Annotated in this window: 54 protein-coding genes (1 of these 54 running past the window's edge); 20 read left to right on the top strand and 34 right to left on the bottom strand. The window is 61.4% G+C overall.

The features are described 5' to 3' along the window. The 10 genes from pufL to Q1A75_RS12060 all read right to left on the bottom strand — a co-directional run. A protein-coding gene (gene pufL / locus Q1A75_RS12105; RefSeq protein WP_299555622.1) for a photosynthetic reaction center subunit L crosses the window boundary here: on the bottom strand, positions 1-857 show its 5' portion. The gene continues 7 nt to the left of window position 1, outside the view; 857 of the gene's 864 nt are visible here — the first part of the coding sequence; the start codon lies at positions 855-857; its stop codon lies beyond the left edge, outside the window. A 142-nt stretch (positions 858-999) separates the two neighbouring features. After that, positions 1,000-1,158, bottom strand: coding sequence for a light-harvesting antenna LH1, alpha subunit (gene pufA / locus Q1A75_RS12100; RefSeq protein WP_189371632.1), 159 nt, complete (start codon positions 1,156-1,158; stop codon positions 1,000-1,002). Between the two features lie 9 nt (positions 1,159-1,167). Continuing rightward, entirely contained in the window at positions 1,168-1,323 is a 156-nt protein-coding gene (pufB, locus tag Q1A75_RS12095) for a light-harvesting antenna LH1, beta subunit (protein ID WP_039688894.1), read from the bottom strand. Between the two features lie 189 nt (positions 1,324-1,512). Then, a complete protein-coding gene (gene pufQ / locus Q1A75_RS12090) occupies positions 1,513-1,743 on the bottom strand; it encodes a cytochrome PufQ (protein WP_299555624.1) in 231 nt (76 codons plus the stop codon). Beyond that, positions 1,740-3,263 (bottom strand): chlorophyllide a reductase subunit Z, encoded by a 1,524-nt coding sequence (gene bchZ / locus Q1A75_RS12085; RefSeq protein WP_299555626.1) that lies wholly within the window; start codon positions 3,261-3,263, stop codon positions 1,740-1,742. The genes pufQ and bchZ overlap by 4 nt, the downstream gene beginning before the upstream one ends. Positions 3,264-3,396: 133 nt before the next feature. Next, entirely contained in the window at positions 3,397-4,965 is a 1,569-nt protein-coding gene (gene bchY, locus Q1A75_RS12080; protein WP_299555628.1) for a chlorophyllide a reductase subunit Y, read from the bottom strand. Beyond that, entirely contained in the window at positions 4,962-5,963 is a 1,002-nt protein-coding gene (locus Q1A75_RS12075) for a chlorophyllide a reductase iron protein subunit X (protein ID WP_299592311.1), read from the bottom strand. Before Q1A75_RS12075 ends, bchY begins: the two co-directional genes overlap by 4 nt. A 3-nt stretch (positions 5,964-5,966) precedes the next feature. Continuing rightward, positions 5,967-6,902 carry a chlorophyll synthesis pathway protein BchC gene (bchC, locus tag Q1A75_RS12070; protein WP_299549726.1) on the bottom strand — a complete coding sequence of 312 codons (936 nt, stop codon included), beginning with the start codon at positions 6,900-6,902 and terminating at the stop codon, positions 5,967-5,969. A gap of 132 nt (positions 6,903-7,034) precedes the next feature. After that, positions 7,035-8,162: a methyltransferase gene (locus Q1A75_RS12065; protein WP_299549723.1), complete on the bottom strand. Its 1,128-nt coding sequence runs from the start codon at positions 8,160-8,162 to the stop codon at positions 7,035-7,037. Next, entirely contained in the window at positions 8,159-9,040 is an 882-nt protein-coding gene (locus Q1A75_RS12060) for a polyprenyl synthetase family protein (protein WP_299549720.1), read from the bottom strand. The genes Q1A75_RS12065 and Q1A75_RS12060 overlap by 4 nt, the downstream gene beginning before the upstream one ends. Before the next feature lie 98 nt (positions 9,041-9,138). On the opposite strand from Q1A75_RS12060, the gene crtD reads away from it, so the two are divergent. The 3 genes from crtD to Q1A75_RS12045 all read left to right on the top strand — a co-directional run bounded on the left by crtD (position 9,139) and on the right by Q1A75_RS12045 (position 13,022). Further along, on the top strand, positions 9,139-10,677 hold the full coding sequence (gene crtD / locus Q1A75_RS12055) for a 1-hydroxycarotenoid 3,4-desaturase CrtD (protein ID WP_299549717.1): 1,539 nt from the start codon (positions 9,139-9,141) through the stop codon (positions 10,675-10,677). Between the two features lie 29 nt (positions 10,678-10,706). Continuing rightward, positions 10,707-11,546 (top strand): carotenoid 1,2-hydratase, encoded by an 840-nt coding sequence (gene crtC / locus Q1A75_RS12050; protein ID WP_366142202.1) that lies wholly within the window; start codon positions 10,707-10,709, stop codon positions 11,544-11,546. Positions 11,547-12,551: 1,005 nt separating this feature from the next. After that, positions 12,552-13,022, top strand: a complete 471-nt coding sequence (locus Q1A75_RS12045) for a GNAT family N-acetyltransferase (RefSeq protein WP_299549711.1) — start codon at positions 12,552-12,554, stop codon at positions 13,020-13,022. Positions 13,023-13,292: 270 nt separating this feature from the next. Here Q1A75_RS12045 and Q1A75_RS12040 read toward each other — a convergent pair whose 3' ends face one another. The 3 genes from Q1A75_RS12040 to Q1A75_RS12030 are packed head-to-tail and all read right to left on the bottom strand — an operon-like array spanning position 13,293 to position 16,338. Continuing rightward, positions 13,293-13,775 (bottom strand): TspO/MBR family protein, encoded by a 483-nt coding sequence (locus tag Q1A75_RS12040; RefSeq protein ID WP_299549708.1) that lies wholly within the window; start codon positions 13,773-13,775, stop codon positions 13,293-13,295. A gap of 5 nt (positions 13,776-13,780) precedes the next feature. Then, positions 13,781-14,815: a 15-cis-phytoene synthase gene (gene crtB, locus Q1A75_RS12035; protein ID WP_299549705.1), complete on the bottom strand. Its 1,035-nt coding sequence runs from the start codon at positions 14,813-14,815 to the stop codon at positions 13,781-13,783. Next, positions 14,812-16,338, bottom strand: a complete 1,527-nt coding sequence (locus Q1A75_RS12030) for a phytoene desaturase (protein ID WP_299549702.1) — start codon at positions 16,336-16,338, stop codon at positions 14,812-14,814. The genes crtB and Q1A75_RS12030 overlap by 4 nt, the downstream gene beginning before the upstream one ends. Positions 16,339-16,435: 97 nt before the next feature. Here Q1A75_RS12030 and crtA point away from each other — a divergent pair, with 97 nt between their 5' ends. The 4 genes from crtA (at position 16,436) to bchO (ending at position 20,839) form a co-directional block, all read left to right on the top strand. Next, positions 16,436-17,149, top strand: coding sequence for a spheroidene monooxygenase (gene crtA / locus Q1A75_RS12025; RefSeq protein ID WP_299549699.1), 714 nt, complete (start codon positions 16,436-16,438; stop codon positions 17,147-17,149). Continuing rightward, positions 17,146-18,153, top strand: coding sequence for a magnesium chelatase ATPase subunit I (bchI, locus tag Q1A75_RS12020; RefSeq protein WP_299549696.1), 1,008 nt, complete (start codon positions 17,146-17,148; stop codon positions 18,151-18,153). Before crtA ends, bchI begins: the two co-directional genes overlap by 4 nt. A gap of 166 nt (positions 18,154-18,319) precedes the next feature. Continuing rightward, entirely contained in the window at positions 18,320-19,963 is a 1,644-nt protein-coding gene (locus Q1A75_RS12015) for a magnesium chelatase subunit D (RefSeq protein WP_299549693.1), read from the top strand. A 3-nt stretch (positions 19,964-19,966) separates the two neighbouring features. Beyond that, entirely contained in the window at positions 19,967-20,839 is an 873-nt protein-coding gene (gene bchO / locus Q1A75_RS12010) for an alpha/beta fold hydrolase BchO (RefSeq protein WP_299549691.1), read from the top strand. Between the two features lie 25 nt (positions 20,840-20,864). Here the strand turns inward: bchO and Q1A75_RS12005 are convergent, their stop codons facing one another. Together Q1A75_RS12005 and Q1A75_RS12000 are read right to left on the bottom strand one after the other, a co-directional pair. Continuing rightward, the gene (locus tag Q1A75_RS12005) at positions 20,865-21,914 is read right to left on the bottom strand and encodes a ParB N-terminal domain-containing protein (protein WP_299549689.1); all 1,050 of its coding nucleotides are present in this window, start codon (positions 21,912-21,914) and stop codon (positions 20,865-20,867) included. Next, a complete protein-coding gene (locus Q1A75_RS12000) occupies positions 21,911-23,215 on the bottom strand; it encodes an AAA family ATPase (protein WP_299549686.1) in 1,305 nt (434 codons plus the stop codon). The genes Q1A75_RS12005 and Q1A75_RS12000 overlap by 4 nt, the downstream gene beginning before the upstream one ends. A 490-nt stretch (positions 23,216-23,705) precedes the next feature. Here Q1A75_RS12000 and Q1A75_RS11995 point away from each other — a divergent pair, with 490 nt between their 5' ends. Both Q1A75_RS11995 and Q1A75_RS11990 read left to right on the top strand, forming a co-directional pair. Beyond that, entirely contained in the window at positions 23,706-24,389 is a 684-nt protein-coding gene (locus tag Q1A75_RS11995) for a hypothetical protein (protein WP_299549683.1), read from the top strand. Positions 24,390-24,787: 398 nt separating this feature from the next. Continuing rightward, on the top strand, positions 24,788-25,135 hold the full coding sequence (locus Q1A75_RS11990; RefSeq protein ID WP_299549680.1) for a DinB family protein: 348 nt from the start codon (positions 24,788-24,790) through the stop codon (positions 25,133-25,135). Between the two features lie 150 nt (positions 25,136-25,285). On the opposite strand, the gene Q1A75_RS11985 is transcribed toward Q1A75_RS11990, so the two are convergent. From Q1A75_RS11985 to bchF, 17 genes are all read right to left on the bottom strand, one after another. After that, entirely contained in the window at positions 25,286-25,810 is a 525-nt protein-coding gene (locus Q1A75_RS11985; protein WP_299208817.1) for a hypothetical protein, read from the bottom strand. 330 nt (positions 25,811-26,140) lie between these two features. Continuing rightward, positions 26,141-27,709 carry a glucan biosynthesis protein G gene (locus Q1A75_RS11980; protein ID WP_299549676.1) on the bottom strand — a complete coding sequence of 523 codons (1,569 nt, stop codon included), beginning with the start codon at positions 27,707-27,709 and terminating at the stop codon, positions 26,141-26,143. A gap of 197 nt (positions 27,710-27,906) precedes the next feature. After that, the gene (locus tag Q1A75_RS11975; protein ID WP_299549673.1) at positions 27,907-28,356 is read right to left on the bottom strand and encodes a c-type cytochrome; all 450 of its coding nucleotides are present in this window, start codon (positions 28,354-28,356) and stop codon (positions 27,907-27,909) included. 112 nt (positions 28,357-28,468) lie between these two features. After that, positions 28,469-29,683 carry a 5-aminolevulinate synthase gene (hemA, locus tag Q1A75_RS11970; RefSeq protein ID WP_299549669.1) on the bottom strand — a complete coding sequence of 405 codons (1,215 nt, stop codon included), beginning with the start codon at positions 29,681-29,683 and terminating at the stop codon, positions 28,469-28,471. Beyond that, positions 29,673-30,482, bottom strand: a complete 810-nt coding sequence (gene puhE, locus Q1A75_RS11965; RefSeq protein ID WP_299549667.1) for a putative photosynthetic complex assembly protein PuhE — start codon at positions 30,480-30,482, stop codon at positions 29,673-29,675. Before puhE ends, hemA begins: the two co-directional genes overlap by 11 nt. Before the next feature lie 211 nt (positions 30,483-30,693). Continuing rightward, positions 30,694-31,806: a magnesium-protoporphyrin IX monomethyl ester (oxidative) cyclase gene (gene acsF, locus Q1A75_RS11960; protein WP_299549665.1), complete on the bottom strand. Its 1,113-nt coding sequence runs from the start codon at positions 31,804-31,806 to the stop codon at positions 30,694-30,696. Then, entirely contained in the window at positions 31,803-32,099 is a 297-nt protein-coding gene (locus Q1A75_RS11955) for a hypothetical protein (RefSeq protein ID WP_299209876.1), read from the bottom strand. Before Q1A75_RS11955 ends, acsF begins: the two co-directional genes overlap by 4 nt. A 20-nt stretch (positions 32,100-32,119) precedes the next feature. Further along, entirely contained in the window at positions 32,120-32,587 is a 468-nt protein-coding gene (puhC, locus tag Q1A75_RS11950) for a photosynthetic complex assembly protein PuhC (protein ID WP_299549662.1), read from the bottom strand. Positions 32,588-32,592: 5 nt separating this feature from the next. Then, positions 32,593-33,225, bottom strand: a complete 633-nt coding sequence (puhB, locus tag Q1A75_RS11945; RefSeq protein WP_299549659.1) for a photosynthetic complex putative assembly protein PuhB — start codon at positions 33,223-33,225, stop codon at positions 32,593-32,595. 135 nt (positions 33,226-33,360) lie between these two features. Next, a complete protein-coding gene (gene puhA / locus Q1A75_RS11940) occupies positions 33,361-34,131 on the bottom strand; it encodes a photosynthetic reaction center subunit H (protein ID WP_299549657.1) in 771 nt (256 codons plus the stop codon). Positions 34,132-34,156: 25 nt separating this feature from the next. Next, positions 34,157-35,581 (bottom strand): PucC family protein, encoded by a 1,425-nt coding sequence (locus Q1A75_RS11935; RefSeq protein ID WP_299549654.1) that lies wholly within the window; start codon positions 35,579-35,581, stop codon positions 34,157-34,159. After that, positions 35,578-36,261, bottom strand: coding sequence for a magnesium protoporphyrin IX methyltransferase (gene bchM / locus Q1A75_RS11930; RefSeq protein WP_299549651.1), 684 nt, complete (start codon positions 36,259-36,261; stop codon positions 35,578-35,580). The genes Q1A75_RS11935 and bchM overlap by 4 nt, the downstream gene beginning before the upstream one ends. After that, on the bottom strand, positions 36,261-37,160 hold the full coding sequence (gene bchL, locus Q1A75_RS11925) for a ferredoxin:protochlorophyllide reductase (ATP-dependent) iron-sulfur ATP-binding protein (protein ID WP_299549648.1): 900 nt from the start codon (positions 37,158-37,160) through the stop codon (positions 36,261-36,263). Before bchL ends, bchM begins: the two co-directional genes overlap by 1 nt. Before the next feature lie 94 nt (positions 37,161-37,254). Further along, a complete protein-coding gene (locus Q1A75_RS11920; RefSeq protein WP_299549645.1) occupies positions 37,255-40,782 on the bottom strand; it encodes a magnesium chelatase subunit H in 3,528 nt (1,175 codons plus the stop codon). 19 nt (positions 40,783-40,801) lie between these two features. Continuing rightward, positions 40,802-42,355 carry a ferredoxin:protochlorophyllide reductase (ATP-dependent) subunit B gene (gene bchB, locus Q1A75_RS11915; protein WP_299549642.1) on the bottom strand — a complete coding sequence of 518 codons (1,554 nt, stop codon included), beginning with the start codon at positions 42,353-42,355 and terminating at the stop codon, positions 40,802-40,804. Beyond that, a complete protein-coding gene (locus Q1A75_RS11910) occupies positions 42,352-43,692 on the bottom strand; it encodes a ferredoxin:protochlorophyllide reductase (ATP-dependent) subunit N (protein ID WP_299549639.1) in 1,341 nt (446 codons plus the stop codon). The genes bchB and Q1A75_RS11910 overlap by 4 nt, the downstream gene beginning before the upstream one ends. Next, positions 43,689-44,192, bottom strand: coding sequence for a 2-vinyl bacteriochlorophyllide hydratase (gene bchF / locus Q1A75_RS11905; RefSeq protein ID WP_299549636.1), 504 nt, complete (start codon positions 44,190-44,192; stop codon positions 43,689-43,691). The genes Q1A75_RS11910 and bchF overlap by 4 nt, the downstream gene beginning before the upstream one ends. A 307-nt stretch (positions 44,193-44,499) precedes the next feature. On the opposite strand from bchF, the gene Q1A75_RS11900 reads away from it, so the two are divergent. Genes Q1A75_RS11900 through glpK form a run of 9 tightly spaced genes read left to right on the top strand, consistent with a single transcriptional unit; the run spans position 44,500 to position 54,321 of the window. Continuing rightward, positions 44,500-45,282 (top strand): cobalamin-dependent protein, encoded by a 783-nt coding sequence (locus Q1A75_RS11900; RefSeq protein WP_299549633.1) that lies wholly within the window; start codon positions 44,500-44,502, stop codon positions 45,280-45,282. Next, positions 45,279-46,700: a transcriptional regulator PpsR gene (gene ppsR / locus Q1A75_RS11895; RefSeq protein ID WP_299549630.1), complete on the top strand. Its 1,422-nt coding sequence runs from the start codon at positions 45,279-45,281 to the stop codon at positions 46,698-46,700. The genes Q1A75_RS11900 and ppsR overlap by 4 nt, the downstream gene beginning before the upstream one ends. 48 nt (positions 46,701-46,748) lie before the next feature. Next, the gene (gene chlG, locus Q1A75_RS11890; RefSeq protein ID WP_299549627.1) at positions 46,749-47,648 is read left to right on the top strand and encodes a chlorophyll synthase ChlG; all 900 of its coding nucleotides are present in this window, start codon (positions 46,749-46,751) and stop codon (positions 47,646-47,648) included. After that, entirely contained in the window at positions 47,645-48,901 is a 1,257-nt protein-coding gene (locus Q1A75_RS11885; RefSeq protein ID WP_299549624.1) for a PucC family protein, read from the top strand. The genes chlG and Q1A75_RS11885 overlap by 4 nt, the downstream gene beginning before the upstream one ends. Before the next feature lie 4 nt (positions 48,902-48,905). Beyond that, positions 48,906-50,084, top strand: coding sequence for a geranylgeranyl diphosphate reductase (locus Q1A75_RS11880; protein ID WP_299549621.1), 1,179 nt, complete (start codon positions 48,906-48,908; stop codon positions 50,082-50,084). Next, the gene (gene idi, locus Q1A75_RS11875) at positions 50,081-50,623 is read left to right on the top strand and encodes an isopentenyl-diphosphate Delta-isomerase (protein WP_299209831.1); all 543 of its coding nucleotides are present in this window, start codon (positions 50,081-50,083) and stop codon (positions 50,621-50,623) included. Before Q1A75_RS11880 ends, idi begins: the two co-directional genes overlap by 4 nt. Then, a complete protein-coding gene (locus Q1A75_RS11870) occupies positions 50,620-51,249 on the top strand; it encodes a LysE family translocator (protein WP_299549618.1) in 630 nt (209 codons plus the stop codon). Before idi ends, Q1A75_RS11870 begins: the two co-directional genes overlap by 4 nt. 25 nt (positions 51,250-51,274) lie before the next feature. Continuing rightward, complete coding sequence (gene glpD / locus Q1A75_RS11865; protein ID WP_299549615.1) at positions 51,275-52,852, top strand: glycerol-3-phosphate dehydrogenase; 1,578 nt, start codon at positions 51,275-51,277, stop codon at positions 52,850-52,852. Next, positions 52,849-54,321, top strand: a complete 1,473-nt coding sequence (gene glpK, locus Q1A75_RS11860; protein ID WP_299549612.1) for a glycerol kinase GlpK — start codon at positions 52,849-52,851, stop codon at positions 54,319-54,321. The genes glpD and glpK overlap by 4 nt, the downstream gene beginning before the upstream one ends. On the opposite strand, the gene Q1A75_RS11855 is transcribed toward glpK, so the two are convergent. Together Q1A75_RS11855 and Q1A75_RS11850 are read right to left on the bottom strand one after the other, a co-directional pair. Beyond that, on the bottom strand, positions 54,318-54,941 hold the full coding sequence (locus Q1A75_RS11855) for a fumarylacetoacetate hydrolase family protein (RefSeq protein ID WP_299592316.1): 624 nt from the start codon (positions 54,939-54,941) through the stop codon (positions 54,318-54,320). The two genes, glpK and Q1A75_RS11855, sit on opposite strands and share 4 nt — an antisense overlap. 162 nt (positions 54,942-55,103) lie before the next feature. Next, positions 55,104-55,298 carry a hypothetical protein gene (locus Q1A75_RS11850; RefSeq protein ID WP_299639973.1) on the bottom strand — a complete coding sequence of 65 codons (195 nt, stop codon included), beginning with the start codon at positions 55,296-55,298 and terminating at the stop codon, positions 55,104-55,106. Positions 55,299-55,463: 165 nt separating this feature from the next. Between Q1A75_RS11850 and Q1A75_RS11845 the strand changes: the two genes are divergently transcribed. After that, positions 55,464-56,630: an IS5 family transposase gene (locus Q1A75_RS11845; RefSeq protein ID WP_299592318.1), complete on the top strand. Its 1,167-nt coding sequence runs from the start codon at positions 55,464-55,466 to the stop codon at positions 56,628-56,630. 376 nt (positions 56,631-57,006) lie between these two features. After that, the coding region (locus Q1A75_RS11840; RefSeq protein ID WP_299592320.1) for a hypothetical protein at positions 57,007-57,203 on the top strand (197 nt) is incomplete at its 3' end.

The following is a 57,203-nucleotide window of genomic DNA, read 5'->3' as shown; positions in this document are numbered from 1 at the left end:
CCAAAGCCGGATTGATAGACAGGCAGCGGATCAGCGCCCCAGATCGGCAGGTTCAGCCACCAGTTCCACCACTCGGGCCAGCCGGACGTCCAGACCGGGCCAGAGATGATGATGCAGACCGCACTGAAGAACACCGCGTTGATGGCCAGAAGCCAGCCAAGCCGGTGAATGCCCAAGGTGCCGATCGAATAACCGATGAAGTCGCGAAAGAACGTGTCCTCGTGATCAGGTGTCTTGGCCAGCTCGCCCTCTTCGGGGTTGGCCGCCGACAGGATCAGCGCCCCGTGCAGCGCCAGCGCCAGCGTGGTCGTGAAGAACAACGTGACGGCCAGCATATGCGCGGGGTTATAGTGGAAGTGCAGATAGGCGTAGCCGGTGTTGCTCACCCAATCGAGGTGGCTGAAGATCCCATACGGAAACCCATGCCCCCACGCGCCCATCAGGAAGGGGCGGAAGATGACCAGCGTCATGTAGGCCAGAATGGCAAAGCTGAAACCGATGGGGACGTGATATCCCATCCCCAGCTTGCGGCAAATCTCAACCTCGCGCAGGGCCCAGCTGATGAACGCGCCGGTGGCACAGATCGTGATGATCTGCCACAACCCGCCTTCCAGCAGGGGCGCCATGCCCAGACCGTAACTCAGGTCCGGCGGGGCGATGTTGATCAGCCATGGATTGAAGGTACCCTGTTGGGATGCGCCCCAGAAAATCAGGATAGTGCCCAGAAGGGCGAAAAAGGCGGTCGTGACCCCGAAAAAGCCCACGTAGAAAGGGCCAACCCAGAAGTCGAACAGATCGCCGCCGATCAGCGTCCCTCCGCGGACGCGATACTTTCGTTCGAAGGACAGCAAGGCCATCTCTCTATCTCCGCGTTTGGCGGCGCGGCCCGGGTCGGGTCGTCAGCCGTCTTGGTAGTGTCAGAATGGGTTTGCTGCGGGCAGGCGGGGGCGCACTGTTGCCCCGCCCGCAGCGATCTTGATGATCCCTTCGGACCAGCTCTTACTGGGCGCCTTGGGCAGCCAGCTCGAACCAGTTGAAGTGCTCCGTGCTCAGCAGGACGAGGTGAATCATCGCTGCCAGCAGGAACAGAAAGACGCCTTGCGCAACGAACACGCGGCGAGGATCAAAAATGAGCCAGATCTTGTAGAACTTTGCCATGTCTTGTCCTTACCAACCGTTCGCGAACCAGGGACGCCAGATGTACGTTGCCAAGTGAGCGACAACGGCCACGGCTGTGAAAAGCCAGAGCCCGCTCATGTAGACAGCGTGCAATTCTTGCGCCTGCTCGTCTGTAAGACCTGTAAAAGACAGGTTTTCAGCCATAGTCATTCCTCCGGAAATCAATGCTGACGCCGCGCACCCCGCGGCCGGGTCCTTTGGGGTCACCCCCTCCGGGCTCTGTCCACCTGCAGGCAGGCGTCCAGTCTCGTGTCTCGGCAGGCGCACACAGGCCGAGAGAACTCATAAGCTCGCGCGAAAGCGGGCCCGTTAGAAAATATGTCGGGACTGATCTCACGCGTTGAAGATCATCGGCGTGATGATCCGCGCCTGGGTCCAGGCCCGGGCCATCGGGCCCTTGTCAGTAAAGCTGCGCGACTTGATCGCGGCCAGCGCCCAGGTCAGGTAGGCCAGCGGCAAGGTCGCCACAAAGATGATCGCGAAATAGACCATGAACTCGGTCTTCTCGCCGTTGCGCTTTCTGGCGGGTGCCTCGGTCGCCATGTTCGATGTCATGTCAGTCATGCTGTTCCTCCCTCGGAAACGTTGTCTGACGACCCGGCCAAGGCCGGATCCTTCATATCGGACGACCCCGCCAAAGCGGGATCGAGAGCGCGCACAGTTTCAATCACAACCCGGTCCGCACCTTGCGCGAGGGCTGCTTGCTCAGCCGCATCGCGCAAAGTCTTTGCCGCGGAAATCCGGGTCAGGATGGGATGCTGGGCCACGATCCGGTCCAGCATGGCCTGCGCGTCTTCATCCCATGGGAAATCGCGGCGCAGTGTCGTCGGGGTCGCCTCGGCCGCATCCATATCGGTGGCCAAAGGCAGAATGTGAAAGAGTGCGTCAAAGAGGCCATTGCAGACTTCTTGAATGACGTAGGTTGCGCCCGCATATCCCATAAATGGGGTACCCGTGGCCCGGCGAATGGCAGCGCCGGGAAAAGACGCAGGAATGAACGCAGGGCTTGGCCCATGCCCACCCTTCAGCTCCGCCAGATACATCTTTTCATTGATGGACCCGAAAACGACAAGGGGGCGCTTCTGGCCCATCCAGGCGCGCACTTCCTCGTTGTTGGTCTTCTTGCCCGCAACGCGCGCCGTCGCGAAAGCGCACGGCAGACCCATGTCGTCCTCTAGGAACAGACGCAGGCCTCGGGCATAGGTCTCGTTCGCCACGACCGCAAAGGATGCGGTGGCAAAGAAATCCTGCGTGACAGACCGCCAAAGGTCCCACACAGGCTTGAGCGTCGAATGCTTTTCGCACTCGATAAAAGGTTCGGGGTCGAGGTCCACCAAATTCCCCAGTGCGCGCAGGAACTTGGTGGTACTCTCGACCCCTATCGGGGCTTGTAGATACGGCTTGGCAAGAAGCTCGCTCAACCCGCGCCCGAACTCGCGGTACATGCAGATGTTCACATCCGCATTCACCAGATTTCGCATGTCGGCCACATGGGCGCCCAAGGGCATCACCATGTTGACCTCGCAGCCGATCCCTTCGACCAGCCTGCGGATCTCGGCCAGATCGGATGGCATGTTGAACGTGCCATACATCGGACCAAGGATATTAACGCGAGGACGCGCACCTTCCTCGCGTTTCTTCTCGGGCGGCATCCGACCCTTGGTCATACCGAACTCGGTAAAGATCCAGGTCATCGCCCGATCCGCCGCTTCCCACTGATCCTCATCAATGGTGCGCGGCAGGAATCTCTGAATATTCGTGCCTTGGGGGGTCACGCCCCCGCCGATCATCTCGGCAATGGAACCGGTCACGACCACTGCAGGCAGCGCCGGGTCCAACGTGCCCCAAGCCCGCTTCATCGCGCCTTCGGTCCCGTCACGGCCCAACTCTTCCTCGCCCAGACCCGTGGTCACGATGGGCAACTCATGGGGCGGCAAGGCATCGGTGTAGTGCAGGACAGAGGTCACCGGCAGGTTCTCACAGCCGACAGGGCCGTCGATCACACATTGCAGACCCTTCACAGCGCAAAAGGCGTAAACCGCGCCCCAATATCCCCCGGCCCGATCGTGATCCATGATCAGCATGTCCAACCCTCCCGGACATGAAGCGCAAGGGCATGGCAGCGCCGCGGGGTGGGCAGTATGCCCGCCCCGGGGGGGCGGTGCGGGCATGCCCGGCCTATCGACCGGGCGCGGGATATGTTCCACGCGCCGCGCACTAAATCATCTCCGCCGCCTTCGCGGCCTTCTGCTGACGTTCCAGCTTCTTCAGGTTCTGCGCCCGGAAATCGGGCCGCGTATTCGGCGCACCTTCCCAGACACCAGCCGTGTCACCTTCACCCACACCTTCGAAGAAGGCTTTCATGTGATCCATGCGCCCTTTGTTGGCGATGGCAGCATTGATGACCTCGGCCAGCGATCCTGCCCCGGCCACACCCATCAGCGGTCGCGCTGAAATCAGGTTGGTGAAATAGAGACCCGGAATACCCAGCTCCTTCGCCTTCTGCACAACCGGCGTCGTGCCAATGGCGAGATCGGGCTGTACCGCTTCCATCGCCGCACAATCATCTTCCAGCGACGCGCGGAATGTCACCTTCACGCCCTTGGTCTCAAGCCACGCCTGATCGTCCGCGTTCCACCGCGTCCGCGGACAGGCCGTACCCACATAAGGCACCTCCGCCCCGCTCTCGATCAACAGGCGGGCGACCAGCAATTCGGACCCTTCATAGCCCGAAAGGGTGATGGTCCCCTTGATCGGGGTCGCGGCCAACGCGCCGGAAATCGCAGGCAGAACGGCATTCTGTGCCTCGGCAATCTGCTCAGCCGAACAGCCATGCGCATCGCCAATGGCCTTGAGCCACGCCGCCGTCCCATCCCGGCCCACAGGGGCCGAGCCAACAATAGGCCGACCAGCAGCCTCGAACTCACGCACGGCGCTGGTGTAAAACGGATGCACCGCCGCCACGACGGACGCATCCAGAGCTGCATAAAGCTCCCGCCACTCACGACACGGCACCACCGGCCCTGCAGCCAGCCCCAAAGGCGCCAGCATTTGCCCGATCATCATCGGGTCCGCCGGGAACATCTCTCCCAGCAACGCTACGGTCGGGCGATCAGATTTCCCACCCACGGGCGCAGCCACCGGCCCTGCCTCCACTTCGGCGCGGGCATAGTTCAGCATGGCCCCGGCCAGAACATCCTTGGCCTCGGCATGGGTGGGAATACCAAACCCGGGCACGTCGATTCCGACGATCCGAACCCCATTGATCTCATCCGGCAACAGCCGCAGCGGCACGCCAGAGGCCGTCGGCACACACAGGTTCGTCACGACAATGGCGTCATATTTGTCTGGGTCCGCCAGATCATGAACAGACTCGCGAATGTCCTCGAACAGCTTTCCGGTCACCAAAGTCTCAGAATTGAAAGGCACATAGCCAACAGACCGCCGCGCCCCGTAGAAATGGGACACAAAGGTCAGGCCATACACACAGCAGGCAGAGCCGGACAAAACAGTCGCTACCCGGCGCATCCGCAAGCCCACACGCAACGACCCGAAGGCCGGGCACATGCTCTGCGGCTTGTCATGGGGACCTTGCGGATAGTCGGCAGCAAACTTGTCCAACATCTCGGAGTTGCCCGCCATCCGCGCAGCCTTTTCCATCTCGGAGCCTGAATGACAGCCCAGACCGTCAACAGGGGCCTCCACCGCAGGCATCTCTGCCTCGCGCGGGTGGCCCTTGGTCACCTCCACCGTATCGGCGGCGTCATATGTGACCTTGGTGCTCATGCGTCGTCATACACCACTTCAAGGGACTCTTTCGGCGCTGCATTCTTGCCGCGCATGTCCATGTCAGTGGCCGGGATCAATTCAATGCCCGCCCCCGTCTCGGACCCGTCAAAAAGATCAAGCAGCCCATCCTGCGACAAGGGTGCGGGACGCACCGGCGGTGCGACGGCCACGTTCTCTCCCAGGGCAGCAAACAGGGCACCCCATTGTGACGTGTCCGTGCCGACAATCTGATAATTCGCGGATTTCTTGCGCAGGTCATCATCCTGCGGGATCGAGGCAAGCACCGGAATATCCACGGCCTCGGCAAAGGCCTGCGCCTCGCCCGACCCGTCATCCTTGTTGACGACCAACCCGGCCACACCGACATTGCCGCCCAGCTTACGGAAATACTCCACCGCCGAACAGACGTTGTTGGCCACATAAAGCGACTGCAGATCATTCGACGCGACCAGGATCACTTTCTGCGCCATGTCCCGCGCAATGGGCAGACCAAAGCCGCCACAGACCACGTCACCAAGGAAATCCAGCAGGACGTAGTCAAAATCCCAATCGTGAAAGCCCAGCTTCTCCAGCAGCTCAAAGCCGTGGATGATGCCGCGCCCACCGCAGCCACGACCCACTTCCGGGCCACCAAGCTCCATGGCAAACACACCGCCGCGCTTGAAGCAGACGTCGCCAATGGCAACCTCTTCACCCGCCAGCTTCTTCTTGGTCGAAGTCTCGATGATGGTCGGGCAGGCCTTGCCACCAAACAACAGGCTGGTGGTGTCAGACTTCGGGTCACACCCGATCAGCAGCACACGCTTGCCCTGCTCCGCCATCATGTGGCTCAGGTTGGCGAGGGTGAAGGATTTGCCAATCCCCCCCTTGCCATAGATCGCGATGATCTGCGTGTCCTTCGTCGCCTCAGCGGGCAGCACGTCGGCCAAATCTTCATTGGCCTCATCGCGCAGGCGCTGATCGAAATCCTTAAGATTAGGAACCTCGTCTTTCATGCTTCAGTGCTCCCAATCCAAAATCATCTTCAGGCAGGCCCCATCCGTGAATGCCTGCTCATAGGCCGCGTGCGCATCAGCAGCGAGCCGGGTGTGTGTGATCAATCCGTCCAGCCGCAGCGCTCCGCACTCGACCAGCGCGCGGGTTGCGGCCAGATCCTCGCGGGTCCACTCGGCCGCCACACGGAACCGCGCCTCTTTCATGAAAGCGGGCGGAAAGGCGAAAGACAAAGGCGCGGAATAGAACCCGGCCAAGACAATCTCACCACCCTTGGCGATGCGACCGACCAGATCGTTCAACAGGCTCTCCTGCCCCGACGCGTCATAGATCGACCGGTAGTCACGGCGCTTGTCATCGTCAGGATGCAGCACCTCGTACCCCTGCGCGCCCTTACGACGGGCAGGGTCAATCTCCCACACCTTCGGCGCAGGCGCGCCCGAGGCGATGGTCAACCGGGCCAGCAACCGGCCAAGCACACCGTGGCCCACGATCAGGTCCGGCACGGCCTTGTTCATACCTGCCATTGCGTGACGGGCTGTAGCGGCCAAGGCCAGCAATGCGCCCTCCGCCCCCAACTTGGGATCAATACGGGTCACACGCTCGCTGTCGGTGACCAGCGTTTTCGCCGCCCCACCAAACAGGCCAAAGGCACCTTCAAAGCAATTCGACCCCGGCACGAACACACGGTCGCCGGGCTTGAACCCGGTCAGCACACCGGCCTCTACCACTTCACCAGTAGCCTCGTAGCCCGGCACCAGTGGATAGCCCATGCCCGGAAACGGGGGCATGTCGCCCGACCAGAACAGTTTCTCTGTTCCCGTGGAAATTCCGGAATGTGTGACTTCGACAACCAGATCACCTGCCCCCGGCGCCGTCAGCGCCAGCGTGTCGACATCAAGGTCTTTGGGACCTTTCAGTAGGACGGCAGAAGTGTCCAAGGTCATCTCCATGTTCGGGCGCCGCAATTGCCCGGTTTCCTTTGAAAGAGACTCAGGGCGACGCTTTGTCGTTATGTGTCATTCTAGTTGGACATATCATTGTGTCAATTAGATTGGACACTTTCCTGTAAATCAGATCGGACGCACCGCTGTCACAACGCGCGTGACATAGGTGCGTGCAGGCGTCGGACAGCGCACCTGGTCAAAGCCCGCCTCGATCAAAAGCGCACTGATCTCCTCCGCAGATCGGGCGCGTCCCGTCTGCATCGCCATCGTGTAAAATGCGAAATACACGTCCCCTGCCCGCTCGGGCCGGGCACCGCCGCCCATCGGCTCGGACACGATCAACCGCCCGCCAGGAGGCAAGGCATCATGCACCGATGCCAGCAAGGCGCGCACTGTGTCATCGGAATGATCATAAAGAACGCGGACCAGTGAAATCGCATCCGCGCCCTCGGGCAAGGCATCCTCGCGGAACGACCCGGGCGCGATGGTCACCCGGTCGGCCATCCCCGCCGCATCAAACCGCGCCTGTGCATCCGGCACCACGGGCGCTAGATCGAACAGCGTCATCTGCATCGTCCGGTTGGCCTGACCCGCCGCTTCCAGAAACGCCCCCGTGCCGCCGCCGATATCCAGAAGGTGCTGCACATCTTTCAGCGATACGGTCCGCAACGTGTCCTCAGCCACCAAGCGCTGAGACTGCGCCATCAGGTCGGAATAGACCGCTGCATCACCCGCATCCACATCGCCACCAAAGACATAAGGCCAGAACTGGCTCAGCTTCGTTTCGTCCGGCTTGCGCAGCAACGCCACCGGATCGCGCAGATCATCATAGAATGCCTTGTGATGCCGGATCATCGCCTCCAGCCCCGGCACGCCCATCAGGGCCGCCCCCTTGCGCGCCAGCGCAAAACGATCCCTCTTGCGTTTGAGCAGCCCCAGCGCGGCCGCCGCTTGCAACAGGACCCGCATCCGATCCTCAGGCACATCACAGGCGCGCCCCAATGTCTCGGCTGTCTGTGGCCCCGCTCGCAACCGCCGGAACAGGTCCAGCTCCACCAAAGCCATCAAAACCTGGCTTTGCACAAACCCCTGCACCACATCGAACAGCGCGGCCCCATCGGCCCGCGCCCGCGATCGGGTCAGTGGAAACTTGCTGGCCCAACTTTGAAATCCGGGCCGCGCGACCAGCCGGTTCAACCAGCCGCTGACCCTATACTTGGGCCAACCGGGCAGGTCATGCGCCTCACTTGTCATTCGCCCGGCACGCGGGATGGAGACACAACAGGCGTCAGCCGCTCCGCATACATCCGCACCATCTCGGCGAGCTGCGCCTCGCCCGGGCAACTCGGGATCGAGGCAATCGCCCCACCCAGAATATCCTTGAGGCGGCTGATCGCCCCCTGCACGCCAAATGAGGCCACCGCATTCGGGCGCCCATGCAGATCGTCTTGACCCGCAGGCTTGCCAAGGGTTGCCTCGTCATACAGCGCATCGCGCAAGTCATCGGCCACCTGGAAAGCCTCGCCAATCCGGTCGCCCAGCTCAAACCACGGCTCGGCATCCTGCCCTGCCGCGATGGCGCCCATCTGCGTGGCCGCAATGAACAGCGCCCCGGTCTTGGCCTGATGGTAGGCCTTCAGATCCACCTGATCCTCGCTCTCCCATCCCTGCCCTGCGCAAATGCCACCGGGCATGCCGGTGCGTTGGGCCAGGGTCATGATCAACTGCGCCACCCGCTCGGGCGCATGCCCCGACTGGCGGGCCAAGGTTTCAAAGGCCAGCACGATCAGGCTGTCGCCCGCCAGCACGGCCAGCGGCTCGGAATAGGCACGATGCACCGACGCCTTGCCGCGGCGCATATCCGCATCGTCAAAACACGGCAGATCATCATGGACGAGGGACGCGCAATGGACCATCTCCAGCGCCGATGCCGCCGCGTTAGAGACTGCCGGACGATCATCACCGCAGGCCATCGCAACAGACATGAGAATGGTCGGGCGGATGCGGGCACCACCGGGGGCCGTCGCGTAATACAAAGCGCTCGCAAGCTTCGGCGGGGTCGCCCGTCCAGCCCCCTGCCCTACACCCACAGCCTCGGCAATCGCCGTCTCGATCCGCGTGCTCAGGCCCATGCGCGTCGCTCCCTTTCGGTATAAATGTCACTTTAAGCGTACACTAAAGTGTAAATCATACTGGACACATTGCCTGTCACGAGTCAACATTCCACCCGATGACCCATGTCATAGCCCCCGCCCCGCAACGCGCCGTGATCATCGGCGCGGGCATCGCCGGCCTTGCCTGCGCGGCCCGGCTGCGGGCGGCGGGCTTTGCGGTGACACTGCTGGAACGGCACGCGGCCGTCGGTGGCAAAATCCGCGCGGTCCCTTCCAAGGCAGGCCCCATCGACGCAGGCCCCACCGTGCTGACGATGCGGCACGTCTTCGACGACCTCTTTGCGCAACTGGGCACAACGCTCGAAGACCATGTGAAGCTGATCAAACAGAACGAACTGGCCCGCCACTTCTGGCCGGACGGCAGCACACTCAGTCTCTATGCGGACGAAGAGCGCAACATCGGCGCGCTCCGCAGCTTTGGCGGCAACGATGCAGTTGCAGACTTCCTCAAATTCACCAAACGCACGCGCCAGCTCTTCACGGCCTTCGACGCGCCCATGATGCAGGCCCCCGAGCCCAAACTCGGCGCCCTCACCAAACACGTGCTGAAACAGCCCTACCTCATCCCGGCCATGGCCCCACTGTCGACACTCAAAACTCTGCTCAAACGCAGCTTCCGCGACCCAAGGCTGCGGCAACTCTTTGGCCGCTACGCCACCTATGTCGGCGGCAGCCCCACCCATGCCCCTGCCATCCTGTCGCTGATCTGGCAGGCCGAGGCCAACGGGGTCTGGGTGGTCAAGGGCGGGATGCATAGGCTGACGCAGGCACTGCTCCATGTGCTGGACACCAACGGCGTCGACACCGTGACAAACGCGCATGTGGACCGGATCGAAGTCCGGAACGGGCGGGCGATTGCCGTCCAGTTGCTGGACGGAACCCGCCTGCCCTGCGACGTGCTGGTACATGCGGGCGACCCAAGGGCGCTAGCCACGGGCGCACTCGGACCCGACACCGCGCAGATCGCCCCACAAACGGCCAGGGCCAAACGCAGCTTCTCCGCCCGCGTGCTCAGCTTCGCCGCCACACCGCACGGACCAGACCTCGCCCACCACAACGTCTTCTTCGCCGAAGACGCGCAGGCCGAATTCCGCGACCTCATGGCCGGGCGCGTGCCCCAAAACCCCAGCTTCTACATCTGCGCTCTCGACCGCGGCCAGGGAACCAACGCGCCCCAGCTCGAACGGTTCGAGATCATTACAAACGCCCCCGCAACAGCGGACACCCAGCCCGAGGACCTCTCGCCATGGCTTCATCAGATCACGCACCAGATGGTGCAGCACGGGATCAGCTTCAGCCCGACCCCGGATACGACAACGATAACGACGCCCCAAGCGTTCGGGCAGATGTTCCCGGCCACGCGCGGCGCACTTTACGGTCAGACGCCGCACGGGCTGACAGCCGCCCTGCAACGCCCCACGGCCCGAACGCAGATCCCGAACCTCTACCTCGCGGGGGGCGGGACACACCCGGGGGCGGGTGTGCCCATGGCCACCCTCTCCGCTCGGCACGCGGTCGATGCGATCTTGAGCGACCAAATTTCAACGTCGAGGTTGGGCCAAACGGCTATGCGTGGTGGTATGTCGACGGCTTAAGCGATTGCGGCACCCGCGCCGTCTCGGTCATCGGCTTCATAGGCTCGGTGTTCTCACCCTGGTACCGCTGGTCCGGGCGCAAGAACCCGCAAAACCACGTCTGCATCAACGTCGCCACCTATGGCAAAGGCGGCCGATTCACGATGACAGACCGGGGCACCTCCGCGCTCCGGCAAACGGCCTCAAGGTTCGAAGTCGGCCCCTCAATGATGCGATGGGAAAACGACACGCTCGTGATCGACATCGACGAAATCTCATCTCCCCCGCTGATCTCGCGGATCAAGGGACAAATCCGAGTCATCCCCTCGGCGCTCACCAATGTCGAGCTCGCCCTCACGGACGACAGCAGCCACGTCTGGCGCCCCTTCGCCCCACGCAGCCGCATCGAAGTCGACATCGACCGCCCCGGCTGGCAGTGGTCGGGCGAAGGCTACTTCGACGCCAATTTCGGCACACGCGCACTGGAAGAAGACTTTTCGTACTGGACCTGGGGTCGCTACCCGACCGGGGACGGCGCCACCTGCTTTTACGACGCCACACGGCTCGACGGCTCAGAACTCGCCGCAGGCTTCCATTTCGACGAAACGGGCAAAGCCACCAGCATCCCACTCCCGCCCAAAGCCCCCATCCGCCGCTCGCTCTGGGCGGTCAAACGCGAAACGCGCGGAGACGCAGGCGCCAAAGCCCGCCAAGTGCAAAACATGCTCGACGCGCCGTTCTACTCCCGCTCGGCCGTGGAAACGACACTGAACGGCGAACGGACCACAGGCGTGCACGAAGCGCTCGACCTCACCCGCTTCCGCTCGCCCCTGATCAAACCCATGCTCGCCGTCCGCGTGCCAAGGCGCAGCAAATGGACCTTCACCTGAGGCACGGTGCGCGACAAACGCTCACCCTACGGACCCCGAAAAACACCCCGCAGTGCCATCGCCTGACCGCGGGGAGGCAACCCACCACACGTTTCCGGGCACTTTATGGAAGCAACCATGGCGCGACAGGCCTACAACCACAAAGGCCAGCCCAATCGCCTGACCGGGGGCGGTCAGACGATGGCACGGCGGCGGCCAGGGGCCTCCTCTATTCCGTGCCGGATAGTTAGGTGAACGGCAGCTTTGAGCCCTGTATGACCAATGCAGCACCCAGCACGAATGTCGCCTTCGATACATCAACCTGGCCTTGGCGACCGGTCCCAGTTTGAGAATTTCGGGTGGGCAAGTCACTGTCCACCCGAAATAGAAGGAACACTATTTCGTAGGATGGCGCCCGACCCGCTTGCCTGGGGCTGGTTAAAAAGGCGGCCTATGGTGAAGAGGCGGCGGGCGTTCAATCTCTGCAGGGAGGCCGACGTCATTCTTTAGATAATCCGGCAACTCCACGGGCCCGCGCGGAACAGAACGCGCTTTGTGGGGGCGGCGGGCCAAAACGGCCGCAAGGCGCAGCAATAGGCCGCGCGACCGGCTGAGTGGGATGTAAAGGGATAAGCTTGGCATTGTTCTCTCCATTGATGATGGAAAGCCGCCACATGAGTAAAAACACTAAAAAGGCCGCTCATGAGGCGGCCTTCAGATCGGAAACCTGTCAGACCGCGTTAACGGGCTACTGCGCCTGGCGCGCGAAGCATTGGGGTCTGACAATTGATCATATCTGAATCTCTCCTGAATCAGGGTTTCCAGTTTCGCTGGTTAACAGCCAGACATGTCTCACTCAACAACTTAGACGCGTATCGGTCGATTTCTGCCGGATCGTGAATTCAAGCCAGGGCTACCGCTGATGCCGCGCGCGTTTCGAGGTCGCAAATGAGTCCATGTTGACCGATGCTGCGTCTTGCATGAATGTCTGGTTCACCAAAGTTGTGAATATACCGAGGATGCAGAGTGATAAGAGATCTTAGTTGTGAGGATTTGCGGCCTGTCTGCGATTTACTTAGGTCAACACAAGACGCTCATGCCTCTCAATATCCGTGTATTTACCGCAGTGTTGATGAGGATTCAGACCTATTGGGTATCATCGAAACGCAGATGTCTCATCCCGGCGCAATCGCCCTTTGTCATGTGCAGGATGGCACGGTTTCAGGTTATCTCTTGGCCGTCATTTCAGACGTTTCCTCCGGCGGCATCCTCGTACCACGTCGCATTGCTATGCTTAACGAAATAGCCGTACATGAGCAGCATAGAAGACAAGGTATCGCTGACAAACTCATGGAAGAGATGATCAGGCGTGCACTCGAAAAAGGGGCGTCGGCAGTGCGGGCATCTCATGCAGTTTTCAATCAAGCATCAGCAAGGCTTCTCGAACGTCATGGCTTTCTGCCTGTTACCATGACGGTCGAACGAGATTTAAACTAGCTAACCGGACCTGCGCCCTCCGTGCGCGAACGGCAGCAAAGTCCCGCATCTCGCTCTCAAGCCGGTCCAACGCAAGCCCGTGGGCCGGTGTCGCACCATACATTCGGCAGCGCTTAATAGCCGCCAAACACATCCCACAAAAATTCTGTCCGGCACAGACACCAAAACACCAGCCCGCCGGAACGGGCTTGTGTTGGACCGGCGCCTTCGGCTTGTTCCGGTCCTGTCAGCGCGTCGAAAATACGGGCAGCTGGTCTGGCGAAAGCCCCCTCACCCCGCCTGCACAGACCCCTTAGCCGCCTCATCCCGGTTCAACCGCCACACCTCGGCGTTCAATCCCCCCGCAATCGTGACCCAAGCCAGATACGGCACGAACAGCACCCCCGCGAGCGTATCGACCTGCCACAGCGCCAGCATCGCACTCAGCACCGTCACCCACAGCACCCCGATAATCGCCATGCCCAACCGGATATTTCGCAAACCAAAGAACACCGGCGTCCACAGCCCGTTGAACGCGATCTGCATCGCCCAGAACGCCATGGCGACCCCGTTGCCCTCTGCCATCGCGGCCCGGGCACCGGCCACCGCCATGCAGACGTACAGCACAATCCACGTCACCGGGAACACCCAGTCGGGCGGGGTCCAGCTTGGCTTGTTCAGCGCGCGGTACCATGGGCCCGGCGGGAACAACCCACCGGTTACGCCCGCGCCAAGACAGGCGGCGAAGAAGATGCAGAACAAAAGCCAGAACATGAGGGTCACGTAACCCGTGCGCGGGTCCCGATCAAGCTTGCCCGATCCGCCTGTCGCTTGGCTTCCAGCGAGGCCAGCGCTTCGAACAGACTGTCACTGCGGCTAGGCCGCGCCCCGGTGGCGGCAGCATCGACCAGAAACTGCACCTCGGGCAGCGGCTTGGCATAAAGGACGGCCGATTGCGGCATGACCATGCTGGTCCCGCTCAGCGCCACCGATTGCGCCAGCCACCCCAGCTTCTGTGCCTTCGATGTCCGCGCCCGAGCGGAGATGCTGTCATACCCCATCCCCGTCAGCCGCCCACCGATGCCCGCATAGATGAACCGCGCCGCATAAATCCCCGGACGGCACCCGCGCGGCAGCGCGGCAATCCCCGCTTCTGACCTGTAATAGAGCCTGTTCGCCTCCATCACCAACCGCTTGACCATCGCCCGCACCGCCTTGGTCGGGCGCGGGTCGGCAAAGAAGCCCTCGGGCGTCATCCCCGCCTCTTCCAGCCACTCTGTCGGCAGGTACAAACGGCGCTCCAGCGCGTCTTCGCCCACGTCGCGGGCAATATTCGTCAGCTGCATGGCCACGCCCAGATCACAAGCCCGCGCCAGCGCATCCGCATCGCGCGCACCCATCAGCACGCACATCATCGCGCCCACCGCAGACGCCACCCGCGCCGAATAGTCTTTCACGCCGGACAGCGACGCGTAGGTCCGCGCATCCGCATCCCATGCCAGTCCCTCAAGCAGCGCATCCGGCAAGGCACGCGGCATCTCGAACTGCTCCACAACAGCGGCAAAGGCCCGGTCCGGCGCCGCGTCTTTCGGTCTTCCGGCATAAACCAGATCCAGCCGATCCCGCAGGCGCAGCACGGCCTCCACCTTCTCGGCCTTCAGGTCCACCTCGTCATCCGCCAACCGGCAGAACGCATAAAGCGCCAGCGCCGGGTCGCGCACCCGCGTGGGCAACAGCTTCGATGCCGCGTGAAACGACAGCGACCCATGGCGGATCGCCTCGGTACAAGCCTCAAGGTCACGTGGATCGATCATGTCACCGCATCCGGCACCAACTGCGCCAGAACCTCCGCCGTTGAAATCACCCCCGGCACACCCGCGCCGGGGTGGGTCCCCGCACCCACCAGGTACAGCCCCTCGGCCTCTTCACTCACATTGTGAGGCCGGAACCAGGCTGACTGTAAAATCCGCGGTTCGATCGAGAAACCCGCCCCATGCGGCGACAGATACCGATCGCGGAAGGTCTCGGGCGTGAAAACCTGTTCGGTGATGATTTTCGATCCTAACCCGGGCAAAAGCTGATCTTCGAGCACAGCCAAAACCTTGGCCTTGTAGGCCTCCGCCTCCGTCGCCCAATCTACACCGCCATGACCCAGATGCGGAACCGGCGACAGTACATAGAACGTATCATCCCCCTCCGGCGCGACGGACGGATCGGTGACAGACGGACGATGCACATACAGGCTCATGTCCTCCGACAACGTGCCCTTGATAAAAATATCTCTCAGCAAGCCAGTATAACGCGGCCCATTCAGGATCGTGTGATGACCCACATCACCCCACTGCCCCCGCGTGCCCTTGGTCCCGAAATACCAGACAAACAGGCTCATCGAATAGCGCGTGCGCTTCAACTTAGCGGGCGTCCAACGCTTCTTGGGCACCTGCCGCATCAACCGATCATAGGTGTGACCGGCATCGGCGTTGGATACGACCACATCAGCGCCCAGCTCCAGCCCCGACTCCAACCGCACCCCACGCACACGACCGTTGTCGACAACAATTTCGTCAACCACAGTGTCCATCAGCAGCGTACCGCCCTGATCCTCGATCACATCGGCCATCTTCCGGGCCATCCCGGCCAACCCACCCATGGCGTAATGCACGCCAAATTCCTTCTCGAGATAGCTCACCAGAATATACATGCTGGTCACATGGGTCGGATCGCCGCCGATAAAGAGCGGGTGAAACGAAAACGCCATGCGCAGCTTTTCATTGCGGAACCGGTGCGCCGCATGGGCATAGACAGAGCGATCAGCCCGCAGCATCCCGAAGGTGGGCAGCACCTTCACCAAATCCCAAAGCTGGTGCATGGACCGCCGGCCCAGATCCTCGAAGCCAAACCAGTACCGCTTGGCACTGTCGCGCAAAAAGGCGTCAAAACCAGCCACATCGCGCGGCTCTATCTTGGCCACCTCTTCCCGCATGGCATCGGTGTCGTGCTGGGCCACGAACTTGGTGCCATCCGGCCAGCGGATTTCATAGAATGGGTCCAAAGACCGCAGATCCACATCGTCGTCGAACCGCCGACCACACGCGGCCCACAACTCACGATAAAGCTGCGGCACGGTCACAATGGTGGGGCCCAGATCAAAGCGATGCCCGTCCTGCCAAATCGCCGATCCACGGCCCCCCGGCACATCCAGCTTGTCAACGACAGTGACGGCATAGCCCTTGGCTCCAAGGCGCATGGCAGCAGCCAACCCACCCAAGCCCGCACCAATGACGATGGCGCGGTTGCCCGCACGGGTCTTCGATTCGATGGGATCAAGGCGTGTCATCTCTTCAAAACAATACGAGTGTCTAGTTTAGTTGACAATTTCTTTTCCACCGATAGGCTAAATCATGTGCCAATGGGCACGCTGCCAGTGCGAATTGATGGACCAGACAACAACCATATCCTTCTTCCGTTTTCCGCGGTGGCGCGACCGGGCATGGGCGCTGACCATGATGGGCGGCGCCCGTCTGGCCATGTCGCGCGTCCCCGATCTCGGGTTCTGGAAACTCTGCGGCTCCGGCACGGGCGAAGGGTTCACGCCTGTGCCCAACACTGCCGTCTATGCCATCCTCTGCACCTGGCCGGACGAAGACACGGCGCGGCAACGCGTGGCACATACCCGCATTTTCCAACGCTACCGCGCCCGTGCCTCCGAAGATTGGACCGTCTTTCTGGCCCCCACCTCCGCCCGCGGCGCCTGGAGCGGCCGAATGCCGTTTTCCCCTGTATCAGAGCCTAAAACCGGGCCACTGGCCGCCCTCACACGCGCCACGATCAAACCCGGTATCCTTACCAAATTCTGGGGCCGCGTCCCTGACATCTCCGCCATGATCGGCAGCGACCCCAACGTAGTCTTCAAGATCGGGATCGGCGAAGTCCCCATGCTCCACCAGGTCACGTTCTCGATCTGGCCCGGGCCGCAGGAAATGGCCCAATTCGCACGCACAAACGGCCCCCACGCCGAAGCAATCCGGGCCGTCCGCGATGGCGCATGGTTTCGCGAAGAGCTTTACGCCCGTTTCGCCATCCTTGGCGACAGCGGCACATGGGACGGCACCAGCCCACTCGCCCAACTGGACCTGACCGCAGCATGACGAAAACGCCCTTTCCCTTCTCCGCCATTGTCGGCCAGGACGACATGAAACTGGCCATGATCCTCACGGCCATCGACCCCGGTATCGGCGGCGTTCTGGTGTTTGGCGATCGGGGCACGGGCAAATCCACCGCCGTGCGCGCCCTCGCCGCCCTCTTGCCCCCGATCACCGCGGTGCAGGGGTGCCCGATCAACGCTGAAACGCACGCAGACTGCCCCGATTGGGCCAATGTAGAGACAAAAAGAACCCGTAAGGTCCCTACTCCGGTCATCGACCTGCCCCTCGGCGCAACCGAGGACCGCGTGGTAGGCGCACTCGACATCGAACGTGCCCTCACACGGGGCGAAAAAGCCTTTGAACCCGGCCTGCTGGCCCGCGCCAACCGCGGTTTCCTCTACATTGACGAGGTCAACCTGCTCGAAGACCACATCGTTGACCTCCTGCTCGACGTCGCCCAGTCCGGCGAAAACGTGGTCGAGCGTGAGGGGCTCAGCATCCGCCACCCTGCCCGCTTTGTGCTGGTGGGTTCCGGCAACCCCGAGGAAGGCGAATTGCGGCCCCAACTGCTCGACCGTTTCGGTCTGTCGGTCGAAGTGCGCAGCCCCAATGATGTGGCCCAAAGGATCGAAGTCATCAAACGCCGCGACGCGTTCGAGAGCGATTTCGACACCTTCATGGCGACCTACGCACGCGAAGACGCCAAGATCCGCCGCAAGATCCTCGCCGCCCGCAAGCTCCTGCCGCAGATCGAAACGCCTGACGCCATCCTGCACGATTGCGCCGAACTGTGCATCGCACTCGGCAGCGACGGGTTGCGCGGCGAGTTGACCCTCCTGCGCGCCGCCCGTGCCTTGGCAGCCTTCGACAAGAAGAAAGTGCTCACCCGCGACCATCTCAAGCGCATCGCGCCCATTTCCCTGTCCCACCGGTTGCGCCGCGATCCGCTGGACGAAGCCGGCAGCACCACCCGCGTCACCCGCACGGTCGACGCTGTGCTGGCATGACGGGCGCGGCGGACGGCACGTCCGCCTTACGATTGCGCACTGCCCTTGCATCATACCGTAGGGCGGGGTTCACCCCGCCAAACCACTTATCCCACAGCGTGCACCGCTTAACCGCATCACCACCCACATGTAAGGCGGACGTGTCGTCCGCCAAAGGCAGCACGCAATGACAGCCGAAAGCTGGCACAACGCGGCCCTCGCCCTGCGCCTCCTGGCCCTCGACCCCGCAGGCCTTGGCGGCGCAGTCATCCGCATGCGCGCCAGCCCCGACCGCGACGCGCTACTGGCAGGCTTCACCCCTTCCCTGCCCATCCGCAAAATGCCCGTCACCATCTCAGACGAACAACTCTTTGGCGGCATTGACTTAAGCGCCACGCTTTCATCTACACAAGTCATTGAAAATAAATATTTTTTCAGCATCCCTTGCATAGCTCAACTCCCTATGGCCGAACGCTGCCCGCCAGCCCTCGCAGCCAAACTCTCTCAACTCACGGATCAGTCTCTAACACAGGGCTTTTTGCTCCTGGACGAAGGGATCAAACCCGACGAACGCACCCCCGATCCCCTCGCCGATCGTTGCGCCTTCCACCTGTCACCAGAAGGGCGAAAACCATCTGTCCCCGCGGGGGCAACCCAATCTGTCCCCGCGGGGACAGCGGTAAAAACAGCCGACGCGATCTTACAGCTCACCCTGCTCGCCACCCGCTTCGGCATCGCATCCCTCAGGGCTCCCACCCTCGCCCTCCGCACCGCGCGCGCCCATGCGCACTACATGGGCCGAGAGCACCTCACAGACATCGACGTCGAGGTTGCCGCAACCCTCGTTTATCCGCACCGCGCAACCATGATCCCAGAGGACATAGAGGACCGGGAAAGCCCCCCTCCCCCACCTTCAAATGATGACTGTCCCCGCGGGGACAACCAGGAAAACGACGCATTCCCGGACACAGATATGCTGGTCGAAACCGTCAAATCCCTGCTCCCAGCAGACCTCCTAAACGGGCTTGTCCCCGCGGGGACAACCCGCACATCCGGCGGTGCAGGCGCGGGTCAAAAGCGCACCAGCAACCGCCGCGGCCGCCCCCTACCCTCGCGTCCCGGACGGCTCGACGGCACCTCTCGTATCGACCTGATCGCCACGCTGCGCGCCGCCGCCCCGTGGCAACCCCTCCGCCGCCAACAGCAGCCGAACCGCTCCGGCCTCCTCATCCGCCCGTCCGACATCCGCCTCAAACGCTACGCCGAACAATCCGACCGCCTCCTGATCTTCACCGTCGACGCTTCCGGCTCGGCCGCCGTGTCCAGACTGGGCGAGGCCAAGGGCGCCATCGAACTCCTGCTCGCAGATGCCTATGCCAGCCGCGACCATGTCGCGCTCATCTCATTCAGGGGTACCGAGGCTGAAACCCTGCTGCCCCCCACCCGTTTCCTGGTCCAGACCAAACGGCGGCTCTCTGCCCTGCCCGGCGGAGGCGGCACACCTCTCGCGTCCGGGCTGCAACACGCCCTCCTGCTCGCGCAGCAAAGCGTTGCCAGGGGACTGACACCGACCATCATTCTGATCACCGACGGACGCGCAAATATCACGCTCGACGGCCAAGCAAACCGGGCGCAGGCCGCGCAAGACGCCACCGCGATGGCGTCGGCATTGCGCAGCTCGGGAACGGCCGCGCTGGTCATTGATATGTCCAACCGTCCCCAACCTGCCTTGCAGGACTTGAGCCGCTCGCTGGACGCATCTTACGTTGCCTTGCCCCGCGCAGATGCGCAGCGTTTAAACAATGCGGTAAACGCCGCCTTGGATGGCTAGAACATGGACTGGGCGCACATCCTTACATGGCCCAACTCCGATCTGTCCCGGCGGGGACAAGGACCCGTGCATCGTTGGCATATTCAGGAAAGCGGCGTCGGCAAAACGGTGTTGATGCTGCATGGCGCTGGCGGGTCGACGCACTCCTACCGAGCCCTCATTCCAGCGCTCGCACAGAACCACCACGTGGTCGCATTGGACCTGCCGGGACAAGGGTTCACACAGCTTGGCGCGCGGCATCGTTGCGGGCTTGATCGGATGGCCAAAGACATTGGCAAGCTGTGCGCCCAAGAGGGATGGACTCCGGACGCAATCATCGGCCATTCAGCAGGGGCAGCCATTGCCCTGCGACTGGCTGAAAACGATCTGTCCCCGCGGGGACACGCACCACTGGTGATCGGGATCAACGCCGCCTTGGCGCAGTTCAAGGGGCTGGCCGGATTTCTATTTCCAGTGATGGCCAAGGCATTGGCGGTACTGCCGTTCACCGCGTCTCTGTTCTCTGGCGCGTCGTCTAATCCCGAACGGATCAAGACTCTCATTGGCTCAACAGGCTCTGATCTGGATGCTGAGGGGCTGGATCTCTATCGCCGCTTGGTCGGTGATAGAAACCATGTCGACGGCACGCTTTTGATGATGGCGCAATGGGCGTTGGACCCGCTTCTTTCCCGACTGCCGGACCATCCATCTACCGTCCATTTCATCGTCGGTGAAAAAGATACAACCGTGCCGCCAGACGTGTCGGAGAAAGCCGCATCTCGGATGCGCAATGCCACACTGCATCACTTTGCGGAACTGGGTCATCTGGCGCACGAGGAAGACCCCGAAAGCTTTGTGAGATTGATCACCGATATCATCACAAAAGAACTGGATTAGCGGCATCTGTCCCCGCGGGGACAGATTACAGATCGAGTTGGTCAAGCAATGCCCGAACCGCCGCCTCAAGCTTGCGCGGATCCACTGAACCGAAGTCGCGGTTCATCTGCAATTCAATCTTGCCCTTGGCCCCAATGACCTTCACCGCACCAGCCTTGCGGTTCAGCTTGATCGTGGTCTTGGAGGAGGTCGAGGGGGCAGCTTGCTCACTGACCGGTTTGGGGGCCACAACCTTGTTCAACACTGCCAACTCAGCCACCGCATCATTGGGCTTTTGATGCTCCAACAGGACGTTGAGTTGCTGTGCGGTGCGCGGTTGTTCTTCCAGCGCCTTGATCAGCTTCAGACCAAGGGCGCGGGGGATCGCTTCGGGGAACTGAAGGCGGGATCCCAGTTTGTCCATCAAGAGACTGAAACTGCCTATGTAGTGACGCTTTTGTCGTCCGGCAGAGGCAAAAAGAACGGCGATAGCATCGTTCAATTCCAGATCCATCTGGCGGGCATAGCTGGCGGCAAGCTGGCCCATTTCGGCGAACGAGATGTCACGTCGCACCATGTTTTCATCGACCATGCGGCGGTAGAGTTTTTCGAGCGCCTCGCCCTTGGCCACGAGGACGGCGGGGATGGAGGCATATTTGTCGTCTCCTGTTTCCTCGTAGAGAGATCTATAGGCGCTGAGACGGCGGAAGCCCTGGATCAGTTCGTAACCGTCGCCGGTGTCTTCGACCTGGATTGGGTTCGACAGGCCGAGATCGCGGATGGAGGTTTTGAGTTCTTCTAGGTCCGGGTCGCGGTTCGTGCTGCGGTCGCGGGTCAGCTTTTGCATCGCCACGTCCCCGAGGGGAACGCGCGCCACAATCGCTCCATCCCTTTTTAGAGACACATATTCGTGGGCGAGACGGTCATTCTCGGCACGGATTTCAGCCTCTGCCGTGTGGCGTTCACTGAGCGCCGTAGCGTTCTCAGAAATGGCCGCAGCCATAGGTCCACGGCGCGTCGGTTCCTCGGCTGGGGCAGGGACCTCTGCCGCCTCTTCGGGCTCGAAGTCGATGTCGAATACGCGGCGTTTGCTCATGCCTCATCCTCCAATTGGTCCCAGGCTGTTCCCAGGTTCGTTTTGAATTCTTCATAGGCCCGGTCAAACGAGGCGCGGGCGCGCCGCCAAGTTTCGCGGGTCATGTCGCGGTAGTCCATTTCGTAGATACTGCTCAGGAACCGCCCGGATTGTTCGACAGCGCGGGTCATTTCGATCGGGTGTTCGCAGACGCGATCGCCGAAGACTTTCTGGAACGCGCCCTGCATGGCGCGATGGAGTTCGTTGCCCGGTTCATAGCGGGTGAGCAGGAAGCGCAGGTCGAGGAAGGTCTTGGGCAGGGTCATTGTCCCCGCGGGGACAAGGCCGTTGAAGCGGCTGAGATCTTCGAGCGCTTCAGAAAGCTGGCCGATGAAAGACGTGGTTGAGTCGTATTCCCAGTAGCCGGGGCCGGAGGGGATATAGAGCACGTCAGCCGCGAAGACCGCGTTCATGGACTGGTAGCCGATGGCGGGCGGACAGTCGAAGAGGATGAGGTCATAGGTGTCGGGCGCGATCTGGTCGAGGAAGCGCGAGACGGCGGCGAAGAAGGACCATTCGGGGTTGATGTGGCGATATTGGGCGGAGGCAAATTCGACAAAGGCGGCGTTGGCGCAACTTGGCACGATATCGATTGTGGGCCAGTTCGTGGGCTTGATGAAGTCCGACGCGCGCAGGTCGTTCAGCCCCATGTCGGTGATGGCGGCGGGCAGTTTGCGCTGGGGCAGGGCGGTGCCGGATTCCGCGCCACGCAGGGCCGAGTTCATGCGATCGGTTTCGTGCCCCAGATCGCGGGCCATGATGCCCCAGACGGTGTATTCCTCGGCCACGTCGCTGAGGCCCATGGAGTGGCTGAGCGTGGCTTGTGGGTCGAAGTCGACGCAGAGCACGCGGTAGCCGTCGAGAGCGGCGGCGTGGGCGAAGTGGAGGGCTGTTGTGGACTTGCCCGCGCCCCCTTTGAAATTGGCGATGGCGGCCCGGATGGCGCGCTTGTTCGCAGGACGGTGGGGCATGAGCGATTTGCGGTTCACCTTGATGCGACGGCGCAACTCGTTGATTTCGTCGAGCGTGTACCAGCGCTGGCGACCGTCTTCTTCGACGATGCCTTGGGGCAGGGAGGGGTCGGCGCCGAGGCGGCCGCGCAGGGTACTCTGGTTGGCTTTGAAAATGAGTTCCGCCACCTCCCAGCTTGAGAAGCGGCGAAGCGTTTTTTCGTTCTCGGGAGAGTAGGTTTGCTGGCGGATGAAGCCCTGCATTTTGAGGGATTGCGCCTGGAGTTGGGCGAGGTCTGTGTGCGTGAACATGCGCTGCCTGTACGTTTGTCCCCGCGGGGACAGGTGGTTTTTTGGCCCCGTGGGGACGCTAATTCTGCTCATTTCCAGATTTACGCTGATTTTGCGGAAAAAGCAAAAGGGGAATATGGTTGTCCCCGCGGGGACAGATCGGGCGTTGCGTCATGGAAGCCGGGGCAATCGTTGTGATTCTGTGATGGACCCGCCCCTCGTGTTGACCGACCAGATTTGGGGGGACAGTTTTTGCCTTCCGCCATCTATTGGGTGACAAAAGGGCTGGAATAGGGGACAAACTGTATGTCCCCCAATACCATATAAACCTGCTTTTCTTTTGAAATTGGTTTCGGTCTGAGAGGTTATCCACATCCACCCTTGACAGAATCGCAGCTTCGGACGCAAATCAGGGGCAGAGACGGAAAAGCGGCCAGAACCGCGGGGAAACCCACCGTTGGCAGGTGTTGTTCGGGGCAGCCCGGACCATTCAAAGAAAATGAGGGCAGTGATGCAAACGCTGAGGCCAGTGGGCCGGGGCGCGTCTGCGCGCAAATACGATATTCTGACAGCCTTGGGTGCGTTCGCGTTGGCGCAGGGCAAGCATGAGCAGCGGCGCGTTCTGCGGCTGATGACACTGATCACGGCGCGCTACAACTGGGCGCGGGACGAGCTGGCCGTGGGCCAGCGCGAGATTGCGCGACTGTGGTCCGTGGATGAGCGGACGGTGAAGCGCGAGATGGCGTTGCTGCGGGCGCGGGGCTGGTTGGTCGTGAAGCGGCAGGGTGCGCGGGGCCGTGTGTCCGAGCATGGGTTGGATCTGGAGCGTGTGCTGGTTGATACGGAAGCGTATTGGGTGGCCGTGGGGCCAGATTTTGAGTTGCGTATGGGGGCTGCGGAGGAGGAGGCGCCGAAAGTGGTGCCTTTGCCCGTGAAAGGGGCCGTGGTTGCCCCGGATGTGTCGAAGGGGACGGAGTGGTCCTTGGCCCAGGCGGTTCTGCATGCTGAGGATGCTGGCGTGTACGCGTCGTGGATTGCGGGGCTGGAGCGGGTTGAGCGGGCAGGGGGGCGGTTGACCCTGCGGGCGCCGTCGCGCTTTCACGGGGCCTATGTGCAGACGCATCTGGAGCGGCGCGTGCTGGCGGCGTGTCGCGAAGTGGATGGCGATGTGAGCGAGGTGCGGGTGATCGTATGACGTTTTTAGAATGTATCCGTGAAACGGCTGCTTGGCCCTTCGTGATTTTCCTGTTTGGGGTATTGGTTAGATCGTTTCTGGTCTTGCGCGGTAAACACTTGAGTGCCTTCGAAATGCTTCGCGTGTTTCTGGGGTTCTCACCCGAACAATCCGCAAAGCCTACTCTGGAATTGTGGGTAAGCATGACGTCTGCATTTTTGGCTGCTGCACTTTGGGTTCTTCTGACTAACAAGTGTATTGGTGCATGATTGAAATGTTGGAGCATCTGCGGCTGATGGCGCGGTACAATGCGTGGCAGAACGGGTCGCTTGTGGCGGCAGCGAACACGTTGAGTGATGCGGAGCGGTGGCAGGATTGGGGGGGCTTTTTTTGGCTCTATTGCGGCCACTTTCAATCATTTGCTGTGGGATGATGCGCTGTGGTTGGCCCGCTTTGCCGGGGATGTGCGGCCTGAGCTGAGCGTACCTGTGTCTTTGGAGGCGCCGCGAGATTGGGACGCGTTCAAAGGATTGCGCGTGGAGCGGGATGCGGAAGTGACGGCTTGGGCCGAAGGTCTTGCATCATCCGATTTGGAAGGTGTGGTCGCGTGGTATCCTGGGGGAGGGGACACGCGTGTTGAGAAACCGGCGGCGGTGTGTTTTGCGCATCTGTTCAATCACCAGACGCATCACCGTGGACAGATACACGGGATGTTGACGGCGGCAGGCGCGTGGCCTGAGCCGACGGATTTGCCGATGTTGGGGTAGGGTGGGGCGCATCGTGATGCGCTTCAAGGCTTAGGCTTTGTCCTGGTTAAATAGGGTGCTCAAAGGTCGGGTATGCGGGACGAAGCGGCCATAACCTGTTGACGAATGAACGTCTGCTTTAGAGGCATGTCGTTGATCGCCAGTTGAAGATTAGAGACAGGCTGCCGCAGCCGACTTCACTTCTTCTTCGAAGGTTTCGTGTGGAACAATCGCCGTTGCGTCAAAAGTAGCGAGAAATCGAACTTCTTCGATCTCGGAAAAAATAGCCGGAAAACGTATGTATCCATTCTTGTAGCCACTTTCATGCAAGAAGGTTTTGGCATGGACGCCTGGCAGTGTGTTTAGTCGATCAATCCACGCATTTTCGTCGATTGTATCGGCAGTCATTAAAGCCGCGTCATAGGGCTTAAGTTCCGGGGAAACATTTGGTGAAGCGCCCGTCAGCCCTACCGCTTTCTTTGGATTGTTGGCTATCCAAGTTCGTACATCGCGCATGATTTCTAAAGTTTCCGGCATCTTATACTTCTCTGCTACCTTCATAGCCCAACCAAGAAATCGTTCTGGATCACCGCCATGGTAGTGCCGGGCATTGCCAATGAACTGGCTGTGGCCACCGTTGCGAACGTTTCCGAGATAGTAGCCCAGCAGGAATGCCGCCCGCAGATCGGGGTTCAAGTTGTCCCATGATACACCAGCGTCTAGTAGTATACGCATTTGCCAATTGAATAGATAGGATGGCAGCTTGCTACCTTCCTTTGCCGCAGAGGTCAGGAAAAGAGGTATGGCCTTGGTTACGGGTGTGTGAGTAGTGGGCATTAGCTAAGTTCCAAATCTTTCGGTGTCAGGGTTCCATGTAGCGTGGCTGACACGTCGTGAAAACAGACGTTCATCCGCAGCGCAGCATCGATCGCTTCGGGCTCACACCCGACATCCGGCTCCATTCAAAGAATTACAGGCTCTTGCAAAGGTATTCTCCATAACCGCGACTTAAACCCAATACGCGCGTCAGGTGGGTGCGTCGTCCCGCAGCCATTGGAAGACCCATGTTTCCGAGAGCCGTTGGGTGTCATCGGCGACATGGGCGGTGAGTTCGATCAGGTCGTGATCCTGCCCGTCGATGTCGATGAACAGGCGCCATGTTGGCACGGCGGCGTCTGTGACCTTGTGCAGGACCATGCCTTCGATCTCTCCGGCGGAGTGAGTGATGATCGGGGTCACGTCAGCGTCTTCGGGCATGGACCCGAGTGCGCCTCCCTGAAAATCCACCACGAATTTTCGCAGGTTCGGGTTGTCCAGCGGAACGCCCGACGGGCCGCCGATGCCTGCGAGCGTGCCCTGCACCCATGCAAGGTCACCTGAGGGGGGCAGGTCGCCCCAGTGCATACGGTAGCTGTACGTGCGGCTCTCGCCCGCTTGCGGGGCGGTTTGGGGCACCCAGAAGGCAACGATGTTGTCGTCGATCTCAAGCTCAGCCGGGATTTCCACCAGGCGCACGGTGCCCGGTCCCCAATCGTTCTGGGGCTCGATCATCACGGAGGGGCGGTCGTGGTAGCGCGCGCCTGCGTCCTGGTAGTCCTCATAGGTGCGGTCGCGCTGGATCAGGCCGAACTGGGCCATGTTCGGTTCGTTGAAATAGGAGCTGGACACGCGGGGCGGGTTGTTGAGCGGGCGCATGATCACGTTGCCGTCCTTGCGGATGATCTTGAGCGCTTCGCTGTCGTGCACCTGTCGGCGGAAGTCGTCGAAATCCCGTTCAGAGTGTTCGGCGAAGTAGAACATCGAGGTGAGCGGGCCAAGGCCGAGTTGCGGGACCGCTTCGCGGAAGAACAGCGTTGCTTCGACGTCCATGGTGGTGTCGTCGCCGGGTGTGATCGTGAACTTGTAGGCCCCGGTGACCGAGGCGCTGTCGAGGGCTGCGTAGACTGTCAGCGCCATGTCCGTCGCCTTGGGCTTTTCCAGCCAGAATTCGGAGAAGCGGGGGAATTCTTCGGGACCGTTCAGCCATGTGTTGATGGCGAGGCCGCGGGCCGAGAGGCCGTAGCTGTTGCCGCGGCCCAGGGCGCGGAAATAGCTGGCGCCGAGGAAGGTGACCACTTCGTCAAACTTGTCCGGCATGTTCAGCGGATGCGTCAGTTTGAGGCCTGCGATGCCCGGCAGTTCGGCGTTTTCCGGTACGCGGGCGCCAACGTCGTTGCGGTATTCGAAATCGTCTGTCGAGAAGGTGATGGGGTAGGATTTGCCGGTGTGTACCTCGTGGATCTGCACCGGGTCCTGGAACAGCCAGCCGGGGTGGAACGGCGACACGTGGAAGGGCAGGGGGGTGTCCGACCACTTCGCGGCGTTCGGCCGGAAGTAGATGTTGCGGTAGTCGTCGTAGGTCAGATCCTGAAGGAACGTATCGAGCGGCTGCGGGGGCGTGTCAGGTGCCCAGGAGCGGGATTCCATCCGGGCCTTGAGCCACTCGAACGAGAATGGTTGCCCGAGGTCGCGTGCCAGCACGTTTTTGGGCAGGGCCGCACTGGCCAGAAGCATGGCAAGGGCGCTGCGGCGCGTCATGGGGGCTGTGAGGGCCATGGTTGTCCTTCGGTGCGGTGATGCCATGCAGCGACAGATGCAAAGACCGTGCGGTGGCGTCCAGCCTTTTGCGGTCACTTTTGCCTGCAAGCGTTTCACATCGGCGACATTGCACGCTGTGTCGGCGGGAATGCGCCACACATGCGAAAGGCCGCCGGGGGATCCGACGGCCTTTGTTGGTTGTATCGTGGTCGGGCTTAGCTGCCGCCGTCGGCTTGCAGCGATACCAGGTAGGCGTAGAGGTTCACGGCGTCCTCTTCCTTGCGGACCTTGTAGGTCATCTTGCTGCGACCCTTGTCGCCGGTGACCTCACGCAAGTAGGCCGTAGGGTCCTGGGCGTAGGCCACGAACACTTCCTCGGTGATCACGAGGTCTTCCATGCTGGCGGCGAGCTGGTTGATGTCGGAGTAGCGGAAGCCTTCGACCATACCGAACTGGCCGCCTGCGATCCCGTAGAGGTTCGGGCCGGTTTTGGCGTTGCGGCCTGCGAGTGTATCGCCGGCCTCGTTCTGGACGACGTGGCACGAGATGCATTGGCGGAATGCCTTTTCCCCTTCGGCGGCGTCGCCGGAGGCTGCGTGGCCGTCTGCAAATGCGGGCACGGCCAGCGTGGCGGTTGTGGCTGCGATGGCAAGTGTGCGGAACATGTGAATCTCCTTCCAAAGTTCTTCGCAAGAACGTAGCGGCTTCGTGATCAAGTCAACAGTAACTTTGACTTGATCCGCGGATCGGCGGGAAATGTAGGCGGCTTTTCCCCTATCACGCGACGGCGTGGGCAATAGCGCACTGTTTCCATAGGTCTTTTAGCGCCATGACGAGGTGTTCGATATCATCCGTGCTGTGCAGGGGGGAGGGTGTGAATCGCAGCCGTTCTGTGCCCTTGGGCACGGTGGGGTAATTGATCGGCTGTACGTAGATCCCGTAGCGCTGCATCAGGTAGTCCGACAGCATCCGGCATTTCACCGGATCCTTGATCATCACCGGGATGATGTGGCTGGGGTTGTCCATATGGGGGATCCCCTCCTGGTCCAGCCGCTTGCGCAGGTAGGCGACGCGCTGGCGTTGGGCGATCCGTTCCTGATCCGATTGCTTGAGGTGCCGGATGGACGTGCGGGCCGCTGCTGCAACGGCCGGGGGCAGGGCGGTTGTGAAGATGAACCCGCTTGAGAACGAGCGGATGAAGTCGCACATCGCATCTGAGCCGGTGATGTAGCCGCCCACCACGCCGTAGGCTTTGCCGAGTGTCCCTTCGATCAGGGTGATGCGGTCGGCCAGCCCTTCCTGTTCCGAGATGCCGCCGCCGCGCGGGCCGTAGAGGCCCACGGCGTGCACTTCGTCGAGATAGGTCATTGCGCCATGTTTTTCGGCCACTTCGACGATTTCCTGCATGGGGCAGATGTCGCCATCCATCGAGTAGACGGATTCGAAGGCCACGATCTTGGGCGCGTTGGCGGGGAGGGAGGCCAGTTTGCGGTCGAGGTCTTCGGGGTCGTTGTGCTTCCAGATCAACTTGTTGGCCCGTGAGTGGCGGATGCCTTCGATCATGGAGGCGTGGTTGAGTTCGTCCGACAGGATCACGGCGTCGGGCAGGCGGCTGCCCAGTGTCGAGAGGGCGGCCCAATTTGACACGTAGCCCGAGGTGAACAGGAGTGCGCTTTCCTTGCCGTGCAGGTCAGCCAGTTCCGCTTCGAGCAGCTTGTGGGCGTGGTTCGTGCCCGAGATGTTGCGCGTGCCCCCTGCGCCTGCGCCGTAGAGGTCCACCGCGTCTTTCATCGCCTTGGTGACGCTTTCGTGCTGACCCATGCCGAGGTAGTCGTTCGAACACCACACCGTCACTTCATCGGGGGCTTCGGGGTCGTGGCACTTGGCCTTGGGGAAGGCCCCGGCCTGTCGTTCCAGTTCCGCGAATATGCGGTAGTTGCCCTCGTCCTTCAGCGCGTCGATTTGGCTTTGGAACAATACATCAAAGTCCATGATGTCCCCCTTGTGGTGTCGAGTTCTTGGTTGGTTTGGGCGCAGGCAGCATCCAGCGCCAGAGCCGTTCGTCGGGGATGGGTAGGACCATCACCCAGTGTTCGAGGGCCGCGAGGGCCGTGAGTGCTGTCAGCAGGGCAAAGCCCGTGACTGCGCCGGTGGTTTCGGCTGCATAGAGCCGTTCGAGCCAGCAGGCGGCGGCGAATGTCAGGGCCGTGACCGAGATCGGGAAAAGCCAGTTCATGCCTGCCGTGCGGAAGTGGCTGGGCAGATGGCTGAGAGCTTCGGGCAGAAAGTCCACGTGGATGCGGGGCACGCCGAGAAACAGGTTCAGCTTGGCCGAGACGCGGGCGAAGAAGAGCACCGCGAAGGTGTAGAAGGCGAACGGATTGGGCGCGTGCCAGAGGGTGAGGCCCAGAAGGATCAGGGCGGCTGTCAGCAGCATCTCGTGATAAGCAATGGTGCCCCAGGCGCGGATGAACCGTTCCCATTCGGCCTTGTGCGGGGGCAGGGGCATGCGGTTAGGGCCGGTGATGACGCCCGTGAGGAAGGCCAGTTCGATCCAGCCCCAGAGAGCGAGGGCCGAGAGGAACGCGACATAGGTGCCGAGGATGTCCGTCTGCGTCATGGACCAATAGGTGCCGTAAGCGCCCAAGATCATGAGGGGCAGGGCGGCGAATGTCGTGGCGCGCCGCGCCCTTTCGCCGGAACGGTCGGCGTATTTGACCGCCATCAGGATGGTGCCGGTGGAGAACCACCAGATGAACAGGGCGATGAGGGCGGCGATCCAGGGGGTCATTCACGTGCCCCCGACATGCTGAGGGCTGCGCCCGAGCCTGGGTGGGCGCACCCGGTAATAGTGCGGTGTGAGGCGTCGGATTTCCGTAGAACCTGGGTTCGCTGCATGACATTGCCCATGCGCCCTCCCGGGGGGAGGGTCGGGCGCGGCCCGGCTTGAAGCCGGGCGCAACAGTTCCACCGGAACGCCGTCTTATGTCGACCGACGTGGTTCAATACGCTGGCTCCAAGCGGGTTGACGCAGGCACAACGTGCTTTTTCGCCGGGATCGTGTAGAGCGCCACGAAGGCCGCTGCGGCCCGCAACTGTGCGCCGATCTTTTTCAGCCCTTTCGCCTCGGCCATGTCGACATTGGCCTTTTGCAGCTTCTCCAACTGGCGCTGCCAGCGGGGGTGGTCGATGTCGAGCGTGATGGGGAAGATCTGTTCGCTGAGTTTCGAGGTCTTGGTGAACACCTCGTGTGCGTACCAGTCGGGATCGACGCCGAGGGCCTTGTGGAAGGCCGGGCGCTGGTGATCGCGCACGTACATCGTGCCGTAGACCGCTGTGAGGAAGAACTTGATCCAGTAGACATTCAGTCCGCGTGTCAGTTTCGGGTCCGTCTTCATCAGCAGGGCAAAGGCTTCGCCATGAGAGAACTCGTCATTGCACCACTCTTCGAACCATTTGAAGATCGGGTGGAAGCGGTGTTCGGGGTTGGCCTGCAGGTGCCGGAAGATGGTGATGTAACGGGCGTAGCCGATCTTTTCCGATAGATAAGTGGCGTAGTAGATGAACTTGGGTCGGAAGTAGGTGTATTTCTTCTTCTGTGTGAGGAACCCGAGGTTCACGCGCAAGCCAGCCTCACGCAGGGCATCATTGATGAAGCCCGCGTGCCGCGCCTCGTCCCGTGCCATGAGTTGGAACAGCTGGGTAATGTCCTCGTTGTTGCCGCGCCGCTTCATCTCTTTGTAGAGCACGCAGCCCGAAAACTCGGCTGTGCAGGAGCTGATCAAGAAGTCGATGAATTCCTTTTTCAGCTCTGGCTCCATCCCGTCCCAATCGACGGTGTCCCAGTCTTCGTTTTTCTTGAAGTGGCCCTTGTTCGGGTCGGATTCCATTTGCGCGATCAGCTTGTCCCAATCTTCGCGCACCGGGGACACGTCGATTGCGTCCATTTCGTCAAAGTCGGTGGTGTAGAAGCGCGGCGTTAGCAGGGTGTTCTGCATGGCCGTCTCTGTCGCAAATTCGGACGTGAATTGTTCGTCCTGGGCCTGGGCGATGGCCAGCCCTTCTTCGACCGACGTGGCGTCGGCGGTGTGTTTGTCAGCGTTCTGGACATTCATAGCGTCACCTCTTCGGAGAAGGAGAATTCGCAGAGTTCCATGACTTCGAGATCGCCCGTCAGGCGGGTCCAGAGCCGTTCAAGGCCCGAGGCGCGGACAATCACGGCCTCGCGGTCTTCGGTGACGATTTCACCGAAGGGGGCCATGATTTCGGGGCCCTGCACCTGCACCTCGTCGCCCGGATAGATCACGGCGCCGTTGTTGAACCGCACATGCGCGTGCAGGCTTTCGAACTTGTGGCTGATTTCGACCGTGCACGGGGCACGTTCAATGTCCTTTGTCAGTAGTCCCATGAGGTGGCTTCCTTTCTGGGTCAGGGTTTGCTCAGCAACCTGGCGAAGGTGCGGAGGTTGTCGGCGCCAAAGCCCATCAGCTCGGCGCTCCAGTTGGTTTCGGGGTCGTAGAGGGAGAGGCGGTTGCCGTCGCGCAGGCGCAGCAGCACCGGGGCGGCGGGGTCTGCACCGATCTTGCCCCGTTCGCGCGCGATCACGCGTTCGATGCCAGCGACAAAGCCGCCCTTGTCCGATGGGAAATCCGCCAGAACCGTGCCGTGTGCATCAAGCACGCGAGCGGCCCCCGACGCGTCGCCGGACAGGAAGATCGCGCGTTCCGCGATGATTTCTGTTTGCGGCGGTGTGCTTTCGAGAGGTCGATCCGTGAGGGTGGCAATTGTGACCAGTGAAAGGACAATGAGCAGCAGGGCGAGGACCGCGCGGATCAGGATGCGCGGGACAAGCTCGTCCTGCTTGGCGTGGATGCGGGGGCTGTCGGCGTGTGACATGGCGCTTACTCCGCCGCGACGGCGCCGCCGGGGGCAACGCGGGTGATTTGGGGTGTTGTGATCCGCGCTTCGGCCGCGTCGGCGAGGATGCGGGCCACGTTTTCGGCATCCGGAATGCAGCGCAGGGCGGGCTGCGTGCTGCCGAACCGCCAAGGCCGCGCATGGGGCCAGAGGACGAGGTAGCTGATTTTGGTCTGACCTGTGGTGTCGAGCGCGATGGTGCCCGTGCCGTTCTTGCGCAGATCAAGTGCCGCGTTGCCCAGTTCGCGATAGGGCAGGTTGATCGTGAGTGTAAGGGCCGCCCCGATCCGCATCGCGATCCGCGACGTGGTGATCGTGTACATCGTCGCCCGCGCCTGGATCAGCGCGATGGCATAGAGCAGGCCGCAAACCACCAGCCCGAGGATTGCTACAGGTAAGGTTGCCCCGATCGCTTGTCCGATCGGCAACAGGTCGACGACCGATATTAACCGCCATGCGGCGAGGATGGCGAAGTAGCCGATGATCCAGTTCAGGTTCAGTGCCTCGCGGGCGAGCGCGAGGGTGCTGGGCTTGCCTTGCCACAGGATCTGTTCGCCCTCGGGCGGGCGTTCGGGGAGCCCTTCGATAGGCTCGACGGCGAAATCATCATGGGACATGGCGCACGTTCCCTTTTGGTTGCGAAGTGAGGTTGGCGTAACGGCTGGACCGCACTGCCCGTCGTTCTGCACACGCACGCGCCAGCCGCCGGGGTGCCCGGGGGCCTTGCCAGGATATGGCGCGCGCCTGTTGCATCAGAGCTTGGGCTCTTGCCGGCTGCTGTCGGCATAGAGGACACCGCCGCCGTAGTAGCCGCAGATCTTTTCCTCTTCGAGCATGGTCACCTGCGTGGCGCTTGCGTGCTGTGGCACGGTGGCAAAATGCTTGCCATAGAGCGTGCGCACGACGACCCGGTTGGATTTGATCCGCGCCAGAGTCAGCGGCACCAGTCGATTGCCCGTGCCCCATTTGGCGTCCAGCGTGTATTCTAGATAGCGGACAAGCTGCTCGGGCTCGTCGATCCACATGTCGACCACCTTGCCCACAACCTCGCCGTCCCCGGACATCAGTGGTAGCCCACGCGGGTCGCGGCCCGTGGCAAAGCGGAAGCTGTCATTGGCCGACATCGGGATGATCTTGGGGTGGCCGTGACCATCAAGCTCCGGCACATCGCGGCGGGGCGCCCAGCTGGCCGGACCAACGCCATCGAGCATCGGATCGCCCGTGGGCTCAAGCGGGTAACCGTTGCCGGGCCCGGTGCGCTTCATGGGAATATCGGCGCGTTCAGGCGTCTGGCCCGACGGGACAGTCACGGTGCCACGCCCGTGGGGCAGGTCAAAGCTTTTGTCTTCGGGCAGGGGGAATAGGCCGGAATTGGATGAGGCGTTGCCTTCGTCGTCTTCCAGTGGATAACCCTCGCGCATGTTCTCGCGTTGGATCCAGATGATCAGCCCGGCAAAGAAGATGTAGAACAACCAGAGCGCCAGCGACGCGAGGTCGAATTCGCCAAAGAATGTTGCGGTCATGACAGATGTCCTTTCCTGGAGAAGGTCATGTGGGGAAATCCGCGAGGCCCAGGCGGCCCGCGTCCTTCCGTTCGGTGAGGGGACCCGAAGTGCGCACAAGCGGTCCCAGGATGACGAGAGTGACGAAGAGAAGGCCAATCTCTAGGTGATAGACGAAAGAGTATCCGGTGGTGGGTGTGGCGAGGCCTTCGCCCCAGGCCCCGGACATTGCGATGGCGCCGATCCAGTCGCGCAGCGTGCCGCCAAGTGCGATGGCAACGCCTGCCGCAGTAGCTTGGGCTGCGCCCCATGCGCCGAGGGCCAGGCCGCGCCCAGCGACCCCCTTGGCGGGCATGGCCATGGCGGCTGTGAGGGTTGAGACGGCAAAGAGCCCGCCACCGAAGCCGATCAGCGTGGCGCCTGCGTAAAACAGGAGGTTCGCTTGCATGGGGGCGGCGAAGATAACGAGGCTGAAGGCCCAGATGCCCGCGAGGATGCCTGCCCCGGCCAAACGGTAGGAGTTTGACCCTTTTGCAAGCCGACGACCCGCCCAGATGAAGCCCGTCAGCGCGCCTGCCGCCCAGAGCGCTGTCAGGATTGTCGTGGCCGACACCGACAGCCCGAGGATTTCGCCGCCATAGGGTTCGAGCAGCACGTCCTGCATGTTGAACGCCATGGTGCCGACAAAGACGCAGGCCAGAAGCCGTCCGGCTTTGCCGCCGGCGGCGTAATCTGTCCACGCCTCGCGGAACAGCGGGCGTGGGGCTTCGCGCTGTGCCCGGGTCATCGGGTTCACGCTTTCCTGTTTCCAAAGTGCGATGAAGGTGAGGACGGCGCCGACAACGGCGGAGCCCTGCACTACGCGGATCAGGGTCAAGCTACTGTAATTGTTCAGCAAACCACCAATGATGAGGGCGGAGATGCCCATGCCCACAAGGAACATGACATAAAGCATCGCCACGACACGGGGGCGGGTTTCGTCTGTCGCCCGGTCGCTGGCGAGGGCCAGTCCGGCGGTCTGGGTCATGTGGATACCAAGGCCCGTCATCAGGAAGGCGAGGCCCGCCAGCACTTCGCCCGCGAAGGGGATGTCGTGCACCGTGTCGCCCGACAGGACAAGCAGGGCAAAGGGCATGATGGCGAGGCCGCCGAACTGCCAGAGCGCGCCGAACCAGATATAGGGGATGCGTTTCCACCCGATGGCGGAGCTGTATGTGTCGGAGCGGAAGCCCAGCAGCGCCCGGAAGGGGGCCGAGAGCACGGGCAGCGCGATCATCACGGCTACGATCATGGCGGGCACCGACAATTCCACGATCATCACGCGGTTGAGTGTACCGAGCAGCATGACCGAGGCCATGCCGACCGACACCTGAAACAGCGACAGGCGCAGAAGCTGGCCCATCGGCAGGTCATCTGACGCCGCATCGGCAAAAGGCAGCGCCTTGAGCGAGAGATGCTTGAGCGCACTCATGGGCGCAGCTCCATCGCTTCGGAGATGTAGAAGCCGCTGGTGATCCGGTCGACCGGGCGCAGCATACGGCGGACGCCCGCGGATTTGGCAGCGCTCATGAGTTTCGGATGCGCGTGCGGGATCATCACGGGCGAGCGGTCTGAGCGAGGGAAGGCTTTTCCTGCGTACCACATCGCCATCAGCGCAGGTGTACGCGGCGCGACCGTGAAGACGATGGGGCCGCTCACGCGCGGCTCGAGTGCGGCAAGTGCCGCGCCGATGTCGGAGGCCGTGTAGTAAATCAGGCTGTCCATCGCGATGACCGCATCAAACTGGCCCAGTTTCGGGTCCAGCATATCGCCGGTATGGAAGGTCACCTGGCTTTGCAGATCATGGGGCAGGCGCAGTTGGGCGATATCGATCAGTTGGGGCGAGATATCGGCGGCGACCACGGTGGCACCCCGTTTCGCCAATTCGATGGTCGCCACGCCAGGCCCGCAGCCCGCATCAAGGATACGCGCACCGCGCAGGTCATCCGGCAAGCGGCTCAACATCCGGTCGCGCATCCGGTCCCGCCCCGCGCGCACGGTTTCCCGAATGCGGGACACGGGCGCGTCAGAGGTCAGACGCTCCCATGTCTTGGTCGCCGTGCGGTCGAAATAGTCTTCGACACGGGCGCGGGTTTGGTCATATGCGGGCATCAATCAAAGCCAAGCAGTTCAAAGATATCGCGGTCTTCCATGGGGGCGGGGGCCAGCCCCTCGGTCCCGTTCCAGAGGGTTTCGGCCAGGCGGATGTACTCGGCGCGGCAGCGCACGATGTCTTCCTCGTCGTCCATCTCGAACAGGGTCTTTTTCTTCAGGCGGCTGCGCCGAATGGCGTCCACATCGGGCATATGCGCGATGCGGTTGAAGCCGACGGTGTCGCAGTAGCGGTCCACCTCGTTTGTCTCGCGTGAGCGGTTGGCGATGCATCCTGCAAGGCGCACCTTGTAGTTCTTGGACTTCGCCTGAACCGCGGCGATGATGCGATTCATGGCATAGATGCTGTCGAAATCGTTGGCTGTCACGATCAACGCCCGGTCGGCATGTTGCAGCGGGGCGGCAAAGCCCCCACAGACCACGTCGCCCAGCACGTCAAAGATCACGACGTCAGTTTCTTCCAGCAGGTGGTGTTGCTTGAGCAGCTTGACGGTCTGGCCCACGACATAACCGCCGCAGCCCGTGCCAGCAGGGGGCCCACCGGCCTCGACGCATTTCACGCCATTGTAGCCTTCGGTCACAAAGTCCTCAGGCCGTAGCTCTTCAGGGTGGAAGTCGACCTCTTTGAGGATATCGATCACAGTTGGTTGCAGGTGTCCGGTCAGGGTAAAGGTGCTGTCATGCTTGGGGTCGCACCCGATCTGCAGCACACGCTTGCCCAGATTGGAAAAGGCGGCCGACAGGTTGGACGATGTGGTCGACTTGCCGATCCCGCCCTTGCCATAGACGGAAAAGACCTTGGCGCCAGTGATCTGCGCATCGGCGTCCTGGTGCACCTGTACCGATCCTTCGCCGTCTTGCCCGCGCAGGACGGGTGGGTTTCTGTCGAGTGGGCTCATGCGCCCCTCCTTTCGAATGGGGAAAGATCCCCTGCTTCATCTTGCGAAATAAACTTCCGCCGGAGGCTCCCGCGGTATGTGTCCGTGTAACGGGTCATTCGGCTGCGATCCCTTCAAGCTTGTCCTCAAGCGCATCGGCGGCATCCTGGAGCGCGGCGAGCGTTTCGGCGTCGGGCGCCCAGTATTCGCGATCGGACGCTTCCAGCAGGCGGTTGGCCATGCGGGACGACGCGGTTGGGTTCAGATCGGCCATGCGCTGCCGCATCTCTTCGTCCAGCACAAAGGTTTCCGATATGCGCTGGTACACCCAGTCGTCCACTTGTCCGGTGGTGGCGGACCAGCCGACGGTGTTTGTGATATGCGCCTCGATCTGCCGCACACCTTCGGCGCCGTGTTTCAGCAGCCCTTCGAAAAACTTGGGGTTCAGTGCGCGGGACCGGGTTTCGAGCGCCACTTGATCCTTGAGCGTGCGCACGGTCGCGTTGCCGCGGGTCTGGTCGCCGATATAGACCGATGCCTCGGACCCGCGGGCCCGTTTCACCGCGCGGGCGATGCCGCCCAGCGTGTCGAAATAGTGGTCCACCGTGGTGACACCCAGCTCGACGGATTCGAGGTTTTGGTAAGCTACCTCCACATCTGCGAGCGCCTTTTGCAGGAGCGCGGGGTTGGCGGCGGATTTGCCATCGACACCATAGGCAAAGCTTTTGCGGGTCTCATAGGCGTCGGCCAACTCGTCCTCGTCCCCGAAGGCGGAGCTGTCGACCAGTTGGTTCACGTTCGAGCCATAGGCCCCTTCGGCATTCGAGAACACGCGCAGCGCAGCGGTGGCGAGATCCACGCCCTGCGCCTCTGCATAGGCCAGCGCGTGGGCGCGGATATAGTTTTGGTCCAGCGGTTCGTCCGCTTCGGCGCATTTCAGCGCGGCCTCGGCCAGCATACGAGTTTGCAGGGGTAGAAGGTCGCGGAAAATGCCCGACAGCGTCATGATCACGTCGATGCGGGGACGGCCGAGGTCCGTGAGTGTGATCAGGTCGGCCCCGGCAAGACGGCCAAAGCTGTCGAAGCGCGGGGCGCAGCCCATAAGGGCGAGGGCCTGCGCGATGGGGCCGCCGTCGGATTTGATGTTGTCGGATCCCCAGAGCACCAGCGCGATCGAGCGCGGTAGAGTGGGGTGCGTATCGAGCAGCAGTTGCGCTTGTTTCATCCCGTCGCGGCAGGCGAAAGCCGTGGGCATGCGGAACGGATCAAAGGCGTGGATGTTGCGGCCCGTGGGCAGAATGTCGGTCGAGCGGATGAGGTCACCGCCGGGCACCGGTTTGATGTAACGCGCATCAAGCGCAGCCATCAGGGCGCTGAGTTCAGTTTCGTTCTGCAGCAGGGCGTCCACACGTGCGCGGGCATCTTCATCCGCGTGGGACATGAGGTTGAGGTATTCCGTGCGCGCGGCATCGCTGAGCGGCTGACCTACCACGTGCAGACCTTCGGGGATCAGCGCGTCTTCGGTTTCGAGCAGTTTCAGCCAGAGCGCTTCGGCAGGCGTGCTGCCCATGTCCACGGCTTCGGCCTGTTCGGCGATCAACTCTTCCAGCTCAACCCGCGCAGGGTCAGTACCGTCCATCTCGCGCCAGCGGCAGAGGGAGTCTTTCAACTCCGCCAGCCCTTTATAGAGACCGGATTGCGCGAGTGGTGGCGTCAGGTGCGTGATTGTCACGGCGTTGGACCGGCGCTTGGCCAGCGACGCCTCGGACGGGTTGTTGGCCGCATAAAGGTAGATGTTCGGCATCTCGCCAATCAGCCGGTCCGGCCAGTCCTGTGCCCCAAGGCCGGCCTGCTTGCCAGGCATGAATTCGAGCGCGCCGTGCATGCCGAAATGCACCACCGCATCAGCCTGATAGGTGTTGCGGAGCCAGAGATAGAAGGTGGTGAAGGCGTGGGTCGGGGCAAAGCCTTTCTCGAACAGCAACCGCATTGGGTCGCCTTCGTAGCCAAAGGCGGGTTGGACCCCGACAAAGACGTTGCCTAGTTCCTTGCCCAGCACGAACACACCGCGCCCGTCGGATTGGATGCGGCCCGGCGCAGGGCCCCAGACGGCTTCTATGGCGTGAAGCGGCGGCGTGGTGCGAACGATGGTGTCGGCATCCACATGGGCGGCGACATTCGCCTCCTGACCGTACTGCGCGGCGTTGCCTTGCAAGACTTGGGCGCGCAAGGCGTCTACGCTTTTTGGCAGATCGACCGTGTAGCCGCGCGCTTGCATGGCTTTCAACGTGTTGAAAAGGCTTTCGAAAACAGAAAGATACGCAGCTGTTCCCACGGCACCCGCATTGGGTGGGAAACCAAAGAGGACGACAGCAACCTTCTTCTCGGCATTCTTTTTTCGACGCAGGCGACCAAGGCGCAGGGTTTTTTCGGCCAGGCTGTCGATGCGTTCGACGCAAGGCACCATCGCCTTCGGTTCGCCTGCCTGACAGGTATGGGTGCAGCCATTGCACCCTTCGGGGCCAAGCCGCCCGCCAAAGACGGTGGGGCAAGTGGCCCCGTCCAACTCGGGGAGGGCCACGAGCATCGTTGTTTCGATGGGGCCAAGGCCGCCCGTGCTGCCCGCCCACTGGCCGAGCGTCTGGAATTCCAGCGCGTGTGCGGCGAGATAGGGCACGTCGAGGTCTGCCAGCACGTCGATGGCTGCTTGGTTATCATTGTAGGCAGGGCCGCCCACCAGCGAAAAACCGGTCAGGGAGACAAGCGCGTCCACCTGACCTTTGAAATAGATGTCGATGGCAGGGCGGGCATCCAGCCCTCCGGCAAAGGCGGGCAGAACGCGCATGCCTCGGGCCTCCAACGCGCGAATGACGCCGTCGTAATGTGCCGTGTCGCCCGCCAGTACGTAGGAGCGGAGCATGACGATGCCCACGGTCATCTCCGCCCCTTTGGGACCGGGGATATCAGCGGCATCAGTGGTGATGCGCTGCGGCAGATCGGGGTGATAAAGGCCTGTGTCGGGGTAGTCGATGGGCAGCGCCGCTTCGGGCCGTTCGGCCCAGTCGGCAGAGGTCGCGTAGCGGTTCAGCAGGAACTGGATCATGCCCCGTACATTGTCGTCAGAGCCACCGAGCCAGTATTGCATGACAAGGAACCAGGCGCGCAGGTCCTGCGCCTTGCCGGGGATGAATTTGAGGATCTTGGGCAGGCGGCGCAGCATCTGCATCTTCTTGGCGCCGTCCTCGGTCGAGGGTTTGGAGGAGCCGCGCAGGCGCTTCATCAACTTGCCCATGGTCGAGGGCGGGGCCTGCATGTCGAGCGTACCCATGCGGGTCAGCTTGACCACTTCGGCATCGGCAATGACGCCGATCATGGCGTCGCAATTGTTCCGGCGCGCTTTGAGGGCAGGCAGGATGCGGGCCACATGTTCTTCGAGGAACAGAAGGTTCGAGATGATGATGTCGCCATTCATCACCGCTTCTTCCGCCGCTGCGAAGGCGTCCGGGGACTCGCCCCATTCGGCGGCGGCATGGATTTGCAGGTCTAGGCCGGGGTAGTCGACAGCCAGCGCGTCCATTGCACGTCGCGCGGGACCGGCGGCATGGCTATCCAACGTGATGATCACCACGCGGTAGCCGGGCATGCGCCCATTTATGCCAGTGTCATCGCGCAAAATGGGCCTTTGCTTCGTAAAGGGTGTCGACGGAAATCTCGTCTACGCCGCGTTCGGTGGCAAAAATCTCGGTGTTGCGCCGGGCCTTGCCGCGGACAAAGAACGGAATCTTTTTCAACTCCTGCTCGGCATCGGCGAGCCAGACCACGGATCCTTCATTCATCTTGCTGGAAAAACTCCGGGGGGAGTCCGCAGGACGGGGGGCTGGCCCCCCTGACCCGCTCGCCGCAGGTGCGTGGCCGCCATGGTGCGAGGGACCCGCCGCATCGTGGAATTCGAAATCCTCGCGGAACATATGCAGAAGGTGTTCTTCCAGCCCCATGACCAGCGGGTGGACCCATGTGTCAAAGATCACGTTGGCCCCCTCGATCCCCATCTGGGGGGAGTAGCGGGCGGGGAAATCCTGTACATGGACGGGGGCCGAGATAACGGCGCATGGGATGCCGAGCCGTTTGCCGATATGGCGTTCCATCTGTGTGCCGAGGATCATTTCGGGCTGCAGCGCTTCGATCACGCGCTCAACCTCGAGATAGTCGTCAGTGATCGTTGCCTCGATCCCCATGTCCTTGGCCTTGGTGCGGACGGGGCGGGCCATTTCGCGGTTGTAGCAACCCATGCCCACGACCTCGAACCCCATCTCGTCTTGGGCGATGCGCGCGGCGGCCAGCACATGGGTGCCGTCGCCAAAGAGGAAGACACGCTTGCCGGTCAGATACGTGCTGTCGACGGATTTTGAGTACCAGGGCAGGCGCAAGCGGGAGGTGTCGAGATAAGCATCCTTGCCCGTGATCGTCGCGACTTCGTTGACGAAATCACGGGTGGCGCCGACGCCGATGGGCACGGTTTTAGTATAGGGCTGGTCTAGGTCCCGTTCCATCCAGCGGGCGGCGGACTCTGCCGTTTCTGGGTACATCAGAACGTTGAAATGCGCCGCGCCCATGCGGGCGATATCGGCGGGTGAGGAGGTCATCGGGGCTACGACATTCACGCTGATCCCCATGTCCGAGAGAAGTGCAGTCACCTCTTGAATGTCATCACGATGGCGGAAGCCGAGGGCCGTGGGGCCGATCAGGTTGGCGGTGACCTGTTTGGTTCGCTCCATGGGTTTCGCCAGCGTCTTGACGATCTGGAAGAATGTCTCGTCCGCGCCAAAGTTTTCCTTGCGCTGGTAGCTTGGCAGTTCCAGCGGGATCGTGGGGACGGGCAGGCCCATGGTTTCGGCCATGCCGCCGGGATCGTCCTGGATCAGTTCGGCGGTGCAGGAGGCACCCACGATGATCGCCTGCGGCTTGAACCGGTCATAAGCATCTTGTGCGGCCTGTTTGAACAGGTTCGCTGTGTCGGCGCCAAGGTCGCGCGCCTGGAAAGTCGTGTAGGTGACGGGCGGGCGGTGGTCGCGCCGCTCGATCATGGTGAACAGCAGGTCGGCATAGGTGTCGCCTTGGGGCGCATGGAGCACATAATGCAAGTCCGTCATGCCGGTGGCGACGCGCATGGCGCCGACATGGGGCGGGCCTTCATATGTCCAGACGGTGAGCTTCATGGCTGCTGTGCGTGGGGGCCAGCCCCCACACCCCCGTCGTATTTGCCGTCAGAAGAAACTGGGTCGAGTTTGAGAAGGTCGGCGCGGCGGATTGGGCGGGAGAAGAGGCCAGCGAGGTCGCCCGCCTGTTCGTAGAAATGGACCGGAGTGAAGACGAGTTCGATGGCCCATTTGGTGGCGAGACCTTCAGCCTCCAATGGGTTGGCGAGGCCGAGGCCGCATACGGTGAGATCAGGTTTGGCTGCCTTGGCGCGATCCAGTTGCAGGTCGACATCCTGTCCTTCGGAGATGGTTGGCCCTTCGGCCAGAAGGTCGAGGTCGGGGCCGACGATGCCTTTGTGGATAAAGGGCGCGCCGACTTCGATGGCCTCCATCCCGCATTCGCGGGTCAGGAAGCGGGCCAGCGGGATTTCAAGCTGGCTGTCGGGGAAGAAGAAGATGGACATGCCGTTCAGCGCCTCTGCTGCTTGAGCGATAGCCTTGCGGGCGCGGGCGCGGGGGGCGGTGGTGACCTGTTCGAAAAGCTCGGGTGCGACACCGAATTCGGTGGCGATGGCGGCGAGCCATTGGGTTGTACCTTCTTCACCAAAGGGGAAGGGGGCGGGGATGTGGCGGGCGCCGCGGCGTGTGAGTGCGTCGTGCGTGTCGCCGAGGAAGGGTTGGGTGAGGGCATAGACTGTGTTGGGCCCGACGGCGAGGTCGCTGTTTGCGCGCGGGGCTGGCAAGACCTTGATCGGGCCGATGCCCATGGCTTCGAGAAGGCCGATGGCCTGTTCCTCAACCACGTCGGGCAGGGCGCCGACCAGCAGCAGTTGCCGCTCGTCTGTTTTGGGAAGGACGGGCACCATGGAGGCGAGGCAGGCGTCTTCGCCTTGGGTGAAGGTCGTTTCGATACCGGAGCCGGAGAAATTCAGCACCCGCACCGATGGTGCGTGGCGTTGGGTCATGCGTTCCGCCGCCTTGGCGAGGTCCAGCTTGATCACCTCGGAGGGGCAGGAGCCGACGAGGAACAGTTGCTTGATGTCGGGGCGGCGGATGAGCAGTTCGTCCACCACCTTGTCCAACTCGTCCTGCGCATCTGCCAGCCCGGCGAGGTCGGTTTCTTCGAGGATCGCGGTGCCGAAGCGCGGTTCGGCGAAGATCATCACGCCGGCCGCCGATTGCAGCAGATGGGCGCAGGTGCGGCTGCCGATTACCAGAAAGAACGCATCCTGCATCTTGCGGTGCAACCAGATGATTCCCGTCAGGCCGCAAAACACCTCGCGTTGGCCGCGCTGTTTGAGAATCGGTGTCTCGCGACACCCACCGGCGGTGGGGAGTCGGGGAAGCTCGGTCATACTGGGACCTCGCTGTGCGTAGAAGCGGCCTGCAATCGGGCAGCGCGCAGCTTGAGCACGAACTGTGCTGCGTTGATGACGTAGGCGCCATAGGCGGCCAGAGCCAGCCACATCAGCGGGACCGGGGAAAGTGCCCCGGAAAAAAGCGCCCAGATATAGGCGGTGTGCAGGGCGATCACGAGGCAGGAAAACACGTCTTCCCAGAAAAAGGCAGGGGCCAGAAGATATTGACCAAAAACGACTTTTTCCCAGATCGCACCCGTGATCATGATTAGGTAAAGCACGCCTGTCTTGATCACGATGGACCATGTGGCGGCGACGTATCCCTCGCCCGTCGACAAGTAGCGGATGACCAGTGCTAGAGAGACTAGAAACACCACGAATTGCAGGGGTGCGAGGATACCCTGAACCGGTGTCCAGATGGTGGCATCCCGACGCGCACGTTCCTCGGCCGTATAGAGCCCGACCGGCGCTGCATTTGGGGGTGTCCGGATGGACATCGTGTTGCGCCTCTCCCTTTGCGTCACGGGTTCAGCGTATCGGGTGAGAGGGAAAAGTGTCAATTATAACTTACACTATGACTGTCATCCTGGTGCGCCTGCTTGGGTGGGTGATGCCCCTATAATTACGTAAAATCCGCACTTTGTGGCGTTTAAACGCGTAAAGAGACGGAATTGGAGGAGGTGAGGTGCTGCCCTCATGTCAAATTGAGTTGACATTGTGGGTGTTCGGGCAGACACTTTTGATGTTTTCACGGCTCTGACGCGCCAGAACCGTTCAATGCGTTTGCACGGATCGAGGTAATCCATGACGCAGGACGACCCATTTGGCACGACCCGTCGTCCTTACGGGCGCAGCTGCGACCATGAGTCGTTGGCCGGGGAAGTCATTTCCATCCTGAAAGATCGTCAGGCTGTCTGCCCCTCCGGCGCGCGTCAGGTCGCTGTTGATTACCTGGTGCGTGCCGTCATCAAACGTCTCGATTTCGATGCGGCATTGGTGCTGGAGGAATTGAGCACGTACCGTCTGACGCATGATGCGTTGATCGATCTCCATATCCCTAAAGCTGCCGAGCAACTGGGCGCGCTGTGGATGACCTCGGATCTGGATTTTGCCACGGTTACCGTGGGCTCGCTGCGTTTGCAGTCACTCTTGGGTATTGCAGCGCATGGGTTGACGCGGGAGCCTGTGGATCAGAGCAACGTGTTGCATGCGCTTGTCATTGTGCCCGAGGCCGAGCAGCATTTTCTGGGAGCAAGCGTTGTTGCCGCGCAACTGCGCAGGTTGGGCTGTGACGTCAGCTTGGCGATCAATGAAGGGTCTGAGCAGCTTCTTGCACGGGTTGAGTATGACCGGCCCGATATGGCCTTGTTCTCGTGCGCACGCGCGGCGGGTCTTGAAACCATATGCGGAACCGTTAAAAAGATAAGGCAGAAGAGTGACGTGACTCCGGTGCTTGCCATAGGCGGTGCATATTCCGGGGTCACCAAGAGCATAACAGAGCAAACAGGCGTCGATCTTGTGACGAATACGGCAAAAGATGTTGTTGGCTTCACGACGAAGCGCAAAAAGGCATTGGGCCGTATATGACAACTGATGGAAGCAGTTTCTGGACAAGTGGCTCTGTCCCGCTTATCGCGCCGGAATTTCTGAGTAGCATTATTGCCGCAGCTTCGGACATTGCCCTGGTGGTGTCTGCCGAAGGTACAATCCTGTCGGTGTTGCTCAATGATCAGGATGACAGCTTTGGCAATCTAAACCATTGGGAAGGCCGCCCGGTTGTCGAGTTCCTGACCGAGGAAAGCATTGAAAAGTTCCAGCATGCCCACGACGCGTATATGTCAGGGCGTCCGCCGAAAAAGCCGCTTGAGTTGAACCATTCAGACAATGCCGTCTGGCAGTATCCGGTACGCTATACTTTCCACCGCTTCGGGCAGGAGAATGCCGTTTTGCTGCTGGGTCGTGATCTGCGCCCCATTGCCGAGACGCAGCAGCAGCTGGTGCAGGCCCAGATTGCGCTTGAACAGGGATATGAAGCCAGCCGCGAGTTCGACGCGCGTTATCGTGTTGTTATGTCGAATGTTGACGATTCGATTGTGTTCGTGTCGGTGCAGACCGGGCGGATCGAGGATGCGAACGGTTGGGGGGCGGCACTGCTGGGCCTGAAGCCTGATGCGCTGGTTGGTGCTGCCTTTGCCAGCCTGTTTGCGGATCGATCCGGGGCCGAGCTGACAGAAAGCCTGATGAATGCCACCCTGACCGATGATGGCGCACCTGTTTCGGTGCGTACGTCGCGGACTCGGCAGACCGTTGATCTGTATCCGGCCCTGTTCCGTGCGGCCGGACAGCGGGTTCTGATGTGCCGTCTTGTGGGCAGTGAAGCGATCGCGTCGAACACGGACACGGCGTCCAGCCATGCGATTTCGCTGTTCAGGGGCACGACGGATGCCATCGTCTTTATGGATCCGCGCGGTACGACCCTGTCGGTCAACGATGCCTTTCTGGATCTGATCGGGGCCACGCATCTGTCGGATGTGGTGGGCCAATCCTTGGCCGAGTATCTGGCCCGCGGTCAGATTGATCTGGGTGTGCTGCTGGAGAATGCGGCGCGTACCGGTCAGATGCGTGTCTATGCCACGCGCCTTGTGAATGATCTGGGCGCTCGAATTCCGGTCGAGGTATCGGCCACTGCGCTCGAAGACGACCAAAACCCGGCTGTTGCGCTGATCCTCCGCGATGTTAGCCGTCTGGAAGGTGTCCGTAAGGTCGAAGGCAGCGGCAGCACGCATATGCCCGAGCCAGGTCGCAACGTGATGGACTTGATTGGCTCCGCCTCGTTGAAAGAGATTGTGGCCGAGACCACCGATGTGGTCGAGAAGATGTGCATCGAGACGGCCGTGAACCTGACCCGCAACAATCGCGTGGCCGCGGCCGAGATGTTGGGTCTGTCTCGTCAGTCGCTCTATGTGAAGCTGCGCAAGTATGGGTTGCTCAACAAGAACGGCTAGCCTGCTGGCAACCTTGCGCCGACTCAAAGTGTCAGTCATAGTTGACACATGGATGTCAGCCCTTCTTTACCTGCGCGCCGATTTCCCGAGCCTGCGGCGGCCCTGCGCCTGATCAAACCGATCACGTGGTTTCCGCCGATGTGGGCTTATCTGTGCGGCGTGATCTCGTCTGGCGCATCGCCTGTAGGGCAGTGGTATCTGGTTTTGCTGGGTGTGCTTTTGGCTGGTCCCATCGTGTGTGGAATGTCACAGGCTGCAAACGATTGGTGCGACCGCCATGTGGATGCCATCAATGAACCAGACCGCCCGATCCCGTCGGGTCGTATCCCGGGTCGGTGGGGGCTGTGGATTGCGTTGGCCATGTCTGGCCTGTCCTTGTTTGTGGGCTGGCAGCTGGGCCCTTGGGGTTTTGCCGCGACGATCGCGGGCGTGGTGGCCGCGTGGGCCTATTCGGCTGAACCGGTCCGCTTGAAGCGATCTGGCTGGTGGGGTCCGGGCCTTGTCGGTCTGAGTTATGAGACTTTGCCGTGGATCACAGGTGCTGCCGTGCTGAGTGCGGGCGCACCGCGCGGCGAGGTGTTGCTGGTCGCGCTCCTCTATGGACTGGGCGCGCATGGCATCATGACCCTGAATGATTTCAAAGCGCTGGAAGGCGACCGGCAGATGGGGGTCAATTCCCTGCCTGTCACGCTTGGTCCGCGTCGCGCGGCACAGGTGGCCTGTGCCGTGATGGCGGTGCCGCAGGCTGTGGTGATTGCGCTGTTGGGCATGTGGGATCGGCCCGCCCATGCAGCGGGGGTTGTCTTGGTCCTCTTGCTGCAATTCTGGGCCATGACAATCATGTTCCGTGATCCAAAGGCGAAGGCGCCTTGGTACAACGGCACGGGTGTGCTGCTCTATGTCTCCGGCATGATGGTCGCCGCCTTTGCGTTGCGGGGGCTGGCATGATTGCTGGCTGGGGCATGTTGGTGCGTCTGTGTCTGGTGAATGCCGCCATCGGAGGGCTGGCCGCGCTGCCCGTGAACCTGTTCAATCGGCTGATGACGGTCGAGCTGGCCTTGCCCGCTTTGCTGCCCGGTCTGCTGGTCGCTCTGCATTATGGTGTGCAGTTGACCCGGCCTGTTTGGGGCCATCGGTCGGATGTGAAGGGTGGGCGAACGCCTTTTATTCTTGGTGGCATTGCTGTTGTTGCTCTGGGTGTGATTGGCGCGGCGTGGGGCATATTGCTTGCCGAGACTTCGGTGCCTTTGGCACTGGCCGTTTGGCTTCTGTCCTATGCCGCGATTGGACTTGGGATCGGAGCGGCGGGCACATCGTTCCTTGCGCTTCTGGCCTGCGTGACCGGGCCGCGCAAAGGGGCAGGGGCGACGTTGGCGTGGCTATTGCTGATTGCCGGCGCGATCTTTGCCTCTGTCGGGACCGGCATCGCGCTGGAGCCTTACAGCCCGGATCGTCTGGTATGGGTTGTCGCGGCGGTTTGTGCGGTGGCTTTCCTTCTGTCTGTGATCGCAACTATCGGTGTTGAGAGCCATGCCGCATTCGAGCATCAGGCGGATGATACGCCATTGATTGCAGCCCTGCGTCGCACATGGGCTGACCCCGCGGCGCGCCAGTTTACCGGCTTTGTCTTTCTATCAATACTCGCGTTCTATCTGTCCGAACTGATTTTTGAGCCCTTTGCCGGGCACGTCCACGGGCTGAGCCCCGAGGACAGCACCAAGCTGTCCGGGGGCAAGGATGGGGCCGCCCTGGTGGGGATGATTGCGGCTGGGGCTTTGTCGCATCTGCGGATTGGCAGCCTGCGGTTTTGGGCTGTGACGGGCTGTGTGCTGTCGGCGCTTGGCTTGTTGGGTTTGGGCGCCGGTCTGCCGCTGGTGCCGTCGACGGTTGTGCTGGGCTTGGGCAACGGGTTGTTTGTCGTTGGCGCGGTCGGTTCAATGATGCAGTTGGCCGCCGCCCATGCGCGCAACACCGGCACCCGCATGGGTGTCTTTGGTGCGGCGCAGGCCATTGCCGCGGGTCTGGCTGGGTTGGTCGCCACGGGCATGCTGGACCTGACCCGTTTGATCCTGCCCGATGCTGCGGCTTACGGCACGGTTTTCACATTCGAAGCGGCGCTGTTCCTATGTGCCGCTCTGGTCGCCTCTCGCGTGATGCGAGCGGTCGAGACCCATGATGTAACCTTGGTTCCGGGGGAGTAGTATGATGTATGATGTCGTTGTTGTGGGCGGAGGACCGTCCGGGGCCACCGCAGCCGAGGATCTGGTGCGGTCGGGCCATTCCGTTGCCCTGCTGGACCGTGAGGGGCGGATCAAACCCTGTGGTGGTGCCATTCCGCCCCGGCTGATGCAGGATTTCCACATCGGGGAAGAGCAGTTGCTGACCAAGGTCACGACCGCCCGCATGATTTCCCCCACGGGTCGTCGCGTCGATATCCCGATCGAGAACGGCTATGTCGGGATGGTCGATCGGAAGGATTTCGATCCGTTCCTGCGCCAGCGGGCTGTGGAGGCAGGGGCGAAGTACTTCACGGGTACCTTTGTGCGCATCGACCGCCCCGATGGGCACCCGGTGGTGATCTACCGTGACAAGGAAACGCAGGAACACCGCGAACTGCCGTGCAAGCTGGTGATCGGAGCCGATGGCGCCAAGTCCCGCGTGGGGCAGGCCGAGGTCGAAGGTGCGGACAAGGTGCCGCTTGTCTTTGCCTATCACGAGATCATCAAGGCTCCGGAGGCCACCGACACCTATGACCCGATGCGCTGTGACGTGATCTATGACGGGTCAATCTCGCCCGACTTCTATGGCTGGGTGTTTCCGCATGGTGGCACGACAAGCGTTGGGATGGGGTCCGAGCAATCGTCTGTGAACCTCAAGGAAGCGACGGCGGCGCTGCGCGTTGCATCCGGTCTGGACGAGTGCGAGACCTTGCGCAAGGAAGGCGCACCCATACCCCTGAAACCGATGGATCGTTGGGACAACGGCAAGGATGTTGTGCTCGCTGGGGATGCGGCTGGTGTCGTGGCCCCGTCCTCGGGCGAAGGCATCTACTATGCCATGGTTGGGGGCCGAGTGGCCGCGACGGCCTGTGCGGCCATGCTGGCGTCGGGCCGGGTCAAGGACCTGAAACTGGCGCGCAAGCTGTTCATGCGCGAGCACAAGACTGTGTTCCGGGTTCTGGCGTCGATGCAGAATGCCTATTATCGCAGTGACGACCGGCGCGAACGCTTTGTGTCACTTTGTCACGACATAGATGTGCAGCGTCTGACCTTCGAGGCGTATATGAACAAGAAGCTGGTCAAGGCGCGGCCCATGGCGCATCTGAAGATCGGTATCAAGAACATGGCCCACCTGACCGGGCTGGTGAAGGCGAACCACGTATGACGATCATGATCCCGGCCTGGGTCGACGGCGCGTTGACCCCGGTTGAAAAACTGGAGGCGCATCAGCGCGGTCTGAAGCACAAGGCCGTGTCGGTCTTTGTTGTGCGTGGCACCGAGGTGTTGTTGCAGCAACGTGCGATGGGCAAGTATCACACGCCGGGCCTGTGGGCGAACACCTGTTGCACGCATCCCGAATGGGACGAAGCGCCTTCGGTGTGCGCAGCCCGTCGCCTGAACGAAGAGTTGGGCGTGACCGGCGTTCCGTTGGAGCATCGCCACCATCTGGAGTACCGCGCCGATGTGGGCGACGGATTGATTGAGCATGAGGTGGTCGAGGTCTATCTGGGCCACGCCCGGGGTGATCTGCGCGTGGCGCCAAACCCGGATGAAGTCATGGCCTACGAGTGGGTCGACTACCACGATCTGATGGCCACGGTGGCCCGTCATCCCGATCGCTTTACGCCATGGCTGCGTATTTATCTGGCTGACCACGCCGACACGATCTTTGGCGCCGATCTGGTACAGGCCGCCCGCGTGTGAGTGCCGAAATCTATATTTTGTACCTCGCGGCGGTTGCGGTGTTCTTTGCAACGCCACCCGACACGAGCCAACTTCTGATCATTGCAAATGCCATGAAGCATGGGCTGCGCCGCTCAGTCTGGGTGATTGCCGGCGATCTGAGCGCCAACGTGATCCAGATGACGGCTGCCGCTTTTGGTCTTGCTGCGGTGATTGCCACCTCTGCGGCGGCCTTTACTGTCATCAAGTGGTTGGGTGTGGCATATCTGGTCTGGATCGGGCTGCGGATGATGATGTCCCGAGGGGAGAGTGGGCGCGGGCGTGCGGATGGCGCTGCCCATCCGGTTCGGCTGTTTCGCCTTGGATTCATAACCTCGATGACCAACCCGTTTGCCGTTGTTTTCTTTGCGGCCCTGTTCCCGCAATTTATCACGGTCAATGCGCCAATCCTGCCGCAGCTGTTGATCCTTGGGGCCACGTATCTTGTCGTGGACGGTGCCACGCTGCTGTTGTGGGGCTGGGCCGGGGACCGGGTGGCTACCCGTTTTGCACAGCGGTCGATGCCGGCCATCAATCGCGTCTGTGGCGGCCTAATGATCGGCGCAGCCGTTCTGTTGGGTCTCAAGGACATCACGCCGCAACGTTAACGCTAACGATTGATCACTGCCTACTATGGTTTTAAGAGGACTCCGTACCCATCCGGAGGACGCGGGCGTGTCAGACGACAAAATCTATGATCTGTTTGTGATTGGTGGCGGCATCAACGGGGCCGGGATTGCCCGTGATGCATCTGGCCGTGGCCTGAGTGTTGCCCTGGCTGAAGCCGGTGATCTTGGGGGTGCAACGTCGAGTGCATCAACAAAGCTGTTTCATGGTGGGCTGCGTTATCTGGAGTTCTTCGAATTCGGATTGGTGAAATCCGCACTGAAAGAGCGCGAGGTGCTGCTGAAGGCGATGCCGCATATCAGTTGGCCCATGCGCTTTGTCCTGCCTTACGCCCCCGACATGCGGTTCGACAGTGACACCCCGACCTCGCGTCTGTTGCGCGTCGTGATGCCGTGGATCGAGAAAGGGCGGCGGCCTGCATGGCTCGTCCGTTTGGGCCTGTTTCTGTATGACAATCTGGGCGGGCGGGAGATCCTGCCGGGGACCAAGACGCTGGACCTGACCACCGCGCCTGAGGGTAAGGGCCTGAAGTCACGTTTCAAGATGGCCTATGAATATAGTGACTGCTGGGTCGAGGATTCACGGCTGGTCATGCTGAATGCCCGCGATGCCGAAGCGCGCGGCGCGACCATCCTGACCCGCTGCGCCGTCAATGAGGCCACGCGGGATGGTGATACTTGGCGGATCGAGACCGAGAAGGGGACCTATCGCGCGAAGGCCCTGGTCAACGCAGGTGGGCCATGGGTAGCCGACATTTTGGCTGGCGTGATGCGGCAGAATTCACAGCACAACATCCGGCTGGTGCGCGGCTCACACATCGTGACCAAGCGGCTTTATGGCCACGACAAGGCGTATTTCTTCCAAGGCACCGATGGCCGGATCATCTTTGCCATTCCGTATGAGCAGGATTTCACCCTGATTGGCACCACCGATGCCGAACATACGGATGCGGATACCAAACCCGCGATCACCGATGAAGAACGCGATTACCTGTGCGCCTTTGCCACCGAGTATTTCGAGAAGCCGGTGACTCCGGACGATGTGGTCTGGACCTATTCCGGCGTGCGTCCTCTTTATGACGATGGCGCATCCTCGGCCACGGCTGCGACGCGGGACTACGTGCTTGCGCTGGATGACAATGGCCCCCCCGTGCTGAGCGTCTTTGGCGGCAAGATCACCACCTATCGCAAGCTCGCTGAACAGTCGCTGGCCAAGATTGGGCTGGGCGCGCCATGGACCGCCGGTGTCGCGCTGCCCGGTGGGGATTTCAAGGTGGCGGATGTGGGATCGCTGACGTCGAAACTGGCGTCCGACTACTCGTTCCTCGACCAGAAATGGGCCGCGCGTTTGATCCGGGCATACGGGACCGAAGCGTGGGACGTTTTGGGTGATGCCAAGACAGCGGATGATCTTGGGCCCGACTTTGGCGCGACATTGACCGGTGCAGAGCTGACATGGATGATGACCCGCGAATACGCGGTGGCAGGTGATGACGCGCTGTGGCGCCGGACCAAACTTGGATTGCGCCTGAGCGCAGAAGAGCGCGCCGCCGTGGACGATTGGATGAAGGAAAACGCTGCATGACCCATATTCTTGCCATTGATCAGGGCACCACGTCCTCGCGTGCGATTGTGTTTGACGGGGACATGCAGCCTGTTGCCTCGGCTCAGGAAGAATTCACACAGCATTTCCCGAACAGTGGCTGGGTTGAACACGAACCCGCCGATCTGTGGGCCACTGTGCAATCGACTTGCAAGGCGGCTATGGATAAGGCGGGTCTCGGGGCAGCGGACATTGCCGCCATCGGCATCACCAACCAGCGCGAAACGACCGTGATCTGGGACGCTGAAACAGGTGAGCCGCTGCACAATGCCATTGTCTGGCAGGACCGGCGCACGGCGCAGATGTGCGAAGGGTTGCGGGCCGAAGGACATGGAGATCAGGTGACGGCGATCACCGGTTTGCTGCTAGACCCGTACTTCAGTGCAACCAAGGTGAAGTGGATCCTTGATCAGCATGAGGGATCGCGGGATCGGGCCAAGGCGGGCAAACTGCTGTTCGGCACGGTCGACAGCTTCCTGATCTGGCATATGACGGGGCGCACGGCCCATGTCACCGATGCGACCAATGCCGCACGTACGATGCTCTATGATATCCATAAGGGCGCTTGGAGCCCCGAGATGTGCGGCATGCTCGACATTCCGATGGAGATGCTGCCCGAGGTGCGCGATTGCGCGTCTGACTTTGGAGTGACGGATTTGCTGGGCGGTGAGACTCCGATTTATGGCGTGGCCGGTGACCAGCAGGCGGCGACCATTGGGCAGGCTTGTTTCGAGCCAGGCATGCTGAAATCGACCTATGGCACGGGCTGCTTTGCGCTGCTGAACACAGGCGACGCGCCGGTGACATCGAACAACCGTTTGCTGACCACGGTGGCGTATCAGCTGGATGGCAAGCCGACCTATGCGCTGGAAGGGTCGATCTTTATCGCTGGTGCCGTTGTGCAATGGCTGCGTGACGGGTTGGGCATCATTGCCAGTGCGGCCGAAACGCAAGCGATGGCCGAGAAGGGCAGTGGCAATGTCACACTTGTGCCCGCCTTCACTGGCCTGGGTGCGCCGTACTGGAACCCGGATTGCCGTGGGGCCACCTTTGGCCTGACCCGCGATACGGGGCCTGCCGATATGGCGCGCGCTGCGTTGGAAAGCATCGGCTTCCAAACCCGCGATCTTTGGGAAGCGATGCGGGCGGATTGGCCCGATGCGGGCGACGCAGTGCTGCGCGTCGATGGCGGTCTGAGCGCCAATGATTGGGCCATGCAGTTCCTGTCGGACATGCTGGGGGCGCCCGTGGATCGGCCTGCCGGGCTCGAGACAACGGCACTGGGGGCTGCATGGCTGGCTGGCATGCGTGCTGGTCTCTACCCGGATACCGAGGGCTTTGCCGCGACGTGGGCGCGCGAAGCGCGTTTTGATCCGCAAATGTCCGGGGCCGACCGCAACGCGGGCTATGCCAGGTGGCAGCGCGCGATTGCAGCGACACAAGCGGTTTAGGCGCGCGCGCCGACTGTCACTTTGATCTCGCCGATGCCCGTGACCCCACCGGTCATGACGTCGCCCGGTTCCACCGCACCAACACCGGCGGGCGTGCCCGTCATGATCAAGTCGCCGGGAGCCAAAGCAACCGCTTGCGATAGGTAGGCTACGTGATCACGCACTGGCCAGATCAGGTCGGCAATATCAGCGTCCTGCCGCACCTCTCCATTCACAGCAAGCCAGACGCGGCCCCTTTCAATACTTTCCACGCCTGCCAATGGCACAAGCGGAGACATGGGGGCAGAGAAATCAAACGCCTTGGCCCAGTCCCAGGGGCGGCCCGTCTTCTTGGCTTCGGCTTGCAGATCACGGCGCGTCAGGTCGATCCCGACACCTGCGCCCCAGACGTGATCGATGACGGCATCCGGCGCAATATCTGCGCCGCGCGTGCCGATGGCGATGACCAGTTCGATCTCGTGATGCAGGTCCTTTGTCAGGGGCGGATACGGAATGGTGCACGGGCTGTCGATAACTGCGTCTGCGGGCTTGGTGAAGAAGAACGGTAGTTCGCGGTCCGGATCCTTGCCCATCTCGCGGGCATGTGCGGCATAGTTGGAGTTTATTCCGGCTGGGGGCAAAATGACACCATAAAGCCGTATGTCATTGGTGTTTTAAACTGTATTCGACCGTTAGCAGATATAGGCCCATCCAAGCGGAGAGTTGTGCGACAGGAGTTCTGATGTGCAGTCGAGACTCGCCCGTTTTCGGGTGTTAGCAGCGCGGCCGAGGTGCTTTGCATTTCAATAGATGATGATGGTGGCCAGCAGGTTGAGTCGTCCCTTGCAGAAGTGTTGGTCCTCTACAGTAAACGACTTCACATGGGTTTTTCGATTAGCGTCACCAACTGAAACAATCTCGTCATTCGACCAGCCAAGAGCAAGCATGCTCTTGGCTTGTTTCTTGAATCTTGAATCACGCAGCCAGCCCCACAGCAAGTCGGTCGATGAGCACTTTACTTGAAAGCGGGCTCAGAATGAATTAGCCGATACTGAATAACGGGTAGGCATTTGTTTTTGTTAATGAACAGCCGGATTTTGTTGAGCGGAAAGTGCAGGGTTTGATAGTGTTGGGGCAGAAGCCCTGCACTTTCGAGCTGTGTTATGAAGCCCAGAAAGCCGCCCCCGGACCAAAACGACCTCCTGCGCGCACGATTGGTTGAGATGGTCGACATGCGGCATGAGTTGGTGAAGCTGGAAGCCTTGATCGACTGGGGTGTTTTCGATCGTGAATGGCTGGAGTTTTTTCCCTCGCACACGGGCCGACCTGCGACCCCGCCCCGTTTGGTTGCGGGGCTGCTGTATCTTCAACATGCCTATGCACTCTCGGACGAGGCGGTGGTGGCGCGGTGGGCCGAGAACCCGTACTGGCAGCATTTCTGCGGCGAGACGTTCTTTCAGCACCGTCTGCCGATTGACGCGTCGTCGATGACGCGCGAGGCCGGGATCGGCCTGCGCCAGAATTACAACCGCCTCGCACCCCGTTTGGCTGGCCAAGTCGGGCGCTACGCCCATGCCCGCCAGTTTAGGCGGATGCGCAAGGCGCTGCGTCGGCTCAAGGGCTACACCGGCCGCGTGCTGCGCGACATCGAGCGGCAACTGGGCAAGGTTCCGGAGGGCGCGGTGAAGACCCGCCTGGTGGAGATGATCGCGCTGGTGAGCCAGCTGCTGGCGCAGAAACCGAAAGACAAGGGCAAGCTCTACGGCCTGCACGAGCCGGCGGTGGACTGCATCTCCAAGGGCAAGGCGCACAAGCGATACGAATTCGGAACCAAGGTCAGCGTGGCCACGACCAACCGGGGCGGCTTCGTGGTCGGGATGCGGGCGTTGCCCGGCAATCCCCATGACGGTCACACGTTGCACGAGGCGTTGGAGCAGGTCGAGATCCTGACGGATCACAGACCGGAACTTGCCTTCGTGGACCGGGGATACTGCGGCCACGGCGTAAAGCATGTAAGGGTCTTCATGACCAGCGCCCGGCGCGACGTCACCCGAACCATCGCGAAACTTCTGCGCCGCCGAAGCGCCATCGAAGCGATGATCGGGCACATGAAGAACGACGGTCGTCTGACGCGATGCCCGCTCAAGGGAACCGAAGGCGACGCAATCTTCGCCGTGCTCTGCGGTTGCGGTCACAACATCCGTATGATCCTCAGGCACCTGAGAGGCACTTTGCGCCGGGCTATCTCGTTGATCCATCAGGCGTGCATCATCGTTGATGCGGAAATGGCATACGGCCGAAGAGATCAGGTCAAAAAAATTGCCGCCTGAAGGCGATGTTCAGGATCGACGAATTAAGCGCGCTCATAATGCTGCACTTACGCATAAAATATGCTTATTTGAAAACAGAGTAGTCGGCTCTCATAACATACTGGGGCTCAAAATGCGAATATCAGGAAACAGCAGCACTTCACCACAAAACAATGAACCCACGCAGCGGAGCTCGACTAGCGTGGGTCGTCAATCGGCTGCTTCTTTGCCGACTCCAAGAAGCAGTAACGCGCAGACTGCTGAGTTGTTCGCAGAAGCAAACCAGCAAATCCGAAGTCGAACAAGATCGGCCGAGCAAGGAAGTCTGGCTCCGTCAGAGGCTACTGCGTCTACCGAACAACTTTCAAGAGAGACATTCGGAGACCGTCAGGGAGTAGTGTCTCCACCCGATACGCTTGTTACGTCGTCACGGTATGACCTCTATGATCAAAACCGCAACTTTAATAACGATCGCTTTCTCATTGAGATGGCAAACGAGAAAAAGTTTAGCGTCGTTATCAACATCTCTCGCATTGATTCGATGTCGATGTCTCGTCTTCGTGCAGTGCTTGCGCAAAATATGTACCATGAAGA

Source organism: uncultured Tateyamaria sp., assembly GCF_947504105.1.
Lineage (GTDB): Bacteria > Pseudomonadota > Alphaproteobacteria > Rhodobacterales > Rhodobacteraceae > Tateyamaria.
The sequence above is the reverse complement of the archived record's forward strand: the minus strand, read 5'-3'. Positions and strand labels throughout refer to the sequence as shown.

Bases quoted from the DNA above. Each gene is read 5' to 3' on its own strand.
- pufA (WP_189371632.1), bottom strand. From the start codon at position 1,158: ATGGCAAAGTTCTACAAGATCTGGCTCATTTTTGATCCTCGCCGCGTG.
- pufB (WP_039688894.1), bottom strand. From the start codon at position 1,323: ATGGCTGAAAACCTGTCTTTTACAGGTCTTACAGACGAGCAGGCGCAA.
- pufQ (WP_299555624.1), bottom strand. From the start codon at position 1,743: ATGACTGACATGACATCGAACATGGCGACCGAGGCACCCGCCAGAAAG.
- bchZ (WP_299555626.1), bottom strand. From the start codon at position 3,263: ATGCTGATCATGGATCACGATCGGGCCGGGGGATATTGGGGCGCGGTT.
- bchY (WP_299555628.1), bottom strand. From the start codon at position 4,965: ATGAGCACCAAGGTCACATATGACGCCGCCGATACGGTGGAGGTGACC.
- Q1A75_RS12075 (WP_299592311.1), bottom strand. From the start codon at position 5,963: ATGAAAGACGAGGTTCCTAATCTTAAGGATTTCGATCAGCGCCTGCGC.
- Q1A75_RS12065 (WP_299549723.1), bottom strand. From the start codon at position 8,162: ATGACAAGTGAGGCGCATGACCTGCCCGGTTGGCCCAAGTATAGGGTC.
- Q1A75_RS12060 (WP_299549720.1), bottom strand. From the start codon at position 9,040: ATGGGCCTGAGCACGCGGATCGAGACGGCGATTGCCGAGGCTGTGGGT.
- crtD (WP_299549717.1), top strand. From the start codon at position 9,139: ATGACCCATGTCATAGCCCCCGCCCCGCAACGCGCCGTGATCATCGGC.
- Q1A75_RS12040 (WP_299549708.1), bottom strand. From the start codon at position 13,775: ATGTTCTGGCTTTTGTTCTGCATCTTCTTCGCCGCCTGTCTTGGCGCG.
- crtB (WP_299549705.1), bottom strand. From the start codon at position 14,815: ATGATCGATCCACGTGACCTTGAGGCTTGTACCGAGGCGATCCGCCAT.
- Q1A75_RS12030 (WP_299549702.1), bottom strand. From the start codon at position 16,338: ATGACACGCCTTGATCCCATCGAATCGAAGACCCGTGCGGGCAACCGC.
- crtA (WP_299549699.1), top strand. From the start codon at position 16,436: ATGGACCAGACAACAACCATATCCTTCTTCCGTTTTCCGCGGTGGCGC.
- bchI (WP_299549696.1), top strand. From the start codon at position 17,146: ATGACGAAAACGCCCTTTCCCTTCTCCGCCATTGTCGGCCAGGACGAC.
- Q1A75_RS12015 (WP_299549693.1), top strand. From the start codon at position 18,320: ATGACAGCCGAAAGCTGGCACAACGCGGCCCTCGCCCTGCGCCTCCTG.
- bchO (WP_299549691.1), top strand. From the start codon at position 19,967: ATGGACTGGGCGCACATCCTTACATGGCCCAACTCCGATCTGTCCCGG.
- Q1A75_RS12005 (WP_299549689.1), bottom strand. From the start codon at position 21,914: ATGAGCAAACGCCGCGTATTCGACATCGACTTCGAGCCCGAAGAGGCG.
- Q1A75_RS12000 (WP_299549686.1), bottom strand. From the start codon at position 23,215: ATGTTCACGCACACAGACCTCGCCCAACTCCAGGCGCAATCCCTCAAA.
- Q1A75_RS11995 (WP_299549683.1), top strand. From the start codon at position 23,706: ATGCAAACGCTGAGGCCAGTGGGCCGGGGCGCGTCTGCGCGCAAATAC.
- Q1A75_RS11980 (WP_299549676.1), bottom strand. From the start codon at position 27,709: ATGGCCCTCACAGCCCCCATGACGCGCCGCAGCGCCCTTGCCATGCTT.
- Q1A75_RS11975 (WP_299549673.1), bottom strand. From the start codon at position 28,356: ATGTTCCGCACACTTGCCATCGCAGCCACAACCGCCACGCTGGCCGTG.
- hemA (WP_299549669.1), bottom strand. From the start codon at position 29,683: ATGGACTTTGATGTATTGTTCCAAAGCCAAATCGACGCGCTGAAGGAC.
- puhE (WP_299549667.1), bottom strand. From the start codon at position 30,482: ATGACCCCCTGGATCGCCGCCCTCATCGCCCTGTTCATCTGGTGGTTC.
- acsF (WP_299549665.1), bottom strand. From the start codon at position 31,806: ATGAATGTCCAGAACGCTGACAAACACACCGCCGACGCCACGTCGGTC.
- Q1A75_RS11955 (WP_299209876.1), bottom strand. From the start codon at position 32,099: ATGGGACTACTGACAAAGGACATTGAACGTGCCCCGTGCACGGTCGAA.
- puhC (WP_299549662.1), bottom strand. From the start codon at position 32,587: ATGTCACACGCCGACAGCCCCCGCATCCACGCCAAGCAGGACGAGCTT.
- puhB (WP_299549659.1), bottom strand. From the start codon at position 33,225: ATGTCCCATGATGATTTCGCCGTCGAGCCTATCGAAGGGCTCCCCGAA.
- puhA (WP_299549657.1), bottom strand. From the start codon at position 34,131: ATGACCGCAACATTCTTTGGCGAATTCGACCTCGCGTCGCTGGCGCTC.
- Q1A75_RS11935 (WP_299549654.1), bottom strand. From the start codon at position 35,581: ATGAGTGCGCTCAAGCATCTCTCGCTCAAGGCGCTGCCTTTTGCCGAT.
- bchM (WP_299549651.1), bottom strand. From the start codon at position 36,261: ATGCCCGCATATGACCAAACCCGCGCCCGTGTCGAAGACTATTTCGAC.
- bchL (WP_299549648.1), bottom strand. From the start codon at position 37,160: ATGAGCCCACTCGACAGAAACCCACCCGTCCTGCGCGGGCAAGACGGC.
- Q1A75_RS11920 (WP_299549645.1), bottom strand. From the start codon at position 40,782: ATGCCCGGCTACCGCGTGGTGATCATCACGTTGGATAGCCATGCCGCC.
- bchB (WP_299549642.1), bottom strand. From the start codon at position 42,355: ATGAAGCTCACCGTCTGGACATATGAAGGCCCGCCCCATGTCGGCGCC.
- Q1A75_RS11910 (WP_299549639.1), bottom strand. From the start codon at position 43,692: ATGACCGAGCTTCCCCGACTCCCCACCGCCGGTGGGTGTCGCGAGACA.
- bchF (WP_299549636.1), bottom strand. From the start codon at position 44,192: ATGTCCATCCGGACACCCCCAAATGCAGCGCCGGTCGGGCTCTATACG.
- Q1A75_RS11900 (WP_299549633.1), top strand. From the start codon at position 44,500: ATGACGCAGGACGACCCATTTGGCACGACCCGTCGTCCTTACGGGCGC.
- ppsR (WP_299549630.1), top strand. From the start codon at position 45,279: ATGACAACTGATGGAAGCAGTTTCTGGACAAGTGGCTCTGTCCCGCTT.
- chlG (WP_299549627.1), top strand. From the start codon at position 46,749: ATGGATGTCAGCCCTTCTTTACCTGCGCGCCGATTTCCCGAGCCTGCG.
- Q1A75_RS11885 (WP_299549624.1), top strand. From the start codon at position 47,645: ATGATTGCTGGCTGGGGCATGTTGGTGCGTCTGTGTCTGGTGAATGCC.
- Q1A75_RS11880 (WP_299549621.1), top strand. From the start codon at position 48,906: ATGTATGATGTCGTTGTTGTGGGCGGAGGACCGTCCGGGGCCACCGCA.
- idi (WP_299209831.1), top strand. From the start codon at position 50,081: ATGACGATCATGATCCCGGCCTGGGTCGACGGCGCGTTGACCCCGGTT.
- glpD (WP_299549615.1), top strand. From the start codon at position 51,275: ATGGTTTTAAGAGGACTCCGTACCCATCCGGAGGACGCGGGCGTGTCA.
- glpK (WP_299549612.1), top strand. From the start codon at position 52,849: ATGACCCATATTCTTGCCATTGATCAGGGCACCACGTCCTCGCGTGCG.
- Q1A75_RS11845 (WP_299592318.1), top strand. From the start codon at position 55,464: ATGAAGCCCAGAAAGCCGCCCCCGGACCAAAACGACCTCCTGCGCGCA.